The 57,671-nt window shown below is 36.7% G+C and carries 53 protein-coding genes (2 of these 53 running past the window's edge); 18 read left to right on the top strand and 35 right to left on the bottom strand.

All coding sequences use genetic code 11. The features are described from left to right. Both QGN23_RS14665 and QGN23_RS14660 read right to left on the bottom strand, forming a co-directional pair. A protein-coding gene (locus QGN23_RS14665; protein WP_282904982.1) for a T9SS type A sorting domain-containing protein crosses the window boundary here: on the bottom strand, window positions 1–357 show its 5' portion. It extends 501 nt beyond the left edge of the window; only the first 357 of its 858 coding nucleotides appear in the window; its start codon is at window positions 355–357; its stop codon lies beyond the left edge, outside the window. A gap of 261 nt (window positions 358–618) precedes the next feature. Beyond that, complete coding sequence (locus QGN23_RS14660) at window positions 619–1,392, bottom strand: T9SS type A sorting domain-containing protein (protein WP_282904981.1); 774 nt, start codon at window positions 1,390–1,392, stop codon at window positions 619–621. Between the two features lie 142 nt (window positions 1,393–1,534). Here QGN23_RS14660 and QGN23_RS14655 point away from each other — a divergent pair, with 142 nt between their 5' ends. Beyond that, window positions 1,535–4,768 carry a hypothetical protein gene (locus QGN23_RS14655; protein WP_396127332.1) on the top strand — a complete coding sequence of 1,078 codons (3,234 nt, stop codon included), beginning with the start codon at window positions 1,535–1,537 and terminating at the stop codon, window positions 4,766–4,768. Window positions 4,769–4,915: 147 nt separating this feature from the next. On the opposite strand, the gene tnpA is transcribed toward QGN23_RS14655, so the two are convergent. Further along, window positions 4,916–5,389, bottom strand: coding sequence for an IS200/IS605 family transposase (gene tnpA, locus QGN23_RS14650; protein ID WP_282904980.1), 474 nt, complete (start codon window positions 5,387–5,389; stop codon window positions 4,916–4,918). A 505-nt stretch (window positions 5,390–5,894) separates the two neighbouring features. Beyond that, the gene (locus QGN23_RS14645) at window positions 5,895–7,091 is read right to left on the bottom strand and encodes an exo-beta-N-acetylmuramidase NamZ family protein (protein ID WP_282904979.1); all 1,197 of its coding nucleotides are present in this window, start codon (window positions 7,089–7,091) and stop codon (window positions 5,895–5,897) included. Between the two features lie 4 nt (window positions 7,092–7,095). On the opposite strand from QGN23_RS14645, the gene QGN23_RS14640 reads away from it, so the two are divergent. Then, window positions 7,096–8,325: an ABC transporter permease gene (locus QGN23_RS14640; RefSeq protein WP_282904978.1), complete on the top strand. Its 1,230-nt coding sequence runs from the start codon at window positions 7,096–7,098 to the stop codon at window positions 8,323–8,325. Window positions 8,326–8,462: 137 nt separating this feature from the next. Next, the gene (locus QGN23_RS14635) at window positions 8,463–9,443 is read left to right on the top strand and encodes a PLP-dependent cysteine synthase family protein (RefSeq protein WP_282904977.1); all 981 of its coding nucleotides are present in this window, start codon (window positions 8,463–8,465) and stop codon (window positions 9,441–9,443) included. A 116-nt stretch (window positions 9,444–9,559) separates the two neighbouring features. Here QGN23_RS14635 and QGN23_RS14630 read toward each other — a convergent pair whose 3' ends face one another. From QGN23_RS14630 to QGN23_RS14605, 6 genes are all read right to left on the bottom strand, one after another. Further along, on the bottom strand, window positions 9,560–10,852 hold the full coding sequence (locus QGN23_RS14630; protein WP_282904976.1) for a glycosyltransferase family protein: 1,293 nt from the start codon (window positions 10,850–10,852) through the stop codon (window positions 9,560–9,562). 142 nt (window positions 10,853–10,994) lie between these two features. Beyond that, entirely contained in the window at window positions 10,995–11,402 is a 408-nt protein-coding gene (locus QGN23_RS14625; RefSeq protein WP_282904975.1) for a GxxExxY protein, read from the bottom strand. A gap of 9 nt (window positions 11,403–11,411) precedes the next feature. Then, window positions 11,412–13,988 (bottom strand): YfhO family protein, encoded by a 2,577-nt coding sequence (locus tag QGN23_RS14620; RefSeq protein WP_282904974.1) that lies wholly within the window; start codon window positions 13,986–13,988, stop codon window positions 11,412–11,414. Window positions 13,989–14,045: 57 nt separating this feature from the next. Then, on the bottom strand, window positions 14,046–14,195 hold the full coding sequence (locus QGN23_RS14615) for a hypothetical protein (protein WP_317622309.1): 150 nt from the start codon (window positions 14,193–14,195) through the stop codon (window positions 14,046–14,048). Between the two features lie 120 nt (window positions 14,196–14,315). Further along, the gene (locus QGN23_RS14610; protein WP_282904972.1) at window positions 14,316–15,380 is read right to left on the bottom strand and encodes a DUF6263 family protein; all 1,065 of its coding nucleotides are present in this window, start codon (window positions 15,378–15,380) and stop codon (window positions 14,316–14,318) included. A gap of 213 nt (window positions 15,381–15,593) precedes the next feature. After that, window positions 15,594–16,112: an SRPBCC family protein gene (locus QGN23_RS14605; RefSeq protein WP_282904971.1), complete on the bottom strand. Its 519-nt coding sequence runs from the start codon at window positions 16,110–16,112 to the stop codon at window positions 15,594–15,596. A 100-nt stretch (window positions 16,113–16,212) separates the two neighbouring features. Between QGN23_RS14605 and QGN23_RS14600 the strand changes: the two genes are divergently transcribed. After that, window positions 16,213–18,228, top strand: coding sequence for a M3 family metallopeptidase (locus QGN23_RS14600; RefSeq protein ID WP_282904970.1), 2,016 nt, complete (start codon window positions 16,213–16,215; stop codon window positions 18,226–18,228). 190 nt (window positions 18,229–18,418) lie between these two features. On the opposite strand, the gene QGN23_RS14595 is transcribed toward QGN23_RS14600, so the two are convergent. Both QGN23_RS14595 and panD read right to left on the bottom strand, forming a co-directional pair. Then, on the bottom strand, window positions 18,419–19,468 hold the full coding sequence (locus QGN23_RS14595; protein ID WP_282904969.1) for a lysylphosphatidylglycerol synthase transmembrane domain-containing protein: 1,050 nt from the start codon (window positions 19,466–19,468) through the stop codon (window positions 18,419–18,421). Between the two features lie 21 nt (window positions 19,469–19,489). Next, the gene (gene panD, locus QGN23_RS14590; protein WP_133440004.1) at window positions 19,490–19,840 is read right to left on the bottom strand and encodes an aspartate 1-decarboxylase; all 351 of its coding nucleotides are present in this window, start codon (window positions 19,838–19,840) and stop codon (window positions 19,490–19,492) included. A gap of 394 nt (window positions 19,841–20,234) precedes the next feature. Here panD and QGN23_RS14585 point away from each other — a divergent pair, with 394 nt between their 5' ends. Beyond that, complete coding sequence (locus QGN23_RS14585) at window positions 20,235–20,525, top strand: HU family DNA-binding protein (RefSeq protein WP_133440003.1); 291 nt, start codon at window positions 20,235–20,237, stop codon at window positions 20,523–20,525. Window positions 20,526–20,572: 47 nt separating this feature from the next. Here the strand turns inward: QGN23_RS14585 and pdxH are convergent, their stop codons facing one another. Then, the gene (gene pdxH, locus QGN23_RS14580; protein WP_282904968.1) at window positions 20,573–21,217 is read right to left on the bottom strand and encodes a pyridoxamine 5'-phosphate oxidase; all 645 of its coding nucleotides are present in this window, start codon (window positions 21,215–21,217) and stop codon (window positions 20,573–20,575) included. Between the two features lie 52 nt (window positions 21,218–21,269). On the opposite strand from pdxH, the gene QGN23_RS14575 reads away from it, so the two are divergent. Next, window positions 21,270–21,818, top strand: a complete 549-nt coding sequence (locus tag QGN23_RS14575) for a YqgE/AlgH family protein (RefSeq protein WP_282904967.1) — start codon at window positions 21,270–21,272, stop codon at window positions 21,816–21,818. Window positions 21,819–22,021: 203 nt separating this feature from the next. Here the strand turns inward: QGN23_RS14575 and QGN23_RS14570 are convergent, their stop codons facing one another. From QGN23_RS14570 to QGN23_RS14530, 9 genes are all read right to left on the bottom strand, one after another. Next, entirely contained in the window at window positions 22,022–22,825 is an 804-nt protein-coding gene (locus QGN23_RS14570) for an aminotransferase class IV (protein ID WP_282904966.1), read from the bottom strand. A 68-nt stretch (window positions 22,826–22,893) separates the two neighbouring features. Further along, window positions 22,894–23,280, bottom strand: coding sequence for an START-like domain-containing protein (locus QGN23_RS14565; protein ID WP_282904965.1), 387 nt, complete (start codon window positions 23,278–23,280; stop codon window positions 22,894–22,896). 258 nt (window positions 23,281–23,538) lie between these two features. After that, a complete protein-coding gene (locus QGN23_RS14560; protein ID WP_282904964.1) occupies window positions 23,539–24,717 on the bottom strand; it encodes an aspartate aminotransferase family protein in 1,179 nt (392 codons plus the stop codon). A gap of 123 nt (window positions 24,718–24,840) precedes the next feature. Continuing rightward, window positions 24,841–26,577 (bottom strand): OstA-like protein, encoded by a 1,737-nt coding sequence (locus tag QGN23_RS14555; protein WP_282904963.1) that lies wholly within the window; start codon window positions 26,575–26,577, stop codon window positions 24,841–24,843. Next, window positions 26,577–27,050 carry a Fur family transcriptional regulator gene (locus QGN23_RS14550; protein WP_282904962.1) on the bottom strand — a complete coding sequence of 158 codons (474 nt, stop codon included), beginning with the start codon at window positions 27,048–27,050 and terminating at the stop codon, window positions 26,577–26,579. The genes QGN23_RS14555 and QGN23_RS14550 overlap by 1 nt, the downstream gene beginning before the upstream one ends. A 76-nt stretch (window positions 27,051–27,126) precedes the next feature. After that, window positions 27,127–29,112, bottom strand: a complete 1,986-nt coding sequence (locus QGN23_RS14545; RefSeq protein WP_282904961.1) for a KUP/HAK/KT family potassium transporter — start codon at window positions 29,110–29,112, stop codon at window positions 27,127–27,129. A 95-nt stretch (window positions 29,113–29,207) separates the two neighbouring features. Then, window positions 29,208–30,191, bottom strand: coding sequence for a pyruvate dehydrogenase complex E1 component subunit beta (locus QGN23_RS14540; RefSeq protein WP_133439995.1), 984 nt, complete (start codon window positions 30,189–30,191; stop codon window positions 29,208–29,210). A gap of 116 nt (window positions 30,192–30,307) precedes the next feature. Next, window positions 30,308–30,727: a DUF2147 domain-containing protein gene (locus tag QGN23_RS14535; protein WP_282904960.1), complete on the bottom strand. Its 420-nt coding sequence runs from the start codon at window positions 30,725–30,727 to the stop codon at window positions 30,308–30,310. 141 nt (window positions 30,728–30,868) lie between these two features. Continuing rightward, window positions 30,869–32,794, bottom strand: a complete 1,926-nt coding sequence (locus QGN23_RS14530; RefSeq protein WP_282904959.1) for an LTA synthase family protein — start codon at window positions 32,792–32,794, stop codon at window positions 30,869–30,871. Between the two features lie 199 nt (window positions 32,795–32,993). On the opposite strand from QGN23_RS14530, the gene QGN23_RS14525 reads away from it, so the two are divergent. The 5 genes from QGN23_RS14525 (at window position 32,994) to QGN23_RS14505 (ending at window position 36,514) form a co-directional block, all read left to right on the top strand. After that, window positions 32,994–33,710 carry a CDP-alcohol phosphatidyltransferase family protein gene (locus tag QGN23_RS14525; RefSeq protein ID WP_282904958.1) on the top strand — a complete coding sequence of 239 codons (717 nt, stop codon included), beginning with the start codon at window positions 32,994–32,996 and terminating at the stop codon, window positions 33,708–33,710. A 79-nt stretch (window positions 33,711–33,789) separates the two neighbouring features. After that, window positions 33,790–34,554, top strand: a complete 765-nt coding sequence (locus QGN23_RS14520) for a 3'-5' exonuclease (protein WP_282904957.1) — start codon at window positions 33,790–33,792, stop codon at window positions 34,552–34,554. 1 nt (window position 34,555) lies between these two features. Then, window positions 34,556–35,410: a hypothetical protein gene (locus QGN23_RS14515; RefSeq protein ID WP_282904956.1), complete on the top strand. Its 855-nt coding sequence runs from the start codon at window positions 34,556–34,558 to the stop codon at window positions 35,408–35,410. A 2-nt stretch (window positions 35,411–35,412) separates the two neighbouring features. After that, complete coding sequence (locus QGN23_RS14510; protein ID WP_282904955.1) at window positions 35,413–36,021, top strand: fumarylacetoacetate hydrolase family protein; 609 nt, start codon at window positions 35,413–35,415, stop codon at window positions 36,019–36,021. A gap of 58 nt (window positions 36,022–36,079) precedes the next feature. Then, a complete protein-coding gene (locus QGN23_RS14505; RefSeq protein ID WP_282904954.1) occupies window positions 36,080–36,514 on the top strand; it encodes a universal stress protein in 435 nt (144 codons plus the stop codon). A gap of 61 nt (window positions 36,515–36,575) precedes the next feature. Here the strand turns inward: QGN23_RS14505 and QGN23_RS14500 are convergent, their stop codons facing one another. Next, window positions 36,576–36,812 (bottom strand): hypothetical protein, encoded by a 237-nt coding sequence (locus tag QGN23_RS14500; RefSeq protein WP_133439988.1) that lies wholly within the window; start codon window positions 36,810–36,812, stop codon window positions 36,576–36,578. Between the two features lie 42 nt (window positions 36,813–36,854). Here QGN23_RS14500 and QGN23_RS14495 point away from each other — a divergent pair, with 42 nt between their 5' ends. Genes QGN23_RS14495 through QGN23_RS14485 form a run of 3 tightly spaced genes read left to right on the top strand, consistent with a single transcriptional unit; the run spans window position 36,855 to window position 39,022 of the window. Further along, window positions 36,855–37,760 (top strand): DUF6427 family protein, encoded by a 906-nt coding sequence (locus QGN23_RS14495; RefSeq protein ID WP_282904953.1) that lies wholly within the window; start codon window positions 36,855–36,857, stop codon window positions 37,758–37,760. Between the two features lie 9 nt (window positions 37,761–37,769). Beyond that, window positions 37,770–38,354, top strand: coding sequence for a DUF3109 family protein (locus tag QGN23_RS14490; RefSeq protein ID WP_282904952.1), 585 nt, complete (start codon window positions 37,770–37,772; stop codon window positions 38,352–38,354). Window positions 38,355–38,377: 23 nt separating this feature from the next. Then, window positions 38,378–39,022 (top strand): MgtC/SapB family protein, encoded by a 645-nt coding sequence (locus QGN23_RS14485; protein WP_282904951.1) that lies wholly within the window; start codon window positions 38,378–38,380, stop codon window positions 39,020–39,022. A gap of 80 nt (window positions 39,023–39,102) precedes the next feature. On the opposite strand, the gene QGN23_RS14480 is transcribed toward QGN23_RS14485, so the two are convergent. The 4 genes from QGN23_RS14480 to QGN23_RS14465 form a co-directional block, all read right to left on the bottom strand. Beyond that, on the bottom strand, window positions 39,103–40,437 hold the full coding sequence (locus tag QGN23_RS14480; RefSeq protein WP_282904950.1) for a trigger factor: 1,335 nt from the start codon (window positions 40,435–40,437) through the stop codon (window positions 39,103–39,105). A gap of 128 nt (window positions 40,438–40,565) precedes the next feature. Continuing rightward, window positions 40,566–41,123, bottom strand: coding sequence for a hypothetical protein (locus QGN23_RS14475; protein WP_282904949.1), 558 nt, complete (start codon window positions 41,121–41,123; stop codon window positions 40,566–40,568). A 10-nt stretch (window positions 41,124–41,133) separates the two neighbouring features. Continuing rightward, window positions 41,134–43,518, bottom strand: coding sequence for a TonB-dependent receptor (locus tag QGN23_RS14470; RefSeq protein ID WP_282904948.1), 2,385 nt, complete (start codon window positions 43,516–43,518; stop codon window positions 41,134–41,136). 89 nt (window positions 43,519–43,607) lie between these two features. After that, a complete protein-coding gene (locus tag QGN23_RS14465) occupies window positions 43,608–43,961 on the bottom strand; it encodes a hypothetical protein (RefSeq protein WP_282904947.1) in 354 nt (117 codons plus the stop codon). Between the two features lie 167 nt (window positions 43,962–44,128). Here QGN23_RS14465 and pfkA point away from each other — a divergent pair, with 167 nt between their 5' ends. From pfkA to QGN23_RS14450, 3 genes are all read left to right on the top strand, one after another. Beyond that, window positions 44,129–45,115 carry a 6-phosphofructokinase gene (gene pfkA, locus QGN23_RS14460; protein WP_282904946.1) on the top strand — a complete coding sequence of 329 codons (987 nt, stop codon included), beginning with the start codon at window positions 44,129–44,131 and terminating at the stop codon, window positions 45,113–45,115. A 33-nt stretch (window positions 45,116–45,148) separates the two neighbouring features. Then, a complete protein-coding gene (gap, locus tag QGN23_RS14455) occupies window positions 45,149–46,153 on the top strand; it encodes a type I glyceraldehyde-3-phosphate dehydrogenase (RefSeq protein WP_282904945.1) in 1,005 nt (334 codons plus the stop codon). A gap of 784 nt (window positions 46,154–46,937) precedes the next feature. Continuing rightward, window positions 46,938–47,771 carry an oxygenase MpaB family protein gene (locus tag QGN23_RS14450; RefSeq protein WP_396127356.1) on the top strand — a complete coding sequence of 278 codons (834 nt, stop codon included), beginning with the start codon at window positions 46,938–46,940 and terminating at the stop codon, window positions 47,769–47,771. Between the two features lie 166 nt (window positions 47,772–47,937). Here the strand turns inward: QGN23_RS14450 and QGN23_RS14445 are convergent, their stop codons facing one another. Both QGN23_RS14445 and QGN23_RS14440 read right to left on the bottom strand, forming a co-directional pair. Continuing rightward, complete coding sequence (locus QGN23_RS14445; RefSeq protein ID WP_282904943.1) at window positions 47,938–50,808, bottom strand: alpha-amylase family glycosyl hydrolase; 2,871 nt, start codon at window positions 50,806–50,808, stop codon at window positions 47,938–47,940. A 110-nt stretch (window positions 50,809–50,918) separates the two neighbouring features. Next, window positions 50,919–51,659, bottom strand: a complete 741-nt coding sequence (locus QGN23_RS14440) for a DUF4230 domain-containing protein (protein ID WP_282904942.1) — start codon at window positions 51,657–51,659, stop codon at window positions 50,919–50,921. A 136-nt stretch (window positions 51,660–51,795) separates the two neighbouring features. On the opposite strand from QGN23_RS14440, the gene aqpZ reads away from it, so the two are divergent. Then, window positions 51,796–52,512 carry an aquaporin Z gene (gene aqpZ, locus QGN23_RS14435; RefSeq protein ID WP_282906413.1) on the top strand — a complete coding sequence of 239 codons (717 nt, stop codon included), beginning with the start codon at window positions 51,796–51,798 and terminating at the stop codon, window positions 52,510–52,512. Window positions 52,513–52,557: 45 nt separating this feature from the next. Here the strand turns inward: aqpZ and QGN23_RS14430 are convergent, their stop codons facing one another. The 6 genes from QGN23_RS14430 to aceB form a co-directional block, all read right to left on the bottom strand. Next, window positions 52,558–53,097 (bottom strand): hypothetical protein, encoded by a 540-nt coding sequence (locus QGN23_RS14430; protein ID WP_282904941.1) that lies wholly within the window; start codon window positions 53,095–53,097, stop codon window positions 52,558–52,560. 12 nt (window positions 53,098–53,109) lie between these two features. Continuing rightward, complete coding sequence (locus tag QGN23_RS14425; protein ID WP_282904940.1) at window positions 53,110–54,144, bottom strand: LuxE/PaaK family acyltransferase; 1,035 nt, start codon at window positions 54,142–54,144, stop codon at window positions 53,110–53,112. Window positions 54,145–54,213: 69 nt separating this feature from the next. Continuing rightward, window positions 54,214–55,014: a UDP-2,3-diacylglucosamine diphosphatase gene (locus tag QGN23_RS14420; protein ID WP_282904939.1), complete on the bottom strand. Its 801-nt coding sequence runs from the start codon at window positions 55,012–55,014 to the stop codon at window positions 54,214–54,216. Window positions 55,015–55,096: 82 nt separating this feature from the next. Beyond that, window positions 55,097–55,543: a 6-pyruvoyl trahydropterin synthase family protein gene (locus QGN23_RS14415; RefSeq protein WP_282904938.1), complete on the bottom strand. Its 447-nt coding sequence runs from the start codon at window positions 55,541–55,543 to the stop codon at window positions 55,097–55,099. 279 nt (window positions 55,544–55,822) lie between these two features. Next, the gene (gene aceA / locus QGN23_RS14410; RefSeq protein WP_282904937.1) at window positions 55,823–57,109 is read right to left on the bottom strand and encodes an isocitrate lyase; all 1,287 of its coding nucleotides are present in this window, start codon (window positions 57,107–57,109) and stop codon (window positions 55,823–55,825) included. Between the two features lie 188 nt (window positions 57,110–57,297). Beyond that, a protein-coding gene (gene aceB / locus QGN23_RS14405; protein WP_282904936.1) for a malate synthase A crosses the window boundary here: on the bottom strand, window positions 57,298–57,671 show its 3' portion. Its footprint extends 1,204 nt past the window's final position; only the last 374 of its 1,578 coding nucleotides appear in the window; the start codon falls outside the window, past its right edge; its stop codon occupies window positions 57,298–57,300.

Genomic DNA, 57,671 nt, shown 5'->3' with positions numbered 1-57,671 from the left:
AAATTTAGATGCAGTATTAGATCCGTAAATTTCGATTGACATTGCAACAGTTGATATGCCTACAGTATTTACCGAAAACTGAATCCCTGCTGTTCCGGATGCAGTAGATTGAGCAGGATAAGCTTTCGTTGTATAAGATTTTCCTGTACTTGGGTTCCCAGCGACGTATGAACAATTGCAGGAGGAGGTTCCTGTTTGAATATTCTCGACAACACCACCTATTAAGATAGCTGCTCCGATTCCTACACTTGTACTAACAGGACTGGGACTTGAGTCAAAATTCCATTGAGTTAGAACCGTTTGGGCCGTAATACTTGTAATTACTGCTACACCTAAAATAGTAAAGATTTTTTTCATGCATATAAATTTAAAATTAATATTATTCGAATAATCCAAATTATGTATTACTTTAATTAAAAAATTTTATGTAAAACCCCTTTAAGCACAATGCAATTTTTAACGCTAAGTTCGCAAAGCCATTACACTTAACGAATTTCGCAAGGACTTTAAAATTATTCCTAATTACGGATATATATATAAAAAAAATTAAATTAAAAATTGAAGCAACATAAAAAATTACCATTTGTGGTAAACTTCTATTTCTGAGTAATTCAGGAATTACTTTTTGATAATTTTCTGAGCAACAGCCTTTCCGTGTACGTTTGCAGTTACTATATAAATCCCTTTTGCTAATGCTGTAACATCCAAAGAAGTGCTTTCATTAACAGATGCGGTTTTCACAACCTGACCGGTCATGTTTAAGATTTGCACATTTGCTTTGGCGGTGAACATCACCGTTTCACCAACCACTGTATTTTTAACCAGATTTACTTTAGTTGTGTTAATGTCCCCAACAGCTAGTATCGGAGCAGCAGTCCATGAAACGTTATCAATAGTAACCTGTTTGTCACCAGCTGATGTACCTGCGGGAAAACTAATTTTCACTGTTACTGGACCTGATTTATTAACGATAGTACTCAATGTACCAAGGGTCGAATCTGCACCGGCAGGACCGAATGGCGCAACAGATGATTTTTGTACCCCATCTACAAATACTGCTACAACTCGATCGAATGCACCAGCTATAAATGCTTTTCTGTAATTAAAAGAAAAAAAACCTACTCCATTTGGAATAACGAATTCTACAGAACTTGGTTGATCAGCTCCTCTTAATATAATACCTTTTCCAGAAATTGAATAATCATCCGTTGTTCCCAAACCTTCATTTCTTGAATCAAAATAATTAACAGTTACGCCTGCGGTTTCTCCGGCAAAAGTTCCGTTTGAATATGTTGCCGTCAATACTTTTTGGGTTTCAAAAGTTTCTGCACCTTGTGCATTTATAGTAGCTGCAAATATTACAGCTGCAAAAAAAGAATAGAATTTTTTCATAGTAAAAAATTTAATTGTTAATTGGAGTAAATATAGTTTTTTTCTATTAATTCGCCAATCTTTTCATTAATTAAATGTTAAAAAAGCAACAACAATTTTAAATAGAGTTTTTCGTTACTTTTACACAAATGTTTCAGCAGTTTTGATTCAAAAGGTTTTACCATTTTTCATTTTTATTTCTGCATTAAATCTGTTTAATGCTCAGATTTTCACGTGGCAAAATCCCAATATTTCGAAAGATTCCCTGAAAAAGGATTCAGTACTTACTGCAAAAATCAATCGGGAGGTTTTTTCTAAAGATACATTAGATTTTATCAGAATCCCCGGCAAAACAATTATTGATGAAGGCGTTTTGGTTAAAAACACCCGCACACAAATTCTCGGCGATCTGAATTCCAAAGGTTCTATTATCCGTGGAATTACTTTCGGGAATAATCAGGGACAAAGCGTGCAGAGTTCCATGGATTTACAGATTACCGGAAAACTTTCAAATGATGTTTCCATTCTTGCGTCTATTTCTGATCATAATTTACCCATTCAAGCCGATGGATATACGCAGACACTGGAGGAATTCGACAAAATTTATCTACAACTCAACATTAAAGATCATTCTGTTCTGCGCGCCGGTCATTTGGATTTGATCGATGATAAAACCTATTTCGGCAGATACCAGCGGCGAAGTATGGGTCTGGAATATGAGACGCAGTTTAGAAAAGACAATAAAACCTTCGCCAATATTTCTGCCGGTGTCGCCAGAAGCGAGTTTTATCGCGTGCGTTTTCAAGGCGTAGAAGGAAACCAGGGTCCATACCGGTTAAACGGAAAAAATGGCGAACAGTTTATTACCATTATTTCCGGATCTGAACAGGTTTTTATCGATGGAATTTTAATGAAACGGGGTGAAAGTCAGGATTATGTCATTAATTATAATACCGGTGAAATTACGTTCACCAGTTTCCGACCGATTTTTAAACAGAATTTCATTACCATTTCCTATAATTATACCAATAGAAATTATACGCGATTTCTTGTTACGGGCGGAATTCAGCACGAAAGAGAAAAAGTAAAATTCGGCTTCAATTGGTTTTTAGAAAATGACAATAAAAATGCGCCGCTTTCTTTAAATTTATCTAAAGAAGATGAGCAGATTCTCGCCAACGCCGGTAATAACCAAGATTTAATGTACGCACCTTCCGGAACCGTTTCCGAATATGATGTGAACAAAATTCTGTATCAACTCGTTCAAAATCAAAATGGAAATTATTACAAATTCTCCAGTGATCAATCCCAAACATTGTATCAGGTTGCATTTACTTACTTTGGGGATAATTCAGGCGATTACCGCTTAAAGCAAACCACGAATAACGGAAGGGTTTTCGAATATGTCGGTCCAAATGCAGGTAATTATAAAGCAGTAAGAAAATTACCGTCTCCACAGAAAGCGCAGGTTTTCTCTACCAATGCCGAAGTTCTTTTAAATGAAGGAAAAATCGGAGCCGACTTTTCTTTGAGCAACTACGATATCAATCTTTTTTCCTCTAAAGATGCCCATCAAAACATCGGGTACGCCGGACGTGTTTTCGGAAACAAAACCTTTAGTAAAGACAACTGGAAAGGAACGCCAAGTTTCGAATTCCAACATATCAGTTCGCAATTTCATATTTTAGACCGGATTAATGATGTCGAGTTTTCACGTGATTTCAATTTGGCTCAGGAGTTTAATCAAATTACCCAAAACCGACTGATTTTCAGTTTTCTTAATCAATGGAAAAACACTTCTTTTTTAAATTATAAAATCAATTATCTGGATGAAAAAGATTCTTATCAAGGAATAAAAAACGACCTTGATTTTGGTTTTATAAAAGGGAAATTCAATACCAAAGGAAACTTTTCTTACCTCGACACGAAGGCAACTTTTCAGAATACGAACTTTGTAAGAAGCGGTGTTGCCACAGAATTTTCTGGTAAAAAAGGCAGTTGGGCAATCGGAGCCGGTCTGGAACAGAATTTAAAAAACTTTAATGAAACCAAAATACTCGATGTGACAAGTTATCGCTGGAAAGAAGTTTTTGCTCAGAAAAAAATCGGTGATTCGGCCAGAACAAAACTTTTGGCTAAAATGTATTTGCGGGACAACGATTCTGTAAGAAATAATGCATTGCAAAATAGAAATCAAATTTTGGGTTTCATGGCGGAAAGTCAAATTATTAAAACGGAGAAAACCACTTTGTCAGCTTTACTTCATTACCGGAAATTCTACGAGAAAACGGAGGATTTACAGTCTAAATACAATCAGGATTTCATTGTCGGAAATATGACTTATCAGCAACAGTTATTCAATAATGGTATGCGTTTGCAGGCATTTTATGAACTTGGAAACGGGCAGGAAGCGCAGCGCGAATTTCAATACATTAAAGTGACAGACGGACAGGGCGTTTATAAATGGACCGATTATAACGGTGACGGAATTCAACAACTCGATGAATTCGAAATTGCAGAATATGCAGATTTGGCGCAGTATATCAGGATTTACACCAACACCGTCAATTATATTCCGTCCAACAAAAACAAAATCCAGTTGGCTTTATTTGTAAATCCTTCGGTGGTTTTTAATTCTGAAAACCAATTTCTGAAACGCTGGAATTTTAACCTTTCCATCAATTCTCAAAATTCTTACTTTAAAAAAGAAAAGGTTTTTGTGCTGAATCCCTTTGAAAAAAATGAAGATCAGATTCTGAAAAATCAAAACATTCTGGCTTCGGCACAATTCAATCCTACCGATAAATCCGGCTGGAATGGGAATTACCGCTTTATCGCCAATAATAATTTAATCAATGCGAATTTCAGCAACGAAGAACGAACTCAGGTTTCACACTTCTTAAATATCGGCCATTGGTTTGGCAAAGATTTCAGAATTGACTGGGAAAATTCGGTTCATGCGATTGAAAATTCATCGCAACTTTTTGCGAGTAGAGATTATCAATTACAAAATTTGGAAACCAGACCAAAAGCTACGTATAAGTTTACAGAAGCCATACAGAGCGAATTATCCTCCGCTTTCCGTCAGAAAAAAAGAACAGATGGTGAAGAATTTTTAAAGACTTTTGACCTTACCGGAAGCCTCCAGTGGGACTGGAAAAAAACTTCGGTCCGCGGTAATTTTTCTTTTATTAATAATGATTTTACGGGAAATAACTTCTCGATTGTCGCCAATCAAATGCTTGATGGTTTGAAGGCAGGGAAAAATCAGGTTTGGTCTGTTTTTTTACAGCAAGCTCTGAATTCGTTTATTCAACTCAATATAAATTATGAAGGTAGAAATTCCGGTGAACGCACGATCCACATGGGATCGATGCAGGTGAAAGCGAGTTTTTAAATTATTCTTTTGTTTTATATTTTAAGCCGCAGAGCGGCGAAACATTCGTAGAATTACGATTTAAAACAGCATAGTAGGCCGCAGAGCGGCAAAACATTTGTAGAAAAAAGGACAATAAAAATGGCAGGCGCAGAACACCGGAACATACTACCCTTCAATATCATCAAAAAATTCGAAAATATATTCTTCTTTAAAATCTACTCCATTATTTTTTAAGATCTCAAGATATTCTTCCTTAAATGATTTCTTAGAATGATGATTTTTCTGATTCATTATGTATTTTACAACTGCGTCAACCTGTGATTTTGAATGACTAAACGCACCGTAACCTCTTTGCCAATCGAATTTAAACATCGATAATTTTTCTTTCTTTACCCAGGCATTAGAAGATGTTTTTATATTTTCTACCAAATCAGAAATTAAATCATTCACATTATAACCAATGAAAATATGAATATGATCTGGCATTGCGTAGATAGCTAATAATTTATGTTTTCTTGTTTGAACAATTCCTGTGATATATTTTTCTAAAAGATTTTTCCATTGTTCTTTTATTAATGCCTCCCGATGTTTAGGCGAAAAAACCAAATGAAGATAGCATTGTGTATAAGTATTTGCCATATATTCTCTTTTAAGTTTCGGTGCTACGCACCTTATTTTATGAAGATTTCGTTCTTGGCTACAAAGGTTTAGGTGCTACGCACCTTCCAAAACTCTCTATATTTATTCTATTTTACTACAAAGATTTCGGTGCTACGCACCTTATTTTATGAAGATTTCGTTCTTAACTACAAAGGTTTAGGTGCTACGCACCTTTATCAAACTTCTTTATACTTCCTACAAAGATTACACTACACACTTTCCAAAACTCTTTATGCACATTCTATTTTACGACAAAGATTCGGTGCGGTGTATCTTTTTTCAAAAATACAATTCTTTTACAAATATTAAATGGCTGCATCAATCAGAAGATTACACTCAACCGAGCCGCAGAGCGGCGAAACATTTGTAGATAAAAGGACAATGAAAATGGCAGGTGCGGAGCACCGAAACCCTGTCTTATTAACCATTTCCGTAAAATATTTAAAACTCAATCATTCTTCAATACTTCTCGTTTTCAAAAAATTTAATCCTCATACATCACATATTTCACTCTGATTTTCTGAAAACCTTCCAAATCATTTTTCCAGGAATTTTTAATTTCTTCTGCAGTTTTTCCGGCGATGATCTGTTTTCTCAATTCATCAGTTCCGGCTAATTTATCAAAGAACAAATTCTTCAGAAAGAAATCCTGTTGTGGATTTTTATAGTCTTTATAAGCTTTCAAAAGCCATTCTAAATTCAATGCCTGCAAATCTTGTGGATATTCTGACAGGTTTTCACCGTAACACAATTTCCCGTTCAGAAAAGGATCTTTTGCTCCGGCAGAAGGTTTTGGTGTAAACTGATACGGCAAATTTTTAGTCCAGGGAGATCCATAAATCTGGAAAGGCAAATTGGTGCCGCGACCAACGGAAACCTGCGTTCCTTCAAAGAAACACAAACTCGGATAAAGGTTAATGGATTTATCATTTGGCAAATTCGGTGAGGGTTGCGCTGAAATTTCGTAGCGTTGTTTTTTATGATAACCAAGCATCGGTATTAAAGTATATTTGGCCTGAATTCCTTTGTCGAGCCATTTTTCACCGTTGACCATTTTCCCGTATTCGCCGATTGTCAAACCGTACACCACTGGAACATTGTGCATTCCGACAAAACTTTTCCACTGATTTTTCAGAACCGGTCCGTCAATATATCCGTCGTGTGGATTCGGCCGGTCAAGAACAATCACTTCTACTCCATTTTCTGCCGCCGCTTCCATTACATAAGTCAAAGTAGAAATATAAGTATAAAACCGCACGCCAACATCCTGAATATCAAAAAGAATGATATCAATTCCTTTTAACTGTTCTGGTTTTGGCTTTTTATTCGACCCGTAAAGAGAAACAATCAGAATTCCTGTTTTGGTATCAATCCCGTTTTTCACGTGTTCACCAGCATCAGCATCACCACGGAAACCATGTTCAGGGGCGAAAATTGATTGTATGGAAATATTGTTTTTAACTAAAAAATCAACCAGAAAAGATTTATCTTTCAGCAACCCGGTTTGATTGGTAACGATCGCAATGGTCTTGTTTTTCAGTAAAGGGAGATACAGTTCCGGGCGGTCTGCTCCGGCTTTAAAACAATTTTTATCAAGGTTTTGGGCAAAACTCATTTGGCAAAAACCAAAATAAATTAGCACAATCAGAAGTAAATCTTTATTTTTGAGGCTTAAAATCATACGATTGAATTTTCCGTTATATTTTTCTAAAAAAATTGCTTTTTCCAAAGATAACAAAAATAATCTTTCACGGGTTATTGTCTTTATTGGTCGGCTTTCCGTCGCTCTTGGCGTTATTGTTTCGCTCATCACCATTTCGACCGGTGTAGGGTCCAAGAAAGCCATCAAAGAAAGAATGGCCGATTTCTCCGGGCATATTTCGGTAAAATCCAAGCAATCCAACAACTCGTACAATTCCTCCATTTTAAGTAATGACGGTCTTCAGCTCGATAAAATAAAAGCCCTTCCCGATGTCGCTTCTACCCAAAAATATGTTGCAGTAAGCGGGATTCTGCGGAATGAACATAATTTCGCCGGCATCATTTTTAAAGGAGTCGGCAAAGATTTTGACTCGGCACGATTCCGCAAATTTTTAGTGGCCGGACATGTGCCTGTAATTACAGAAAAAGCCTTTAACAATGGAATTTGCATTTCGCAAAAAATAGCAACCGATCTTCATTTAAAAATTAAAGACAGTATCGTCGCCATCTTTTCCAAAGAAAACCAAAGTCCTTTATACCGAAAATTTGAGGTGGTTGGGATTTATAAGACCGACATCAAGATGATTGATGACTTATTCGTCATTGGCGGAATAAATCATGCCCGGAAAATTCAGGGAATGAAAGATGCCGAGATCGGCGGAATCGATATTTTCCTGAAAAACATTAATAATATTGATGAAGACACCCCAAAAATCGACGAATTGGTCGGTTATAAAAACTATACGGTAAAAGCCACCGATGAATATCCTCAGATTATGGATTTCATTGCGATTTTCGACACCAATATTGCCCTTATTATTACCATTATGCTGGTGGTGGTGATCATTAACATCATCATGGTTTTATTGATTTTAATTATCGAAAGAACCAATTCCATCGGAATGCTGAAAACCTTGGGCGCAACCAACGGACAAATCCGAATGATATTCATTAATTATACTTTAATGATTATGATTCCCGGTTTGGTCTTCGGAAATTTAATTGGATTGGCATTTGTATTCATTCAAAAGTATTTTGGCATCATCACTTTAAATCCTGAAAACTACTATATAAGTGTTGTTCCTGTTGAAATCAATGTGATTCAGATTATATCAATATCTTTGGGAATCCTTATCATTTCTGGGATCTCATTAGTCCTGCCGAGTTATTTGATCAGTAAAATCTCTCCGGTGAAAGCCATTAAATACAATTAAATTTTAAAATTATATCTTTGCAGATTCGTAAATTTCTTATCGATTTTTACGAAATCATCAATAGTAAAACATCATTTAAATCTATTTAAAATCTTATTTTGAAATAGTAAAAGTGAGAAATCAAATATAAAAAAGTTATGAAATACGCACAAAATATTCTTGAAACCATCGGAAATACGCCGCTCGTGAAACTTAATAAAGTTTTGGGTGAAGATTTCCCGGCTTTGGTTTTAGCAAAAGTAGAAACCTTCAACCCAGGAAATTCTGTAAAAGACAGAATGGCTTTGAAAATGATTGAAGATGCCGAGAAAGACGGCAGATTAAAACCTGGAGGAACCATTATCGAAGGGACTTCTGGAAATACAGGAATGGGCTTGGCTTTGGCCGCAATTGTGAAAGGCTACAAATGTATTTTCGTGACCAATTCAAAACAGTCTAAAGAAAAAAACGATATTTTAAGAGCGGTCGGTGCTGAAGTAATTGTTTGTCCAACAGACGTGACGCCAGAAGATCCACGTTCCTATTACAGCGTTTCGAAGAGATTGGGAGAAGAAATCGAAAATGGCTGGTATGTGAATCAATACGATAATTTATCAAACCGATTGGCGCATTACGAATCTACGGCACCTGAAATCTGGGAGCAAACAGAAGGGAAATTAACGCATTTCGTTGCTGGCGCAGGAACGGGCGGAACCGTAACCGGTTGTGGAATATTCTTTAAAGAAAAAAATGCTGATATTAAAGTAATTGGAGTTGATACTTACGGCTCCATTTTAAAAGAATATTATGAAACGGGCGAATTTCATCCGGAACACGCTTATTCCTATATTACAGAGGGAATTGGCGAAGATATTATTCCTCAAAATTATGATATGTCGGTCATCGACCATTTCGAAAAAGTGACTGATAAAGACGGTGCAATTTACGCAAGAAAACTGGCAAAAGAAGAAGGTATTTTCTGCGGCTATTCTGCCGGAAGTGCGATTGCCGCTTTGATTCAGATGAAAGACAAATTCACCAAAGATGATGTTATTGTTGTTTTACTGCACGATCACGGTTCCCGATATGTAGGCAAAATCTATAATGATGAGTGGATGAAAGAAATGGGTTGGTTGTAAAAAACGTTGTAATTTCCCTTTAAAAATTTGGCCGGGAAAGTTTTAAATTAAATGATAAAGTCGGGCATTTGTCCGACTTTACTTTTACCAAATTTCATTGAACCTAATGGGAAAACTCACAAAAGTTCCGTCAGTTTTTGAGTCAAATTTTTTCGGGAGAATTGTTCGATATTGTACGTTTGCGAATCTGACTTTCCTGATTTCCAAGCTTCGAACTGTTGCAACAAAAACACTTTTAATGCTGATTCATCATTGTAAGAAAAATGTTTTCCAGCGTTGGTTTCACTTAAAATTTTCTTCACATCACTTTCTTTCGGACCGAATGAAAGAATCTGTTTTCCGGTCGCCAAATATTCGAAAATTTTTCCGGGAATAATTCCTTTCGAACTTTCATCCGGGAAATTGGTAATCAATAATAAATCCGACTCGTTCATTTCCGCATTTGCTTCTGAATGAGAAAGATAACCTAAATTATTTATTGAATCTTTCAGTTCCGACTGTTCGATTTCAGTTAAAATTTTATCATCAATTCTACCGACAAATTTTATCTGAAAATTATTTCTAAAATCTTGGTTTTCGGAAACCAATTCGTTTAAAACTTTCCATAAAACATTAGGATTCCGCAGCTGTTCCAGAACCCCGATATAACTTAGAGTGAATTTTTTTCTGTGGTCACTTCGGCTCCGCTCGGCGACCGAAACGTTCCGATCAAAACCATTGGTAATACAAAATGCGTTGGCTCCATTTTGCCTGAAATTTTCTGCATCGGAGAAACTCGTCGCTAAAGTAATATCCGCCTTTTCAAAAACCTGCTGTTCGAGGTTTCTATGTTTCTGATCGGCAGATTTCGTAAGTTTTAAATGCTTATAATAAGAAATTTCTGTCCACGGATCACGAAAATCTGCAATCCATTTTAATTGAGGAAATTCTTTCTTTAATTCTAAACCAATCAGATGCATAGAATGCGGCGGACCCGTTGTAACAAAGGCATCAAAGCGATTTTCCTTTAAATATTCTTTTAGAAATTTCACAGAAGGTTTCACCCAAAAAACGCGCGCATCTGGAATGAAAAAATTACCACGAACCCAAATTGAAAGTTTCGATTTCCAACTTTGATTTTCGCCGACATCAAATTGTCCAGCTTTGAATTTCTTATTGTCTTTCCCGAAAAATTCGGCGATCTGGTAAGGTTCCCAAATTTTGGTTTTAATGATTTCTAAATCTTCTGAAACTTCATTTTCCAAAGTTTCGTCAATAATCGGATAACTCGGATTTTGGGGAATAAAAACGGTGGGTTTCCAGCCGAATTCGGGTAGATATTTCACGAATTTCAACCACCGCTGAACACCCGGCCCACCGGCTGGCGGCCAATAATAGGTAATGATTAATATTTTCTTAGGAGATTTCATTGATTATTTGATCCATTTTTTTTACTTTAAAAGAGTTTTTAACCGCAAAAGAAACAAAAGATAATAGTTAATTTTCAGAAATTCAAAAGATTGCAAAAGCGGAGAAATCGAATTCATTCACGAAAATAATTTTGTTTAAATTTCAATCATATTGATCAAAATATTTATTGATAAAAGTCTCTTGACCAAAATGATACAAATTTTTAACATTAAAATTTACAAGAATACCTTTTGGAACTTTTAATAAATTCATGTAATTTAAAACCTGAGATTTATGAATATCTAAAATGGCCGCAACAGATTTAATTTCGAGAATGATCAAATTTTCAATCAAAAAATCACATTTAAAGTCGCAATCTAAATTTTCTCCTTTATAGACAACAGGAATTTTAAATTCAGACTGATAACTCATTTCTCTCAATTGAAATTCTTTTTCCAAAGCTTTATGATACACAATTTCAGACAGTCCAGAACCTAGGAGTTTATGAACTTCAATGCAAGCTCCATTAATCCTATAAGTTAGATCTGTTATGTATTTCTGAGTTATCATTGCCTTTTTCTATCTTTTGAACTCCTTCATATTTAAAAAATTTCTTTTGTCTCTTTTGCGGTAAATGAAATAAACTCCCAGGCCGCTCAACAATAAAAATAATCCAAACGCAATCATCGAAATGACTTTTCCTTTTGCGATTACTTCCGGTGCGAAAATCATTTTTATCGTATGTTTTCCGGCAGGAACATACACTGCTCTCAGCAAATAATCTGCTTTGATATAAGGAACTTCTTTTTCATCAACAAACATTTTCCAACCTTTCGGATAATAAATTTCCGAGAATATGGCTAATTGCGGCGTTTTTGATTGAGAAGTGAATTCGAGTTCGTTGGCTTCGTATTTTTTCAGATCTAAAAATGCGGTAGAATCCTGCTGCAGAGGTTTTCCGTCAAAATATTTTTGGTCTGCTTTCGCAATTACGGCCACTTTTTTATTATCAATTACTCCGATCTGATCCAATTCTTCATTTGGTGTACCGGCGAATTTTAATTCAGAAACAAACCATGCGTTGCCATTTGCATCAGCATTGGTTACGACTTTCGGCTGCTCCGGACTGCCAAAAATCATATACTTTGTATTCAGCATATTGAGGATTCGCGGAACTTTTACCGTATCCATTTTACCAAAATACTCATTGATCAAATCATCATACCTCCGTAATTTCACCGCGTGATAACCTCCAACAGACGATTTAAAATAAGAAGTATTGGTTTCATTAAACGGCCCTAAAATTTGATTATAAATCCGGTAATGTCCCTGGTCTTTTTCGGCAATCGTTTCCAAAGTCTTGTTCATATTGGCATTATCCAGCAATGATTTTAGATTGGCGTTATCGCGTACTTTCTGCATCAACAATTCTGAATTTTCGGTCTGGAAAGGATTTTCAGTAAAAGATTTATCAATGAAATTATCATTGTTCAAATACCTTTTATTCACACTCCACAAATCAAATAAACTCACCAAACCAATGATGACGATTGCTATATTCTGAGTGATTTTATTTTTTAAACTTAAAAATAAAACTCCCGCTGTAACCGCTACAAAAACTATCGCTTTTATCGCATCAACACTGAACATTTTAAACCGTTCATCCACTAAAAAATCCAATAAAAACGGCGGCAGATAAGTTTTTTCTGAAGGCGTATAAAATCCTAAAATTGATTTTCCGAAAAGGAGTAATATAAAGGTAATTCCTAAAATTGAAGAACTTACATAAATCAAAGTTTTCTTCTTGTAATCCTCTGTTAATATGTTATCAGAAGATGTTTCCGTTTTTTCATTAGAATTAAAGAAACGGTACAGTCCTACAATTGCAATCAATGGAAATAATAATTCGACAACGACCAAAATAGAACTCGGCGCTCTGAATTTATTATAGAAAGGAACGAAATCGATGAAGAAATCGGAAACGATCATAAAATTACTTCCCCACGCCAGCAGAATGGTTAAAACCGAAGCTCCTAAAATCCAGTACCTGTATTTCTTCCACGCGAAGAAAAATCCTAAAACAGCCAGAAAACAAACTACCGCTCCCTGATAAGCCGGTCCGGAAGTTCCCGGTTGTTCGCCCCAATAAGCCAGTGAGCTGAAACCTTTCGAAATCCGGTCCATTTCCTGTTGGGAAGTCACATTTTGCTGAACCAATTGCTGCAGTTTCGCCATCATTTGATCAGAACCTTCTTCATTGCTTGCACCGCCCATTAACCGTGGAATAAACAGATTCAAAGTTTCCAGTTTGCCATAGCTCCACATCAACATGCTTTCTTTGTCCATGCCCGATTTGTCGGCAGAATGCTTTTCATTATCTAAAATCTGCTTTCCGCGAACGGTTTCGGTGATGTATTCAGAATTTGCCATAATCCGCTGGGAATTCATTCCAATTCCCAGGACAAACGCCAATGCCAAAATCCCTGTTGAAATACCAAAATGTTTCCAGTCGGTTTTTCCCTGAAAAGCACGGATGAGTTCTGACAAGAATAAAAAAGCAAGCGCGATAAACAGATAATAGGTCATCTGCGGGTGATTGGCAGCGATTTGTAAGCCCATAAAAAGTGCCGTCACGATAAATCCGACCACATATTTTTTACGGATATAAACCAAAAGTATTCCGGCTAAAAGCGGTGCAAAATAAGCAACCGTATGTATTTTACCGTTATGGCCGGCCGCAAGAGCGATATAAAAATACGTTGAAAGTCCGAAAAAGCTAGCACCTAAAAGTGCGTATTTCCAATTTCTAACTGCAACTAAACCTAAAAGAAAAAATCCGGAAAAAAGTAGGAAAATATAGTTCGCTGGCTTCGGTAAAAAGTTCAGCAAATTATCAATGTTTTTAATAACATCACCCCGGAACTGCGCTCCCATCTGATAAGTCGGCATTCCGCCAAACATAGAATCGCTCCAATAAGTTTCTTTTCCATTTTCCGCACGATAATCCAGGAGTTCTTTTGCGCCGCCTTTGTACTGCACAATATCGTGCTGAAAAAGTTGCTTCCCGGTTAACACAGGATTGGCGTAAATAACAGCCAACAAAATGAAAACCACCAGGCTTCCGATAATGAAAATTAAGTTTCTATTTTTTAACATTCTTTAGGTTTATTATTGAGAAAAACCCTTCGACATGGTCAAAGGATTTTCAAATTTCTATTTTTCTTTAGGTTCTTTAACCTCTTCGTAATCTACGGTTTCTGCATCCCACTTGATCTTGGAATCCAACTTTTCTTTGGATTTCTGTTGGTTTACATTTTCATCATTTCTGGGCTGTGGAAATTTAAAAATTTTAGTAAAAAACATTCTTTTTAAAAAATTCCAAACAAAAAAAATGATTACTGTGGTTAGAATTAATTCTAATATATATTTCATTTCTTATTTTTAGTAATAGAGAAAGGTTTCTTTAACACAGTCCGTGCAATCCTATTTTGAAGGATTTACAATAACCGTTGAATTAGAAACAGATTTCATTGTTTGAGATTGTTTACCGTCTGAAAGTGTTTCGGTTTGCGCAGTTTTCACAGCAATATTTTGATTTTTCACCCAACCGGTTTTTTGATCCAAAGTGATTGTTCCGTTTTGTGACAACTCAGAACTCATTGATCTGGTGACCCCTTCCTGGGTTTGTTTATCCGATTTTTTAGGAATTCCGCCTACAACCGAAATTTGTGCAATTCCGTCGCCAACACTTTTCAGCGTGTATGTTGTAGTCAATTTTATTTTTCCGTCCGGCGTTGCGTTTTCGCTTTCAGACCATTTATCGCCGATCTTCACTCCTTTTGCCGGAATCAAAACCAGATTTTTTGTGAATTGGTCTTTCAGCATTTTTTCATTAAAGCTTTGTTTAAAACTGTTGATAAAACCGGCTTTGTCTTTGGCGTCTTTAATTGCTGATCCCACAGAACCACTAATTTTGTTATAAACCGCGTCAAAACCTGTGATCGAAATTACTTTTCCGGTTTCGGTCATTTTCAACTTTAATTTATTTCCGACCAAAGCTTTATTCACTTTCCACATCATTTTCAGCTGCTCATCTTTCGGTTCTGCCTGCTTCGTATCAACGGCTACCGTTTTACCATTCGCTGATTGAGAATTTCTTTTTCCGATTAAATTAATGGTGATATCATAAACCCCGTCTTTAAAATCATTTACGGCAAATGACATTTCGTCGGTCATTTCGCTGGTACCACTTTGCGATTTCCCATCAGGAGCAGTCATCGTCTGAACATCTTTTTGGTAGGTGACCAAAGGATAAGTTTGTCCTTTTTCTAATTTGAAAGTCTGCCGGTAAACTCCCAAAGAATCTTTAATCGCCAAAACCTGTTCTGGTGCTTTTTCGACTTTTAGTGAATCGGAAGTGTTTTCTACAGGAACTTCTACGGTAATTGTTTTCCCGGTTTGGGGATCAACTTTGGTAACGGTTTTGGTTTCTTTTTTACAGGCAACTAATGTTATAGAAAGAAGCGCAATGGCTGTGAATTTTTTCATTTACTGATTTTTCTCAATTTTATTTAAAGTCGTTTGTTAAAGATTTTGCTTTTTTACAAACGGAAGACAAATTTAAGGTAATTATTTCTGATGGTTTCAAACATTATCAATATTTTAACAGTCTTTTAATAATTTAAAAAAGGAATAAAACTGCTTTTATCCTATCACAAAAAAAGTCGGACTTCAACCCGACTTCATTTCCTGTTTCAAAATTTATTTTTCAGCGATTCTTTTTAAAGCCGACAATCCTTCTCCGTAAGATTTGTCCATTTGGCTGTCCATAAACAATTTCATCAAATTCATGGGATAATCCAGTTCGCAATCCATATCCCAGGTTACTTTGGTAGCGTTTCCTTCCGGCGTAAGGACAATGTTTGAAGTAGCATCGCTTTCAAAAGGTTTAAAGAAAACCATTTTGGTCGATTGTTTCTGATTGGGAACGAGCGCCGTAATTTCCTGGCATCCGCTTCCTGCTTCTTTATTGCCATCCCAACAATATTTATCGCCGATTTGTCCGGGATTTCCGGAATAAGTTACTTTCAAAGTTGGATCCAACTTAAACCAAGGATTCCATTCATTAAATGATTTTGTGGAATTGAGATGGGAATACACTTTTTCCGCGGGTGCATTGATTACAATCGATTTTTCAAAATGATACGCTTTTCCCATTACCAACATCGTAATAATCAGAACAGCAACGATTGCCAAAAGGATTTTCAATAGATTTTTCATAGTTTTTTAGAATTTTATGAATTCAAAGATAAAATATAATTTTCAGTAAATTTGCTGTTCAATCTTTTAAAGATAAAATTTAATTAAACTTAAATCACAAATGCAAAATCCATTATTACAAACATTTTCCACGAAATATCAATCCGCGCCGTTCAATGATATTAAAGAAGAGCATTTTCTTCCTGCATTTCAGGAACTTATTAAAGTTTCGGAGAAAGAAATTGATGGAATTGTAGAAAACGAAGAAGAACCCACTTTCGAAAACGTGATTGAAGCTCTGGCTTTTTCAGGTGAAAAATTAGAAGTGGTTTCCGGAATTTTCTTTAATTTGAATTCTGCCGAAACCAATGATGAAATCCAGAAAATCGCGCAGGAAGTTTCGCCGCTTTTAACAGAATTCTCGGCAAATATTTCTCAAAACAAAGCTCTTTTTGAAAAGATAAAAAAAGTCTATGACCAAAAAGAAAAATACAGTCTGAACGATGAGCAGCAAATGCTTTTAAATGAAACCTACAAAGGTTTTGTAAGAAGCGGTGCTTTGTTAAACGAGGCTGATAAAGAAAAGTTCAAAAATATCAGCATTGAATTATCTACGAAATCACTGCAGTTTGGGCAAAATGTTTTGGCAGAAACCAATAATTATTTCAAACATATTACCGACGAAAAAGAACTGGCAGGGATTCCGGAAGCGATTTTACAGCAATACCGCGACGAAGCCAAAGAGCGAAATCTCGACGGTTTTGTGGTGACTTTGCAATATCCGAGTTTTCTTCCATTAATGACTTACGCTGAAAACAGGGAATTAAGAAAAGAACTGGCTTTAGCAAACGGGAAAAAATCTTTCCAAAATAATGAATTCGACAATCAGAATTTAATTAAAGAAATTATTTCTTTAAAACAGAAAAAAGCCAAGCTTTTAGGTTATGAAAATTACGCTGATTATGTTCTGGAAGAAAGAATGGCCAAATCTCCGGCAAAAGTAAAATCATTTTTAAATGAACTTTTAGAGAAAGCAAAACCTTTTGCAGAAAAAGAAATCGACGAATTAAAAACCTTAGCCAAAGCTGATGGAATCTCAGAAATGGAAAGTTACGATCACACGTTCTACGCTGAAAAACTGCGCAAACAAAAATTCGATATCGATGATGAAGAGCTGAAACCTTATTTCCAGTTAGAGAAAGTTCAGGACGCTGTTTTCGGTTTAGCCAAAACGCTTTTTGGTTTAGAATTTAAAGAAACTACGGAAATTCAGAAATACCACGAAGAAGTAAAAACATACGAAATCTTCGAAGACGGAACCTTCAAAGCCCTGCTTTACGCTGATTATTTCCCGCGAAAAGGAAAAAGAGCCGGAGCGTGGATGACGAGTTTTAAAAGTCAATCCATTAAAAATGGTAAAAATAACCGTCCGCATATTTCTGTTGTTTGTAATTTTTCAAAACCGACTTCCGACACGCCGAGTTTATTGACTTTCCAGGAAGTAACAACGCTTTTCCATGAATTCGGACATGCTTTGCACGGTATTCTGGCAAATACGACTTATCCGAATCTGTCAGGAACTTCTGTGAAATGGGACTTTGTGGAGCTTCCGTCGCAGTTTTTAGAAAATTATTGCTATGAGCCTGAATTCCTGAAAACCTTTGCAAAACATTATCAAACCGGCGAAGTTTTACCAAACGAGAAAATTCAGAAAATCTCAGATTCCAAGAACTTTATGGAAGGTTATCAAACTTTAAGACAGATCGGATTTGGAATTCTGGATATGGGCTATCATACGATTCCCGAAAAAGTGGCCGATATCAAAACCTTTGAAGTGGAGGAAACCAAAGCGACCAACCTTTACCCTAGCAATCCGGAAACAGTGATGAGCACAAGCTTTTCCCATATTTTTCAGGGAGGATATTCCGCGGGATATTATTCTTATAAATGGGCGGAAGTTTTAGATGCCGATGCTTTTCAGTATTTTAAAGAAAATGGGATTTTCAACCCGGAAATCGCAGCGAAATATAAAGTTCTGCTTTCGTCCGGCGGAACAAAAGATCCGATGGAACTGTATAAAAATTTCAGAGGAAGCGAACCGAAAGTGGAGAGTTTGCTGAAGAGAGCATTTGGATAAAATACTGACTAATAAGTTTTTAGTAATAAAAAAAAATAACTTAGACATTCGTATTTTCAACATTAAGGAATTAAGAATATTAATAATTTATTCTGTAATTAAACTGCAGAAAAATTTTAAGATTTAAGATTCATTAATTAAAATAAAAAAGAGTTTACTGTAATGGTAAACTCTTTTTTTATGAAAAATTTTAAATTAAATTCCGATTTTGCACCGCTTTACTTGTCGCTTTTGCCAACATAGGAATTGAAATTAAACCCATAACAATCATAATCACCAATTGCATCGTGTGCGAAATAAAAGCATAGGAAAGACCGACCTCACCGCCTTCTTCCGGGTTTTTACCCATCGAAAGAAACAGCGCCATAATTCCGAATTTCAACGCCAGATGAAAAGCACCGATTCCCCCGGAAGCCGGAACCATCATTCCTAAAGTTCCAACTACAATGATAAAGAAGCCATCAGCAAATGTAAACTGAGAAGTTTCAGGTAAAGCAAAACAAACTAGGTAGGCGGCCAGATAATAGGAAATCCAAATTCCTAAAGTGTAGGCCAGGAATTTTCCTTTCTGTTTCATTTTGAAAATGGAAGTCAGCCCGTCAAAAATTCCTTTTGCGAAATGTATAATTTTTAGATAAATGGGAAATTGCTCTAATTTTTTTCTGAACACCAAAAACAAAACAGCTGTTGCACCAAGTATTAAAAGAAACAGATAAATTTTCGAGTTAGAAGAATTTGTTTCTGTCTTTCCTTTTTCTTCGGTGATATAATTATAAAAAGCGATAAAGGCTTTGTACTTAAAAATCAATGTCAGGCCCAAAAAACCGGCCATACAGATTAAATCGACCACGCGCTCCAGGATAATGGTTCCGAAAGATTTTTCGACCGGAACATTTTCCACTCCAAATAACGCCGTTGATCGCGCCAATTCCCCACTTCTGGGAATGGTGAGATTCATTAAATATCCAAAGGAAATCGTCCAGAATGAATTGGAGTTTGAAATAGTATAACCCATCGGTTCCAACAAAAGATTCCAGCGGACCGCCCGAAACCAATACGCAAGAATTCCGAATAACGCTGCGCTGAAAACCCAGAGATAATTGGCTTTTCCAAAATAGCCCATTATTTTTTTAAACTCCATTCCTTTCAGGGCAAACCACATAAAAAGCGTCGCAATGCCGAGGGAAACAGCAATGGTTAAAAAGGATTTAAAAGGATTTGGTTTTTTGTCCTGTTTCAAAGTAGGGGAAATTTTCAGAAATTAAGTAAGAAGATTGGTGTGCTCATCTGGAAAAATAATTTTCGGCTGAAAGGTTTTTGCTTCTTCCGGCGTCATTTGAGCGTAAGACATAATAATGATAATGTCGTTTTTCTGCACCCGTCTTGCTGCAGGTCCGTTTAAACAGATTTCACCTGATTTTCTTTTCCCTTTGATCGCATAAGTATCGAACCGCTCGCCGTTATTGACGTTGACGATATAAACTCTTTCTCCTACGATAATTCCGGAAGCTTCCAGCAATTCTTCATCAATAGTGATGCTCCCAATATAATTAAGGTCGGATTCGGTGACGCGTACGCGGTGTATCTTTGATTTAAAAACTTCAATTAGCATGGCGCAAATTTAATTATTTTAATTAAAGGAATAAAATAAATTTTCATATTGAAATTTCACCCCATTTCTCATTAACAATTAAACAATAAAAAGAAACTAAGAAGCCATTTATTTTAACAATAATGAAATACCGATTTGGATTTAGTACAGAATTCCATAATTCGTAATTACAATTAACAATAATTATTTTTCATCTAATAGCGATAAATATTGAGTTTGGCACGAAATTAAAACGTGCAAACATCGATTAAACGCAAAGTTATGGATTGTCTATTTTGTCCAGTATTCAAGAATTTTATTGAATATTGATTAAATTTTCGCAAATAATTTGCACAATATGAAAATTGTTTTATATTTGCTTTAACAATGGAACTAACCTTAACTAATTAATATTATGAACAAGTCTGAATTAATCGACGCTATCGCAAAAGATGCGAACATTACAAAAGTTGCAGCAAAAGCTGCTCTTGAATCTTTTATCTCTAACGTTACTGATACTTTGAAAAAGAAAGATGGTAAAGTTTCTTTAGTAGGATTCGGAACTTTCTCTGTAGCAGAAAGAGCTGCAAGACAGGGAATCAACCCAGCTACTAAAAAGCCAATCAAAATTGAGGCAAAAACAGTTGCAAAATTCAAAGCAGGTTCTGATTTAGCAGACGCTGTAATGGGTGGTAAGAAAAAATAATCGATCGATTATATTAAAAAGCAAGTCCCGAATATTCGGGACCTTTTTTATGGGGCTAACCGTGAAATCTTCCAATTGAAATCTTCCTGTAATTCATAGATAATTCTGTCGTGCAAACGGTTTGGGCGGCCTTGCCAAAATTCTATCTCATAAGGCTTTGCCAGATAACCGCCCCAATTTTTTGGTCGTGGAATTTCGATATTTTCAAATTCTTTTTCAAGATTTTTCAACTTTTCTTCTAAATATTCCCGATCCGGAATTACCTGACTTTGCGGCGAAACTACCGCTCCCAACTGACTCCCTTTGGGACGGGAATGAAAATAACCATCACTTAAATTTTCAGCCAATTTTTCTAAATCTGCTTTAATGATGATCTGGCGTTCTAAACTTGGCCAGAAAAAATGCAAACACGCTTTGTGATTGCTTTCAATCGCTTTTCCTTTCCTGCTGTCGTAATTGGTGTAAAAAATAAAACCTTCCCAAGTGTACGATTTCAACAAAACCATTCTGGTCCGCGGACAGCCGTCATTTTCAAGGGTAGAAACACCCATGGCGTTGGCTTCAGAAATATGCGCATTTTGCTCAGCATCCAGGAACCAATCACGAAACTGCTCCATTGGATTTTCTTTAATCTGATTTTCCAAAAGTTCGGCGCGGTTGTAGATTTTTCTTTTGTCGTGCAAGTTTTCCATTAAATTTTTATTACATTTGGTTAAAGGTTTTTTATTTAACCTGATTTATCAGATGAATTATTCTTACAAAGGTAAAATTTTAATTTCCACTCCCGATATTTCGGGAGACATATTCTCACGTTCTGTCGTTTTGATCGTTGATCATAATGAAAACGGCGCTTTTGGACTGATACTGAATAAAAAAAATAAAAATATGAGCTCAAGACTGCTCGAAATCTTCGAATTCCAGGTTGCAGTTTATGATGGCGGTCCGGTAGAAAACGACAAGATTTTTTTTATCTGCAAAGGCAAGAAAATCACAGAAGAGTATTTGGCAATAGACCAGGAATATTATCTTACGGAAGATATTGAAAAAGTGATTTCTTCCATTTTAGAGCAAGAGATTTCAATCAACGATGTGAAAGTGTTTTCTGGATATTCCGGTTGGTCCAGTCAACAGTTAGAGACTGAAATCCTTAGAAAAATATGGACTCCGGTAGATGTTTATAATCTGGATTACACGTCTCCAAATGATCAAAGTCTTTGGAAAAATATCATGCAGAATTTAGGTGGAGATTATCTTTTGTGGGCAAATGCACCGGAAGATGTATCGATGAATTGATCAGCTGGTGGAAAACGGCAATAAATTATTTTATATCATCCTCATGAGACAAGAATTACTCGTTTCGGTGTTGTAAAATTTTAACAAAACTTTAATAGGCAGGCTTATAATTTAAAGATTGCAACTCCGTTATTATTATAATTAAAATCTAAAAAACCCGGTTAATGACTTTCTTTAAAGGTTGTTAACTGGGTTTGTCAATTTTAGCTGAAACTGTTTTTCCATTTTACCACCATCTCCGAAAACCTTTCTTTTCCAAATGTTTTATTTCGGATTTTGGTGACGGAGAAAATTCCTTTTAAATCCGAAATCATCAAAATTTCTTCTGCTTTTTGAGATTCAAACGCAATCATTTCGGACTCCTGAATTTGAGCCAGATTATTTTTATGAATAAAGGTAACGAAGTTTTCCATCAGTGGTGAAATATAGGCTCCTTCTGTGGTTTTAGGAATCTTAATGGTTTTGTCTTCCAGAAATAATAAGTTTCCGTAGATACTTCTGGCGATTCTCTTATTTGGGTTCAGGAAAATAATATCATCCAAATCATTTTCCTGCGCATAAATTGCTGCATAGATATTTTCCGGGCAATGAAGATGAATACTGCTTAGAACATTGGCATTCACATTGATCTCCTTAATCAAATCAAGTTCATAGTCTCTTTGAATTGCTAAAAGATCGTCAATTTCATCAACTTCGAAATAGTAAGAAATCCCACTTTTTGACAGTTCTTTCTCATCGGTATTTCGATAGACAAAGAATTGAATAATTCCATTTTTCAGTTCCCGCTGCAGGACTTTTTCCTCAAATAAATTCTGGAAAAATTCTAAGGTGTAAGACAACGGAATCGCCATTCTCATCTTACGCATTGAAGCCATTAAATAAAAATAACATTCTTCCGCTATAATCAATTCAGCGTTGCGGATAAAAAAAGAAACCTGTACCGCATCACCATATAAAAAGGCGCGGTTGTGGGTTTGAAAATTCTCAGAAGCAAAAGATAATTTCACAATAGTCAATATTTTAGCAACAAAAAATGAACGATAAATCGTTCATCTTAATATTTAGATTAAAAAAATTAGGATGCTCCTAATTTTAATTTTAAATTTTCGATTAAGTTTTCCCAATACAGGCGATTTTCATCTTCGTCTCCAGCATCACAGAAATCAGTAATATTCAGCGCCAAATCATCTGTAATATCATCAATAACGATGGTCATTTCAAAATAATTTTTCGTTCCTTCATCCTCTTCCCATCGAAAACGCACAAAACTTTCGGGTTTGTAACGAATAAGCGTCGCTTTTTCCTCGGGGCCATTGCTCCAACTAAAATAAAAGTCATCTCCTTTTTCCACCACGTCATCCGCAAACCACTCAGAAAGTCCCTCTGCGCTCGCCATATATTCATACAATATCTCTGACTGACAGTGCATTGGAAACTCGTATTGCACTTTCGTTTTCGCCATATTATTACCTTTTTTTAATGTTTCGCAATATATAAATTAATTTCTAATATACGCAATATATTTATTGAAATACTTTATGATATCAGGAGCCAGAAAATGGTATTTTCTTACAAACCCATCCTGCTGTACGGTGTATCCTCGATTATTAAAAACAGGTTTTAAAACCATGACATATATCACCGCAGGATGTCGTTCCCATCGGCGCTAAGAAAAAGTTCCCTTTCTAATTAAACTATTTTCCTGTTTATACAAAAATTATTATTCCATTTCATTTAAAACCTCCAAAATAACCTCACAACCCTCTTTAATTTCAGCTAAAGAAATCGTAAGCGGTGGTGAAATACGCAAATATTCATTTCGGTACAGTTGCCAAAAAACGATGAGTCCTTTTTCCATGCATCTTTTTGCAACTTCTAAAGTATATTCGGGAGAACCGAGATTCACGGCCAACATCAAACCTTTTCCGTTGACGTTTTTTATTTTAGGATGAACCAGTAATTCCCGGAATACATCTTCTTTCTCCTGAATTTCGTTCATCAAACCACTTTCAATAACTTCATGCAAAGTCGCATAACTTGCTGCGGCAATAAGCGGGTTCCCGCCAAAAGTCGTAATATGGCCTAATTTGGGTGAATGCGAAAGACTGTGCATGATCGTTTTCGAACTCATAAAAGCACCGACGGGAACGCCGCCGCCCATTCCTTTCCCCATTACCAAAATATCCGGAACCATGCCCAGATGTTCGAAGGCAAAGAGTTTTCCTGTTCTGCCAAAACCAGGCTGAATCTCATCGAGGATTAATAAAGCACCAACTTCTTCACACCGCTTTTTAAGATTTATGAAATAATCAGCATCCGGAACTAAAAATCCCGCAGCGCCCTGGATGGTTTCGGCTAAAACACAAGCTGTTTTTTCGGTAATCTTGCTAAAATCTTCCTGATTATTAAACTCAATAAAACTGACCATAGGCAAGAGCGGACGAAATTCACGCTTGTGATATTCGTTTCCTGAAACCGATAAAGCACCGTGTGTATTTCCATGGTAAGAATTGGTCATCGAAATTATTTCTTCTCTGCCGGTAAAACGTTTGGCCAATTTCAAAGCACCGTCGATTGCTTCTGCGCCGCTATTTACAAGATAAGTAACTTCTAAAGGTTCCGGGGTAGCATCGGCTAAAAGCCTGCATAATTTCACCGGCATTTCCTGAGCGTATTCGCCATAAACCATGACGTGCAGATATTTCTCTGCCTGTGTTTTGATTGCTTCTACAATTTTGGGATGTGAATGGCCTAAAGTATTGGCAGAAACTCCGGCTACGAAATCCAGATATTTTCGTCCGTCTTTTCCGTAGATATAGGAACCGGAAGCTTTTTCAACTTCAAATCCTGCTGCAAATTGCGTGGTTTGTGCTTGGTATTTAAAAAAATCTGTTCGCATTTAATGAAAAAATTTTATTACAATCTCGTGTTGCGCCCCGACTTGAACGGAGCTCTTTTTGTGGAACGAAGTGGAACAAAAAAGCGGGAGTGGAAGGCGGATTAAGGCGCCCAAATAAAAAAATTACTTCCGAACCCGCTTTGGTTTCTTGGCTTCTTCTTTGGCTTTCTCATCATCTATGGCTTTTTGAGCAGCGTTAAAAAGAGCGTCGTCGGCTTCGTATTTTATTTCGGGATAATTCGGTGTTTCTACGAAAATGTCCTTCCATGTATGAAGACGATCTTTGGTATTCCAGTTGAAATCGGGAAAAAACCTTTGTTCATGCGAGATTAAACTCATCGGATAAATGTCAGTATTGGCTCCGATATTACAGGAAATAATCTGAACTTTCCGGTCTTCGAATTCGGCTTCAATCGTGCCACAGGTAGAAAGCGCCACTCCGATTCGTTCTACTTCTTTGGTTTTTTCGTTTTGGTCATCGGCATAGGTAATTGATTGTGCGTTACCAATCACTTTTGCCAGTGTGATTTCGTTTTCTTTATAATAAACCGTCATCAGTTTTCCTTTGACCTGGTGGAATTCGTCTTTCAGATTCAGAGAGTCCACTTTGCTGATGGCAAATGCATTTCCTATGACGCGCAAGGAATCTATAAACTCCTTTTCGGTATCGAAATACGCTTCTATTTTATCGCCGGTTACCTGTTTCTCGCCGCTCCAGGCGATGGGTTTTCCGTCCAGATGCATGATTCCGTCGGTTTCATTAAAACTTAACAAATCGGCTCTGACCTGAATATTAGACTTGAACATTCTGGCTTTTTTATAAGCCCGTAAAAAACTCTTTTTCTTGAGGGGATTTTGTTTATCTATTTTCTGATACGCCAAAATACGGTCAGCAGAAAAGTACATAGAATCTTTCTCCAGTATTTTCACAGCATACGGTTTATCGGTCATCATCGCGGAATCTTTTTTCTCGTAGATTTCGCCGTAACCGCCTTTAATATAGCGTTTTTCTAAAGGATCTCGCAGGGTTACATTTCCTTTTCCGGTTCCGAAACCAGTGATTTGATTGAAGTACAAATCATCACCAGTCAGTATTTTTCCGTTGTAATGAATACGGGAATTTTTCTTTAAATAAACTTCCTTAGAATTCATATTATAGGTTCCCTTCTCTGTATAAATTAGATTGGCTGGATTCTTTTTATTGGTAATGGTTGTAGCACCATTGAATGTTGCGGTATTGGTGTTTTGGTTCTGAATAATATTTACTCCTTCTACCGTATAGTCGGGATTATCGATTTTCACATTGCCGGAAAAATCAATTAATCTGCTGTTCAAATCGTAGGTGGCAGATTTGGTGTACATCACGTTGCCGTCTTTCGTAATCGTACCGCCCATATTGAAATAAGCTTTGTTGGAAAGGCGGTCGTAATAAAGGGTTTCAGTTTTGATGGTTTGCCCGGGATCGGTCAATAGTACATTTTTTCGGGCGATTCCTTTTTGGGTATTTCCGTCGTATTCCATTTCACCGGAAGTAATTACGGAACCGTCTGCATTCTGAAGTTTTACATTCCCAATGGCTTTCACAAAATTCTGTTCCTGATAAAAAATAACCTCATCGGCAGTTAACACAGATCCCTGGTGGACGAACTGCACATTTCCGGAAAAATAGGGATTTCCCTGGTATTTATCTAAAGCCTTTTGAAAAAAGTCGGAATGGATTAATTTAACCTTCTCAGTGGAAACACCTTTTTTTGGATTATTAAAAAAAGGATCTTTGACCAAATCCTGATTGGGCTGGGTATTGATCTGCGCAAAAACATGGGCACTGATAAAGAGAAAAAAAACGAAATAATTTTTCATTAATCCTTTTTGGTTCCGTAAAAATAAAGTGAATGTGAATCAATATTTACACCAAATGCTGCTTCAATAGCATCTTTGATTCCCTGGATTCTCGGATCGCAAAACTCGATGATTTCCTGAATTTCTTTGTCTGAGTCTTTTTTGTAAATAACCAAATGATCGTGTTGCTTATCGAAATACGATTTTTCGTAGGAAGAAGAAGTCATGGTTTTTTCGCCAAACTGATGTTTTCTGATTAAGCCGGCATCCAAAAATATTTCGATGGTATTGTAAATGGTCGCTTTGGATACATGGTATTTTTTCTGCATCATCAAAAGGTATAAATCATCGACATTGAAGTGATGCTCCATGTTGTAGATTTCTTCTAAAATCGTGTAGCGTTCCGGTGTATTTCTAAAACCTTTGCGCTGAAGATATTGTCTTAAAACCTCCTTGATTGTTGAAAAATTGAGTTCTTTTTGTTTAGCATCCATTAAAAATAATTATATGCAAATTTACCGAATTTTTTATTAACCCCGGTTCACCTTTATTTCTTCCCTGAATGTAATCTTAGGAATCGTATCTATGGAAATTTACCTGCTTAATTTTATTGGCGATAATTTTTTGATCCAGTAAAGGCGCTGACTCTACTACTACATTATGGGCAGAAACTCCCCAAGCTTTAAAGTCATCACTCCCGATATATTTCACAAAATTGTAAATATTGAGTGTAATTTTTTCCTTGACAGTCAACAAAGCATCATTGATGTAAGTGTTATCAATAATCACATATTTCAGATCTGGTGGAATATTATAGTGGCGAAGTGAAGGATGGCTGCTTCGCGCAGGAATACTTCCCTCTTCCATCATGTCTTCTAAGACCTGATCGAAATAATCATTGATTCGGCGGTCAATTTTGAAACCGAGCATGAAATTGATCCGGAAAATGGTACCGGGCATAATTTCATCAATGGTATAATTAAAAGTATATGGGTCTTCCTGATTCGCAATATTGAGGATGAAATAATGGTCTGCTCTTTTAGGTTGCTTGCGCAAAATAGAATAAATAATCTTGGCTTCTACTTCATCCTGTCTTTTTGCACGACTCAGGAAAGCGAGGTTGGTCGCGTATTTCGGGATTGATTCATCAAGTTTCATTTCTTTTATTACCGGTACATATTTATCCAGTTTTACAAATTTGATAAACTTTGCTTTGATGAGTCTTCCGTTATACCAGGCGTACATACAAACGGCGATAAATCCACCTAAAACCACTGTCAGCCAGCCACCATCGAAAAACTTGATAACATTGGCATAAAAGAAACCCAGTTCTATGCAAAGATAAACGACTAAAAAACCAATTGCGAATACCTTAGTAACTCTGGATCTGCTGAGCCAAAAGAACAGTAAGGTAGTGGTCATCAGCATCGTAATCGTAATGGTTAAACCATAAGCGGCTTCCATCGCTTCTGATTTTTGGAAATAAATAACCACGATGAAACAAAGGAACATCAACCCCCAATTGATTTTGGGAATATACATTTGCCCTTTAATACCGGAAGGATAATCGATTTGCTGATTCGGCCAAAACATCACCGACATCGCTTCTGAAAACATGGTAAAAGACCCCGTAATCACAGATTGACTTGCGATAATTGCAGCAGCTGTTGCTAAAAGTACCCCTGGCAAGATCGCCCATTCGGGCATAATTCCAAAAATCGGATTGATTCCCTGCGAAACAGATTCCGGATTATCTAATAACCAGGCACCTTGACCCAAATAATTTAAAACCAACATGGTCTTTACAAAAATCCAACTCACCCGGATATTTTGTTTGCCGCAGTGCCCTAAATCAGAATACAAAGCTTCCGCTCCTGTCGTACAAAGAAAGACTGCTCCCATAATCACAATCGCACTGGGTGAATGCTTTATTAAATTATAAGCGTAATAAGGATTAAATGCTTTCAAAATTTCGAGATGATCAAATACATGAGCTGAACCAAATATCCCTAAAACCAAGAACCAAACAACCATCACCGGACCAAAAAACTTACCGATGGAAGCCGTACCAAATTGTTGCACAATAAAGACAAAGGCCAGAATAACCAGCGTAATCGCAACAACAGGAGTGTGAGGCGAAAATATCTTCAACCCTTCCACAGCCGACATTACCGTTAACGACGGCGTAATTATACTATCTGCCACCAAAGTCGATGCACCAATAATAGCAATGACATACAGCCATTTTTTCTTAAGCTTCTTGACCAGTGAGTAAAGAGATAAAATTCCACCTTCTCCTTTATTATCAGCACGCAACGCAATAATTACATACTTAAACGTGGTTTGCATCGTCAAAGTCCAGATGATGCAGGAAAGTGCTCCCTCGATATATTCATCAAACGGCAAATTCCCGGTACCATGTCGGGCATTTACGATCGCCTTCATAACGTACAGCGGTGAAGTTCCGATATCTCCGAAAACTATTCCGAGGGAAACCAAAACCCCCACTGCGGTAAGTTTCTTTGTATCAAAATGAGATAAAGTATCTTGTGACATAGATGGGAGAAAATTTCGTCAAAGGTAAATGAATAAAAGTGGTTTTATATAACTTTTTATAAATGAAAAAACTCTCTTTCGAGAGTTTTTATCTATTACGCCTTAATATATAAAGCGTTTTTAATTTCTTCTTTTACTTTTTCCAATTTCGGGAACCATTCAGCGAAAAGTGGTGCTGAGTACGGTGCAGGTGCATCCGGTGTTGTAATTCTCTTAATCGGCGCATCTAAATAATCAAATGCTTTTTGTTGAACCATATAAGTAATCTCCGTTGCAATGGAACCTAGAGGCCAAGCTTCTTCTAAAATAACCAATCTGTTGGTTTTCTTTACCGACTCTAAAATAGTATCATAATCTAAAGGACGAACTGTTCTTAAATCAATTACTTCTACAGAAATTCCTTCTTTTTCTAAATCTTCAGCGGCCTGAATCGCCATTTTCATAATTTTACCGAAAGAAACCAAAGTTACATCTTTACCTTCTTTTTTGATATCTGCTTTTCCGATTGGGATGTAATATTCTTCTTCTGGGATTTCCATTTTGTCGCCATACATCTGTTCAGACTCCATGAAAATTACCGGATCATTATCCTGAATTGCAGTTTTCAATAAACCTTTTGCATCGTAAGGATTGGAAGGTACAACTACTTTTAAACCTGGAGTATTTGCAAACCAAGATTCCAAAGCCTGAGAATGTGTCGCTCCCAATTGACCTGCAGAACCAGTTGGTCCACGGAAAACGATTGGGCAATTCCACTGTCCTCCACTCATCTGACGGATTTTCGCCGCATTATTTATAATCTGATCAATTCCTACTAATGAGAAGTTGAAAGTCATATATTCCACAATGGGTCTGTTTCCGTTCATGGCTGCTCCGATGGCAATCCCGGTAAATCCGAGTTCTGCAATTGGAGTATCAATTACTCTTTTCGCGCCGAATTCATCGAGCATTCCTTTAGAAGCTTTGTAAGCACCGTTGTATTCTGCGACTTCTTCACCCATCAGGAAAATGGATTCATCTTTTCGCATCTCTTCACTCATTGCCTGTGCAATCACTTCTCTAAAAGTATATTCCTTCATGATTTATTAAAAAATTAAAGTACAAAAGTAAAGATTTTTTCGCGAATTACCGTACATGCTGCCATTAAAAAAGCATCTCCGAAAAGATGCTTTTTATCAAGTTTATTTTTAGAAAACTATTTTACTGCATGCCAGGTTTGCGTTCTTCCGATTAATGAGAATCCTACATAACCTCTTACATTCAGTTTTTCACCATCACGGGTGATGTTACATTTGTAGGTTTTTCCTGTTTTAGGATCTGTAATTGTTCCTCCGGTGAATTCATTGCCTTCCTTTTTCATGCCTCTAATCACTTCCATTCCCAGGATGGGTTGGTTTTTTCTGTCATCTTTACAGTTGATACAGTTTGTATGTTCCGGTTTGATGAGCAGTTGCGTCACTTTCCCGTAATATTTACCATCTGATTTTTTGAAAATCTCTACGATGGATTTCGCCTGTCCCGTTTCATCGTCGATGGTCTTCCATTTTCCTTCGATTTGGGCGTAAGATAGTGTTGCGAATAATAAAGCAACAAAACTGAAAAGTATTTTTTTCATTTTAAAATTATTTTAATTTTTAGTTGGATAAAAGTAATTAAAAATAGTGAAACCACAAATTTTTAACTATTTATATCATAGTAGTCAAAAGTACTGCCAAAATACTAATAATTACACAATGGTTTATTAAAAGTTTTGTAATTAATTCAATTTCCTGGTGATTACCCGATTCATATAATCCTGATACCAAGCTTTACTCAAAAGAATGCCTTTTTCCATTTCCGGGTTTTTCACTTTGTTAATAAGGTTTTGCTCCAAACCTTTATCGGAGATATTGTAAATCCCGGTCACTTCTTTCCCGTTAAATAAATAAATATAATTCCCAATCATGAACTGCTCATTAATAGAATCCGAATTGACCACAATGTAATCTTCGCTTTTATTTGACACCAAACTTCTTCCCCAACTTCTTATTTTTTTGTTGTAACCCATTAAATCAGCTAAAGTTGGATAAATATCAATTTGCTGAGCAGGTTCTGTAATTTCTCCTTTCAAGTGATATTTTGGATTAGGAGAATAAAACAGAATGGGAATTGAAAACCGGTTCATTGATTTTTCATATTCCGGATAGGCAACCTGATTGGTGTGATCGGCTACAAAAACAAATATCGTATTGTTGAACCAAGGCATTTTCTCTGCGGTTTTGAAGAACTGCTTTAACGCAAAATCAGTGTAGCCAATCGGTTCATGAATTTCCAGCGGACCTTTTTTAAATTTACCCTGATACTTTTCCGGAACCTTAAAAGGATGATGCGATGAAACCGAAAACAAAGTTGCCATAAAAGGACTTTTCTTCTTATCTAAAGTTTTCGCGAAATACTGAAAAAACGGCTCGTCCCAAATCCCCCACATTCCGTCGAAATCTGCATCATTATTATACTCTGTTTTTCCGTAATAATGTTTGAAACCCAAAATATTGCCGAAACCCAGAAAGCCCATCGACCCGTTTGGCGCGCCATGAAAGAACGAAGTATCATAGCCCATATCATTTGAAACCGAAACAATCGACTGAATTTTCTGATTTGAATAAGGTGAACTGGTAAACGCATCTTTCAAACTCGGGATTCCTGCCAGCACAGAACTCATTCCATGGATGGACTGTCTCCCATTGGCAAAAGCGTTGGTCGCAATTAAACTTTGGGTAGCTAAACTATCGAAAAACGGAGTATAGGAAACAAAATCCTTGATTTTTGTATTTTTATTAAAAGCCCCGGAATATTCTTTTCCAAAACTTTCGAGGATGAAAATAACCACGTTGGGTTTTGGGTCAACTCCTTCCCGCGGGTATAACTTATCAGCAGCTATATTTTCATCAATAAACTTTTCAGTAACAAAATGAACTTCCTGAAAATTGTTGGTATTCATCGTTCTGAAAAAGGAAAAAACACTGTTCAGAACGATATTTGCCTGAACCGGTTTGGTAACGTGCCGGTTGGCATCCACCAAATTAATCGGGCGTGTTGAATGCTTGAAATCGCCTCGAATCCCACCTACAACAAGCAGAACAGTTAAACATAGCGTGAGTACAGAAAAAATAAAATAAGGAACTAATTTTAATGGTTTTCTAGGCGAAACTTTCACCTTTTTATAAAGGAAAATCCAGAGAGCCATTAAAATCACAAACCACACAATCACGAATGGATGTTCCGCAACCGACAATAAAAAAACTTTACCAATATTGCTTTCATGCTGCGCAACATTCATGGCGGCGGTTGTCAACCGTGCCTGAGAAAATTTAAAATAGACGAAATCACCGAAATTCATGCCGTAGGAAATCCCATTGGTAATGAAATAAAGATAAAACAAAAATTTGTGATACGCTTTTTGGGTATTGATGATAACGGGAATAAGACTCAAAAGAATGAACAGCGAATTCACATACAGAATCGCCGTTGTATCAAAGGCAATTCCGTGATAAGCCAAATTCAGATATTCTGAAATACTGTCAACGGGAATCAAATTTTTATTAAAAAACCAAAAGAGCAGCCGTGCAATCTGATAGAAAAAAAAGGCGAGCACGATTCGGTAGAGTAAGGCGAAAATTTCTTGAAATCTAATTTCTTTCATTAAAACTTGTTCAAATTAATGGTGCAAATTTACAATATTTAGAATTTTAAATCATTTAAAATTCAATTCTAAAAAGCTGAAAATTAATTTTAATAAAAACCTTACTTTTGTGCTTCTGAAACATACGGGTAAAAGTAGCTCCAGCGGACTTCATCGTCTAAAGATGTTTCATCGGACCTTAAAAAAACTGAACTTAAAAATGAATTTTATCAAGAACAATCTGGCGAATGCTGTTACGCTCGCTAATTTATTTTCCGGCAGTGTTGGTGTAATCCACTTAATTAATGGTGATTATCAAACCACTGCGATCTGCATTATCCTTTCCTTAATATTAGATTTCTTCGACGGATTTATCGCCAGAGCGATGAAATCGAATTCTGAACTTGGCCTTCAGTTAGATTCACTGGCCGACATGGTGAGTTTCGGATTATTGCCGGGAATCGTAATATTTAAAGCCCTTGAACCGTTTGGCAACCTACTATTCGGAATGGAACTTCCGTTTGAAATTAAATACATCGGCCTTTTTGTAACTTTATTTTCCTGTTTAAGACTGGCGATTTTCAATCTGGATGATGAGCAAACTTATTATTTCAAAGGTTTGAATACGCCATCGAACACCATTTTAATTTTCGGTTTGTACTACGCTTATTTAGAAAATGAAAGTTTTAAAGCGATTTTTGAAAATCCTGCGTATTTAATTGTAATCACCATTATTCTGTCCTGGCTTTTGGTCAGCCCGATAAAAATGATCTCGCTGAAATTCAAATCAATGAAGCTGGAAGACAATTATCCGAAGGTTGCGCTGTTAATTGGTGTAATCTTACTATTAATCCTCTTTAAAACGGTCGGAATCCCATTGGCAATGCTGTATTATATATTAATATCGGTAATTTTTCAAAAACAGTTGAAAGGATAAAAGATACTTTCAATAATTTAATTCACAAAATTTAATTCAATCGGAAAAGTCACGATTGATCCTTATTAAAAATAAAAAAATGAATTTAAAACTCCATAAACCGCTTTGTGTATTTGATTTAGAAACTACGGGAACTCAGGTTGCAAAAGACAGGATTGTAGAAATCTGTATTTTAAAAGTCAATCCTGATGCTTCCAGAGAAAGCAAAACCTGGTTGGTAAATCCAGAAATGGCGATTCCGGCAGAATCTTCTGCAATCCACGGAATTACAGATGAAAGAGTGCAAGATGCTCCAACCTTCAAAGAAATTGCCTCCAAAATAATGGAGATGATTGCGGGCTCAGATTTGGGCGGATTTAATTCTAACCGATTTGATGTTCCGCTTCTTGCTGAAGAATTACTGCGTGCCGGTTTAGATTTCGATTTGAGTAAATTCAAGCTGATCGACGCACAAACTATTTTTCATAAAATGGAACCGAGAAACCTGACGGCTGCTTATCAGTTTTACTGCAAAAAAGAACTGATCAACGCGCATTCCGCGGAAGCAGATGTTTTGGCAACTTTCGAAGTGATAGACGCGCAGGTCGGCCATTACGACGATTTACCAAATGATATTGCTGGATTAAGTGAGATTTCTTCTCATCATAAATTTGCTGATTTGGCAGGTTTTATCGCTTTTGACAAAGAGGAAAAAGAAGTTTTCACTTTCGGAAAATACAAAGGCCAAAGAGTGAAAGAAGTTTTTCAGAAAGATCTGGGCTATTACGGCTGGATTCAAAATGCTGATTTCCCTTTATATACCAAGAAAGTTCTGACGGGTATTCAGTTGAGATCAAAATTTTGACATGAAAGTTTTTATTCTTTTACTTACGTTTATATCGACAATTTTCTCCGCACAAATAAGAGAAAAACTTAATTCGAATGATTTATTAATCAACAATTTAAAAGGAAATGTCAGGGAAATTAAAGAAAGAAAATACGAGGTAAATATTAGAAATAACAAAATTACTTTTAATACTGGCGTTCTAATACCAGAAAGTTTCAATTATGAATTGAATCGGGACGGCTTCATCATTTACAAAGAAGGAATTAAGAATTTTGACGGAAAAGATAAAATTTCAAGTAAACAATATTTTGAATATAAAGACAGGAAACTAAATAGAGAAATTTACCTATTAACTGAATTTAAAGATATTGATACGTTACAATGGGTTTACAAATATCCAAATGACACGGTTACATTAAAGATTAATATAAAAGGTGATTTTAAAGGATTAACAGAAAAATTTATTCAGAATCAAAATATTGAAATATCAAAAACTTTTCATTCTGAAAATGAAATTATTTACAAAAAAATATTTGTTTATAATAATAAGAACAGAATAATTCAATTTGAGGAATTTGATATAGACGGAAAGCCCACTGAAAAATTCACAAGAATCGTAAACCAAAATTGTAGAGATTTTGACTCTGAAGATCGCATTATTTATTCTTACCAAACTTCTACAAGCGAATTTCGAATTTTTGATAACAAATGTAATATCATAGAAAAAAAGTGGAAAAACAATTCTGGAATTACAACTTTAACGCTTACATTTAAATATTTGTTTGACGGAGAAGGAAATTGGATTGAAAGAAAATCATATAATAATCAGAATAAATTATTTTCCATCACAACAAGAGAAATTTTATATTATTAATTATGAAAATCATTTGCATCGGCAGAAATTACGCAGACCACGCCAAGGAACTCGGAAATGAAATACCGGAAAGTCCTGTTATCTTTATGAAACCCGATACGGCGGTTTTAAAAAAAGGCAGCGACTTTTATATTCCTGAATTCTCGAATGACATTCATTACGAACTGGAAGTCGTACTGAAAATATCAAAAGGCGGAAAATACGTTCAGGAAGAAAATGCCGGTAAACATTACGATGAAATCGCTTTGGGAATCGATTTTACGGCGAGAGATTTACAAAGTCAGCTCAAAGCAAAAGGACTTCCGTGGGAACTGGCAAAAGGTTTCGATGGAAGTGCTGTTCTTTCTGACTTTTATAAAAAAGAAGATTTTGACCTCAATAACTTAAACTTTTCTTTAAATAAAAATAAAGAAAAAGTTCAGGACGGAAATACTTCGATGATGATCTTCTCACCGGAAAAAATAATCGCATTTGTTTCCCAGTACTTTACGTTAAGAGTCGGCGATTTAATTTTCACGGGAACGCCAAAAGGAGTGGGCAAAGTTTCGGAAAACGATATACTGGAAGCGTTTCTGGAAGACCGGAAAGTTTTTGATTTGCGAATCCAGTAACTTAGTTTTTGACAGTGTCAGTAAATATCTGTAACTTTAATGAACAAAATTTAAGATCATGATAAACATTATTCTACCAGTCGATTTTTCAGAAGCGACCGATAAATTAGTCGAAGGAGCTGTGAAATTCGCAAAAGAAACCAGCGGGAAAATATACCTTATTCACGTGGCACCGTCGGATATCGGTTTTGCGATTGGTGATATGGGATTTCAATATTTCCCCGAAGTGGAGCAAAATGAAATTAAGCAGGAACTGCTCCAGCTAAATACCATTGAACAACGCATCATCGCACAGGGTATTGATTGTGAGCACTTGCTAAAACAAGGTGTTGCAGGCGATATTATTCTGGAATACGCAAAAGATAAAACGGCAGGATATATCGTAATGGGTTCCCACGGAAGAAGCAATATGTACGACGTTTTTGTAGGCAGTTTAACCAAAGAATTAACCAGACGTTCACCGATTCCGGTACTGGTGATTCCGATTCACTAATAGAAAACAGAAAATCCCGAAACTAAAAATTTCGGGATTTTTATTGTAAATAGGATATCAATTATTTACTTTCTTTTTTATAAATTTTCGGGTCGTAGTAAGGATGATTTCCTTCTGTTGGTGAGAAATACTCTTTATCCTTGTCGCCACCCAATTTTGCAACCAAAACATAGCACCAATAAGTAAATATTGCAGATGCGACCAAGAATAAAATCCAGTTTATTACATTTCCTGCGAAATCAAAAAAACCGAAAGACCATTTGAACACACTGCTTAAGAATAAGAAGAAAGACGTCATTATTTTCCTTTTTTAAATTAACTTTGCACAAATTTATAAAAAATGTTTCGATTACTTTCAAAAGAAAGCAATATTTTTTCAGTCCCCGTTTATATTGGGATTCTTCTTTTAATAGTAATTAGCTTCAATATATTGGACTTCAATACTTTAGAAATTATTTCAGCAGTAATAACTTTTGGAGGAGTTGCTTTAGGATATTTTTGTTTTAATGCGGTTGCGCTGAATTATCAAACCCATCTGCCCCTTTTTTTATATACCGTCTTTATTTTTGCCTTATATCCGGGTGATTTAGATATCGGAATTGCTGTTTCGCTGTTCACCAATTCGATTATTCTTTTGCTGTTAACGAATGATAATATTTCTATCCGTAATTTCTCTTACATTTTGGTGGGATCGATTCTGGCGCTCAATTTTATCTTTCTTCCTACCACTTGGCCAATGTCGATTTTCGTGATCTTTCACATCATTGCCACTTCCGACCGCATTGGACTGCACATTTTCCGTTTGTTTTTTGGGATGTTGCTGGTGGCACTTTCTTATTTTGGGATTGCCTATTTTCTGGGCATGAATTCCTGGAATCAGGTATACTTCCCATTTACCGGATTTAAAATACAACCCCATTTTGATCATCTTTTGTGGTTAAGTCCGGTGGCCATTTTACTGATTCACGCGGTAATGGATCATTTCAGGAACTTCAATAAAAAAAGTCCGAACAGCAGATTCAAATATACTTTTTTACTGGTATTTTCTTTAGCCCAACTGATTACCCTTTTCCTTTATATGGGAAAAACATTTGAATATTTACTTTTACTGGCTTTGCCGTCTTCCATTATTTTAAGCAGGATGCTTCGTTTTACTAAAAAATACTGGATTCAGGAAGTCAGTTTATGGGTTATTATCATTTCACTGCTTATTTTTAAACTCTCTACTTATTTTAATTTCTTTTAATACAACATCATGATTCAAATTGACGATAAATTAATTTCCGAAGATATCTTTTCTGAAGAATTTGTATGCAACCTCAGCAAATGCAAAGGCGCCTGTTGCGTAGAAGGCGACGTAGGAGCTCCTTTGGATAAAAGCGAGACCTTGATACTCGAAAGGATTTTCGATCAGGTAAAACCCTATCTCAGACCGGAAGGTGTAGAAGCCATCGAAAGGCAGGGAACCTGGGTTCTCGACCCGAGCGATAATGATTATGTAACGCCGATGGTTGAAGGAAAAGAATGTGCTTACGTGATTTTTGACGATAAAGGAATCACGAAATGTGGGATTGAAAAAGCCTATGAAGACGGCGCTGTCGACTGGCAAAAACCGATTTCCTGTCACCTATATCCTATTCGTGTGGATGAATACAGAACTTTCACAGCACTGAATTACCACAAATGGGAAATCTGCAGCGATGCCTGCGCCTTAGGAAAAGAATTAAAAGTTCCCATTTATAAATTTGTAAAAACGCCGCTCATCAGAAAATATGGTGAAGAATTTTATAAAACCTTATGCGACGCTGCGGATGAATGGAAAATTGAATATGGTTCGTAGAAAATTAATACCTTTAAATAAAAATGTCAGAACATTTTGAACTTTTAGATATTTACAAGGCGGTCATTTCATTAGTTGCCGGATTAATCCTGGGGTTAGAACGCGAAATGAAAGACAAATCTGCAGGCTTAAAAACGATTACCATCATTTGTCTGGGTTCAACACTCTTCTCTATTCTTTCTTATAAAATAGCAGGAAGCGGCGACCCGACAAGGATTGCCAGCTATATTGTGAGCGGGATTGGCTTTCTTGGAGCGGGAGTTATTTTTAAAGAAGGATTTAGTGTGTATGGTTTAACGACTGCAGGAATTATTTGGATTGCAGCGGCCATCGGAATGTCGATAGGTTTTGGTGAAATATTCATAGCCTTCACTTTTCTGATAACTGCCTTAATCGTGATCTATGTTGCAAAAATCTTCACCAGAAGTTTTGTTTCTTACCATCACAATAAGATTTTGAAATTTAAAATTCCGGTGCAGTCCATCAGTCAGAAAAAACCGATCATCCTGGAAATCAAAAAATTATCAAAAGTCGCTTACGAAATTGCTTTGGAAAAACATGGCGATTCTCTTTTCATTACCATGGATCTTCATATCAACAACCAACAAATTGAAGAACTGGAAACTTACCTTATCAGCAACAAGAATGTAGAATCATTCAGTTATTAAATTCTATCCGTTTACATTTAAACATAAAAAAAATCCGCCCCGAATTAACCGGGACGGATTTTATATTTATAAAGAAAAAATTACTTTTTCAATTCTTCCAAAAACTCATCATGAGAAATTTTGGTTTCTTTTTTAGTCGCTTTTTCTAAGATTACGTCTTTCAGTTTCGCCATTCCAACTTCAGAAGAAATCTGACGGACCTGCTCTTGATCTTTCAACATATCAGCAGCATATTTCTGTACTTCTTCATCCGGTAAATTGTGAATTCCGTACATCGCTAACTGATTACGAACCAATTGCTCCGCTTGTCCTAAAATATCTGCGTAATCCAAAGTAATCTCGTTGTCAGTCATCAATTTCCCTTCCAGGATCTGATATTTCAACTGATTTTTTTCTGCTTCTAAGATTTCTTTCGCCTGGTCTTCAGAAGTTATTTGCGCATTGCTGAACATTAACCATTTAACCAAGAAAGTTTCCGGAAGTTTTACTTCTTCTTTTTCGTTGATTTGAGCTAAAATTTTATTTACGAAATGAACATCTGCGTTTTGTTGGAAATATTCATCCAATTCAGCTTTTACTTTGTCTTTCAATTCTTCTTCAGACTTGATTGTATCTTCGCCGTAAACTTTGTCGAATAAATCCTGATTTAATTCCGCTAAGTTCAATCCGAAGAAATCTTTCACCTTAACCTCGATTTGATCGTGGTGTAAATGCTCAACTTCTTCTTTGCCGAAGCTTAGTTCTTTCGCTAATTCTTCGTTTTTCTCTAAATCTGCTTTAGAAACTTTTACTGATTCATCTTTTTTCAAAGCTTTTACCAATTCAAAAGCTGCTTTTTTCGTAGCATCAATGGTGATGTTTTTTGGTGCATGGTGGTGTTCACCTTCTGCACCTTCTTCAATCACCTGGCTGATTTCCAAAGCAACGGTAGAATCGTCAGCGATTTCCTCCTGAGGAACTTGCTCAGCGAAACGTTTCTGCATGTTTTCGATGCTCTGACCGATTTCTTTCTCAGAAGCTTCTACTTTAAAATGAGGAGCTTCGTATTTTGCCAAATCAATAGTGAAATCTGGTTCGTAACCCACTTCAAAACCAACTGAAAGCTGCTCTGCATTGTGATTTAATTCCTCAACTGGCTGAGGAACCGGCTGACCAACTAATTTCAATTTGTTATCAGAAATGTAATTGTTCAAAGCGTCTGAAACCTGTTTGTTGATTTCTTCAAAAGCAATTCCTGCCTCATATTGTTTTCTCACCATGCTCAATGGCACTTTCCCTTTTCTAAATCCAGGAACTTGTGCGTTTTTGGCGTAGTTGATCAATTGTTTTTCAACTTTATCTTTATAATCTGACTTATCTAATGTAACTGTAAGTAACGCACTTACTTCATCGTGGTTGGTCGCTGTAACGTTCATTTTAATGTATTGAAAATTTAGGTTGCAAAAATAGGAATTTTTTTTTGATTATTTTTAAAGGATAAATTTTCTTTCACTCATTCCTGAAGAATCGAAAATTTCGTCCATTTATATTGATTGAAAGTCTTTTAGTTTGAAATTGAATAAGTCGCCATCGCATCAGTTTCACCGCCGGTTACGGATCCAAATGTACTGCCGTTCCGAGACTCACTAACCGAGACTGCATCATGAATCAAGGCTAAAACCAATTGAGGATTTGTGCCGTTTCTGGCTTTAATAACCGTCCATTTTGTAATTAACCCGACTTTGTTACCATCACTTCTGACAGAAGATTCACCATCGATTCTTTCTAAATTAATATTTGAATTTTGAAAATCGAACAACAGGAAATGTTCATCTTTTGCTTCGATAATGCTTTTTGTTTCATCTTCATTCCCATTAAGAAACACTGTATTTACGGTATAAGTTTTTCCGTCTGTTAGCTTAATATCCGGATTCGTTGTAGAATTTACCGTATAATTATATGTATTTGTAATTCCGGTTGCGTCATCTTTTACATTTAGAATAATATTTGAAATATCTTCCTGAGAAAGAACGTCCTCATCTTCATCAGTGCGGCTGCAGCTTACCACAAAAACGGTTATTAAAAATAGGACGATATATTTAAGTTTAATTAATGATTTCATTTTTAATGATTTAGAAGTTGTATTTAACATTGAAAATAATATTTCTGCCCATTTCGTAAGAGAAATAACGCATTCTGTTTAGGTAATCTTTGTAATTGGTGTCGAAAAGATTGGTCACATTTAAACCGGCTGAAAAATGTTTGTTAAAATCGAAACCGGTTTGCACGCTCCACAAAGTATAAGTTGGTGGCGGCGTAGAAAGATCCAAAGTTTTTTCAACCTCAATTCCGTTTTCGAAAATATTGATGGTTGGATTCAATATTGGAAATCTTTTTTGTTGTAAGAATGTTTGTTGCTGAACTTTGAAATAGAAATTTTTCCATTTCTCATTTTTGAATTCTAAACTGTTCGCAAAATTTGTTGGAACCATCATTATTAATGGCTGGCCGTTCGTCTGATCTTCACCATTGATGTAAGAGAAATTTCCTTGATATTCAAAATGATCATTCAATTTCAACTGCGCATCGACATCCAAACCATACATTCTCGCATCGATCTGCTGGTAAGACCACACTGGAAAAACGCCGCGGATTGTATTCTGAATACCTGTTGGAATTTCAGTAATAAAGTTTTTAGTGATAAATAAATACGGATTTACAGTAATTCTTGCACCATCCAAAATATTCAGTTTTCCATCGATATTTAAATTGAATTGGTTTCCCTCTTCATTTTTCATCCCCATATTTCCTACCTCGATAATCGCAGCGGAATGATGCAATCCATCAGCAAAAAGTTCTGCAATATTGGGAGTTCGTCCTACTTTCGCATAATTCAGTTTCACATCAAAATTCTTCGAAGGTTGATAATCTAAACCTGCATTAAATGATAAATTCTTGTAGGTTAAGTTCGGTTTGGTAAAAACACGGTTTCCATCGGTCTTCACATAAAACTGAGGAAAAGTATCTGCGTACAGGTTTTCCCAATCGCTGAGATCATACCATTTTTTGACTTCATATTTTGTCACGTCATATCGCAAACCGGCTTCTGTACTTAGTTTCGGCGTCAACTTATATTTAAAAACAGAATAAACGCCGCCTGCATACTGATAATAATTAGGAACGAGTCTTCTTGCCTGCGTTTCCGGCGTGGAATAATTGAACTGGTATTTCAAATCGATCCCGGTTTCTAAATTCCAATACTGTCGCTCGATAAAATCATTGATATTGATCTGATTCGTGAACAGTTCCAAATCCAAAGACGGAATTTCAGCGAGTTCACCTCTTCGAACATCATATTCTTTTCGATGATTATATTGAAAGTTGTAATCAACGGAAACTTTTCCCAATTTTTCAAATCTTTTAAAGGCAGAAATCTTTGCGATATGGTGCTGAACATCCTGTTTCGGATTGTCGATCGCGTAAGAAAAATCTCTTTTATAAATAGGAATATCAGTTGTAAGTGCTTTATAAAAATCTTCTAAATTCCCCAAATCGGATCCACGGTAAATCCCAATTTCCTGATTGGTAATACTGTAATCAAAAGAAATTCCCTGTAAAAAAGAGTTCTTTTGCACCGTAAGACTGAATGAATTATTCTGAAGTCCGGTATTCATTAAATAATAATCGGGAGTTTTCAAGTCACCCAATTTCTTAAATCCGCCGGTAGACTTTATCGCCCAACCATTTTCCCAGGTTTTCAATAAATTAACTGCAAGACCGATTCCCCGCCCGTTAGAAATTCCCGAAAGACTTGCACTTCCCTGGATTGTATCTTTCTTTTTGTAAACGGCAGGTTCCAGCACAACCACCCCACCGATGGCATCGCTTCCGTATTTTAAAGCTGAAGCACCTTTGATAACATCGACATGATCAAATTGGTTAACGTCGATATTCGGTGCATGTTCTACGCCCCATTCCTGTTCCGCCATTTTCACGCCGTTGTTGATGATGGCAACTCGGCTTCCGTAAAGCCCATGAATAATTGGTTTCGCGATATTATTCCCTGTTTTTAAAGCGCCAACCCCCGAAATGCCGGACAGGATATTTCCCAAATTCTCGGTTGAGTTCCGGTCGATTTCGGTTCTGTCTAAAGTTTTCACGATTAAGGAATTCGCATTTTTGTGTGTTGCGTGAAGGGTAATGGTTTCGATATCGGCAATATGGTGTTCGAGCTGAATCGTCAACTCCATATCTTTATTCACCGTAAGTTCTTCAGTAAAAGGGTTACAGTCAGGATGATTTGCAATCAATGTGTATTTTCCTTTTTGTAAAGCTTTAAAAGTGAAATTTCCATTGTCGTCTGAAACCTGCGATAATTTCCCGATGGTGATTGCAGCGTTTTTCAAAGGTACTTTATCGTGATAATCAATCACTTTTCCTTTAACTGTAAAATTAGTCTGTGCGTTTGTAAATAACAATCCAAAAAAGATTGCGATGATATTTAAAGTAAATTTCATTTAAATTGAGTTTAAGAATAAAAACACATGAACAATTAAAAAATCTGAAAATCAATTTCTTACTGTTCATTTCGAAAAAAAAGCTGTTTTTAAATGAAAGATGGCGGACCGCGCAACCGGAAATTAAAGAGTGCAAGCGGACTGAAAGTTTGTTCTTCGGTGAAGATTTCTAAGCGAGAATCCTCAATTGAAATTGCTGAAAAGAAAAAGTTTTGCGGTGTGAGATATTTTCCCTCATGCAAAATATGACAGGACAAACAATCAGAATATTGTACGGCAGCAGAAGATTTTGTAAAAGTCTTCTCAATTTTAGTAAAATGAAAATCCTTGAATACTTCACCGCTTCCATGGTTATGAAAACTTTGAGAAAACAAAGCGACGAAAAGATAGACCGCAGTAAAAAGCGATGCTAAAATTTTCTGATTTTTTCTATTTCTCAACATTTTGCAAATTTAGGATTTTTATAACGAAAGAAAAAAATGAAATCCCGGCCCTGTTAATTTAATAAAAAAATGAAATTAATCATCACTTAGAAAACAGTTAAATCTCATTCCCTAAAGCCTTACATAATTGATAGAGATTTCGTAAATTTGTGCTGAAATTTTTAACTATGAAAGAAAGTGCGGTGAAAAAGATTGTGGTTCTCACATCAGGCGGAGACGCTCCGGGAATGAATGCAGCATTAAGAGCGGTCGTAAGAACCGCAAGTCACTACAAAATAGAATGTTATGGAGTAAGAGAGGGTTTCAATGGTTTAATCAACGATGATTTCACGAAAATGGGACCACGTTCCGTTAAAAATATCATCACCGAAGGCGGTACGATTTTAAAATCAGCAAGATCCTTAGAATTTAAAACACCGGAAGGCAGAAAAAAAGCTTACGAAAACTGTGTAAAACACGGTATCGACGGGATGGTCTGTATCGGTGGAGATGGTACTTTCAAAGGAGCGCAAATTTTCTGCGAAGAATTCGGAATCCATGTAATTGGAGTTCCTGGAACCATAGACAACGATATTTTCGGAACCGATAATACGATTGGTTATGATACCGCTTTGAATACCGCAATGGAAGCCATCGATAAAATCAGAGACACTGCCACTTCTCATAACAGAATATTTTTTGTTGAAGTGATGGGACGTGACGCTGGATTTATCGCTTTAAACAGCGGTTTGGCTACTGGAGCAATTGGCATTTTAATTCCAGAAAAAAAAGACAGTATCGATGAACTTTTCTCCACTTTCAAACGAGCAGAGAAAGCTGGAAAAGCTTCCAGTATCGTGGTGGTTGCCGAAGGTGAAAAATTAGGAAGTATTTACGATATTGCAAAAGCAACAAAAGCTGGTTTCCCTGATTATGATATCCGCGTCGCCGTATTAGGTCACATTCAGAGAGGTGGATCACCGAGTTGTGCAGACCGCGTCTTAGCCAGCAGATTGGGCTACGGTGCTGTAATTGGTTTAATGGACGGCAAAACCAATATGATGGTAGGAATGCAGTCCAACAAAATGACTTACACGGAAATCGAAGAAGCCGTAAAAAAACACAATGAAATTGATCAGGATTTACTGAAAATTTCAGAAATTCTGTCTATTTAATTTAACAATAAATTTAATTTTAAAATAAAAATTATGTCAACAATCAAAGTAGGAATCAACGGATTCGGTAGAATTGGTCGTCTTGTTTTCAGAGCAATGGCCGAAAGAGAAAACATCGAAGTTGTAGGAATCAACGACCTTATCAATGCCGAATACATGGCTTATATGCTAAAGTATGATTCTGTACATGGGGAATTCAAAGGTGAGGTTTCTGTAGAAGGAAATGACCTTATCGTGAATGGAAAAAGAATCAGAGTAACTGCCGAAAGAGATCCTAACAACTTGAAATGGAATGAAGTTGGCGCAGAATATATCGTAGAATCTACAGGATTATTCCTTTCCAAAGAAGCTGCACAAGCGCACATCAACGCCGGTGCGAAAAAAGTAATCCTTTCTGCTCCTTCGAAAGATGATACTCCTATGTTTGTAATGGGAGTGAATCACAAAGAATTGACAGACGATATCAAAATTTTCTCAAACGCTTCCTGTACCACCAACTGTTTGGCACCGATTGCGAAAGTAATGCACGACAACTTCGGAATTGTAGAAGGTTTAATGACTACGGTTCACGCAACTACAGCAACTCAAAAAACGGTTGACGGACCTTCAGTAAAAGACTGGAGAGGTGGCCGTTCTGCTTTGAACAACATCATCCCTTCTTCTACAGGAGCTGCAAAAGCAGTAGGAAAAGTAATTCCTGCACTAAACGGAAAATTAACCGGAATGTCTTTCAGAGTACCAACAGCAGACGTTTCTGTAGTTGACTTAACCGTGAGATTAGAAAAACCTACTTCTTACGAAGAAATCTGCCAGGCAATGAAAAAAGCTTCAGAAGGTGAATTAAAAGGAATTTTAGGTTACACTGAAGATGCAGTAGTTTCTCAGGATTTCGTAGGTGAAAAAAGAACTTCAGTATTTGATAAAGACGCTGGAATCATGTTATCTCCACAATTCGTGAAAATCGTTTCCTGGTACGATAACGAAATGGGATATTCTAATAAATTAGCTGATTTATTGGTACATTCTGCTTCTTTATAGTCAGAATTTCATTAATGAAAATAGCAAAACCTCTCGATTTCGGGAGGTTTTTTTTATATGGAGAATTTGGGCAATCCCCTCGCCAAGCAAAACCAGCCGCTCGGGTCGGGCTATCCGTTGCAATTCCTCGGGTCAGCACTCGCTTCTCTCATGCTTCCCCTGCGGGATTTCCACTGCTATCCCTATTGCGGGGCAGTTATAAAAAAACAATCGGCTTAAAAATTGCAGAAAGAAATCCGTAAATTAACGTGCAGGAAATTCCACGCTATTTTAGAATCAAATGAATTTCCTTTTGCTATGTAAAATCTAAGATTCGAAGGCGCCAAGAGACTTTGCCTTTAAATAAAAATTATTTAGAATAAAAACTTTGCGTCCAGTGCGTTAAAAACAATTCCACATTGTACGAGATTAATAAACTATGACACCAAAATTTCAAAACGCTACTCATTTCAAGAACTTCTGGGAAAAAGGAAACGGAAAAGAATTGCTCGATTGGGCAGCAATACAACCGGACATTCAAACTTTTTATAAATATCTCCCACTTTATCATCAGGCAGATGAACTGGGCGATGAAGTTGTGAAAGAAACCTATCTGAAACTTCATTACAGAGATGCAGGTTCTTTAATACAAAAATATTCGGAACAACCAATTTCCGAAACTGATGACACGCCAGAAAAGGTAAAAAAACTATTTCTCCAACTGCAGGAAATTCCCGATTGGTTCGACGAAAATTCAGCCAACGTCGGTGCGAGATTCTGCATGAGAACCGGGGCAAATGGTTTAATGATTTTGCGGGATTTCACTTTGATGGGCGGTTACGATTTCGCCTATATCAGCAAGCCTCTAATCTTTACCGAAGCTTTAAAAAAAGGAGCAGTAAAACGATTGAAAGACACCCTGGAATTCTGGGTAAATGTCACCAGAGAAAATGCTTTGAAACCCAATTCAGAAGCTTATCAGTTGATTGTAAGAACGCGGCTAATGCATTCTTATGCCCGTTTAAAAATCAAAGAAAAGACGGAAAATTGGGATGACGAAAATTGGGGCGAACCGATCAATCATTGGGATATGATCGCCACTTATACCGGTTTTTCTTTAGTTTTCATGCAGGGTTTAAAAAAATTGGGAATTCTGATTTCGGAGGAAGAAGAAAAAGGTGTTTTTCATCTTTGGAAATACATCGGTTATTTGCTGGGAATTCCTGTGGCGTTTTTGCCGGATAACCGCCAGCAGGCAGTAGAACAGTTTTATTGGTGGACGACCCTGCAGGATAAAGGCGACGATGATTCGGTTCAATTGGCAAAAGCTTTGTTGAATGAAAATCTAGAGAACACGATTTACAAACATTCTTTTCAACGGAAAATATTGAAAAATTTACATCAAAGCATGAACTGGTTTTTATTGGACGAGAAAATTAATGAAAGACTTCAAATTCCAAAACCAGCAAAAGCATTTTTTGTTTTCCCGAAAATCGTTTTGAAAGGAAATCAAATTTCTCAGAAAATCTATTTACGCAATTCCACCAAATACCAAAAACTGGTAGAAATGGGAGATGAACAGCAGCGGAAAGTTTTGGTAGATTATATTAAACATACTCCGAAAGATTTTCATTATTAATAAAAACAATAATTAATCTTACAGGTTTTGGCTGATTTTATCATTCTGTAAACGGGCTAAAACCCGTTCCTATTGATGCCTGAATCTCGTTCAAAATCAAACTGGATTATCAAAAAAAACGGTTCGCATATCCCGCGAACCGTCATTAATTATATTTGAAAAAAAATTATTTCACCATCATTTTGGTAACCGCAACTCCTTTGTCAGCCTTCAACTGAATTAAATAAATCCCGGCTTTTAACCCGTTGATAGAGATCGTGTCATCACCATTATCTTTAGAAGCTTTTACTGTTTTAACCAAAACTCCTGCAAGATCATAAATCGCAATGGTTCCGTTTTTCGCATTCGTATAACGAACAGTTGCATTTCCATTGGTAACCGGATTTTGAGTCAATTTCAGAGAGACTGAACTTTTATTCCCAATCACTTCATCAGTTCCTAAAGCCGCAGCATTTCCGAAAATCCTGAAACCTCCGGGTTCAATCGTAACCGGCGTTGCGGTGTTTGTTACAGAAAGCGAACTGTTATCCATTAAATTTACCCAGTTTCCGGTGTAAGGGAAATCAGGAACAATATTTTGAGAAGTCAGTGTAAAGTTGGCTAGAACAACCACATTTTTCAATGCACTTGCAGTCGAGGTATTATTGATAAAAATTCTTGGCATTAAGTTTCCTGACTCAACGGTGAAAGTTGTCGTATTGAAAACATCATTCGATAATCTCAAGGCAAGAATCTTCGCCCAAGTATCATAAACTGATTTTCTGGCTGCATCCTGATCATAGGCCAAACCAAACGCTGATGGTTTTGGATCTAATTTACAGTCTCCCGGAGTCGAATCAGTTTCTGTATTTACAGTACCGTTTTCGCAGGTGTAAATGCTTTTGTCGAATCCTAATTCCGCAAACTGCCAAATCATCTTTGGTCCCGGAACCGTTAAGAAAACAGCACCGTACGCTTTTTGTCTTTGAAGGGAAGTTGCTAAATCTCTAACGTTATAAGTTCCTGCAGATCCACCAAAAGTGATATTCTTATACATCAGTCTCTCTTCATCATGACTTTCACCATAACTAACAGCTCGCCTTTGCTGAAAACCGTGCGCTTTAAAATTAACCCTATTAAAATTACTGTTTGGCGCAAAGCCCATCGTATTTTCATTGTAAGGAGTGGTTTCTTTATCCCACATCATGACTCCTTTTCCTTCCGTCACTTTATGATTAGCCCATTGTGCTTCTTCGGAATCGGTTCCTAAATGTTCGAAAATAATATACGACGTAGGATCATAACTCCACTGGTTATCTGCATACGCTTTCAGAATATTTACCCGATCCTGCTGATAAGTGTTGGTACAGGTATCATTTCCTGCAGTACAGTTCTGCGTAAATCCTTTCGTTAAATCCCAACGGAAACCATCTACTTTATATTCTTTAATCCATTGTTCAAGAACACGATTCACATAATATTTAGTGGCAGAACTTGAATGGTTAAAGTCATTAAACACACTGTAAGAATGTTTTGCAACCTGATTGAAATAAGGATTATTGGCCGCAGGATCACCATAACCATCTCCATCGGGATCGATCATCCACATTCTGGTCAAAGGACTTCTTCCGGTGGCATGATTTAAGGCAATATCAAGAATTACGGCAATTCCATTTTGGTGACACAAATCGATAAACTCTTTGAATTTTTCCGGCGTTCCGTATGCTTTATCTAAAGCGTAATGAAATCCTGTATTATATCCCCATGAATTATTTCCATCAAATTCCATCACCGGCATTAATTCTACCGCATTGATATTTAATGATTTTAAATAAGATATTTTATCGATCAGCGACTGCCAGGTTTTTTCGGCGGTAAAGTCTCGCACCAGTAATTCGTAAACGATTAAGTTTTCTTTTGCCGGTTTATTAAAATTGGTCATCGTCCAGTTATAAGCCGGTTTCGCTGTTTGGATCACAGATACATCAAAACTTTGTCCTGCAGGATATGCCGGAAGATTAGGGTAAACATTGGCATACTGGTTAATCCAGGGATCATCATCCGGTGATAACACTAAAGGCGAAAAAGGATCCGCGACTTTAATTCCGTCCGCCGTTCTGTACTGGAAAGTATAGACCTGCTGAGGAGTAAGTCCTGTAACTTCCAACCAATAAAGGTCAGGATTTACCGTATCCTTTTTCATTAAATAATTAGCGCTTACCGCCCAGTTATTAAAACTTCCGATCACATGAACATACGCTTTTAAAGGAGCATAAATTGCCAAACCTACTTTGGTCGGATCTGCCGGATCATAAGAAATCCCCTGTCTCATGTACGAAGGAATCGCCGCAGTTTGTACCGGAATTGAAAGCGCTACTGTAAACGTTTTACTCACCACAGTTGTTCCGGTTGCTGCATCGGTGGCAATAACTTCCATCGCAGCATCTTGATTCACTGTGTATGGAAAATTCAAAGTTGTAGAAGCAGCGGAACTCGTGTACACCTGATTTCCATTGGCTTTAATTACAAAATTCGAAGATACAGTTGATGTTCCTGTAATATTAATCACGGTTCCTGAAGTGACAACATTAGTACTTCCCTGGACAGGATTGGTTAAATTAAACTGAAATTTACCCACATTCATCAAAATATCCTTTGACTGAACTGATCCATTTACCGTTTTAACCAGAAATCCAATTTTAGAAAGAGGATTTGCACGGTTTCCATAAAAGGATTTTACCGTATTCATGGTAAATGTATACGTTCCGGTATTACCCGAACTTGATACGTAGGTTAATTTATTGGCAGCATTCGAAGCTAGCCATGTTCCGTTCGTCAGACAATCTGCCTGCGTAGTGTTCGAGTCAAAAGACCAAGCCCAAAGATAGAGCGCATGTGAGGATGCGACTCCAAATGCTGCTTCATTTACAGTAAAAGTCACCGTAATTGCTTCCGTTTCATTAAATGTCGTTGGGTTTACCACATACGGAACATCTTGCTGAGCTGCTGCAAAAAATGGAAGCAAAAAGGCCAGAAAGAGGGTGTAAAAATATTTCATGTTTAATTAATTTAAGAATGTAAAAATAGCAAAGTAAAAGATGTAAAAGTGCGTATATTATTTTTAATTAATGATAAGAATTTAAACCAGAATTCTTTCAAAAAATGATATCATTCTTTTGAAAAATCATTTATTGAAGGCGATCGATATTCAATTCGATTTTTGCTTTCAGAAATAACATTGGCATTTTCCAGGAAAAAATTTTTCCCGGCTAAAAGCTCTGTAAGTAAAGTCCGCATTTGTTCTGCCGCCACTTCCGGAAGATGGGATTTTTTCGCCGCTTCGATGACTTGCTGTTTTCCGTTTTGCTGAATCTTGGCCAAATCATCTTTGCTGAAGAGGTTGAAAAACTGTTCCTCGATATTATAGTATTTATAATCGGTTTCTGTCGAAAGAATTTCCGGTGCGGGAAAATTCAGCAATTTTACTTTTCTGTTCTGTTCATCGATTTCCCATTTAAATTTTTCAAAGTCATAACCCACCAAAACTTTTGCCTGAACAATGACCAAAGCTTTCTTTTTTGATGGAATAAAATTAAAGATTTTGGTCGTTTCTTCGTAATTATAGATTTCGTTAAAATGTCCTTCTGCAGAAACCACTTTGAAAACTTTGCGCATACTTTCAGCAATGGTGTGCGAACTTTCAGTAATAACAGCTGGTTCCGCTGTCAATTTTTTGGACGCTAAAAAAGCAATAATTCCACCGAGAACCAATCCTAACAATAACATTAGAACCGTCATCATGGAATTTACTGAATTACTTTGCGTCATTTGATAAAGGAAGAATCCTAGGAAAACAACCATTAAAATCCCCAAAGACCAAAGTACTATTTTGAATTTACCAGAGTTCATCTGCTTATATTTCCTGTAAAGATAATAATTTTGAAAATGGATTACTACATCCTAAAAATAGAACCCTATTTTTTCACGAATCAGAAAATGGCGTTGAAAAAATTGATAACTTTGAGTAACATAAAAACACAAAATGATGAAAAGAAAATTAGCCGCCGAATTTTTCGGCACGTTTTGGTTGGTATTCGGTGGCTGCGGGGCCGCAGTATTCTCTGCCGGAGTTCCCAACCTCGGAATCGGATTACTGGGAGTCGCACTGGCTTTCGGCCTATCTGTTTTAACCATGGTCTATGCCGTAGGACACATTTCCGGTGGCCATTTTAATCCGGCTGTTTCCTGTGGACTTGTTGCAGGAGGCAGATTTCCCGCAAAAGATTTGTTGCCTTATATCATTGCTCAATGCCTCGGCGCATTGGCTGCAGCAGGCTGTCTCTATTTGATTCTCAATGGTGCAGGTGCCTTTTCCCGAGAGGGAGCCGGAGCATTTGCTTCAAATTTTTACGGTGAAGCCGTTTATAATGGACGAGCTTTTAGTTTGGGAGCCGCATTTTTAGCCGAGTTTTTATTGACCGCGTTTTTCATATTTGTCATTATGGGCGCAACGGATAAATACGCCAACGGAAAATTCGCAGGAATCGCAATTGGTTTAACGTTGACTTTAATTCACTTGATTTGTATTCCGATTACAAATACTTCGGTAAATCCTGCCAGAGCAACTTCACAGGCGATTTTTGTGGGCGGACTTGCCCTTCATCAACTCTGGTTATTTTGGGTGGCTCCAATTTTAGGAGGTGTAACCGGCGGTTTAATTTATAACTATTTATTTCAAGAAAATGAAGTAGAAGTTGCATAAAAGCAAATTCAATAAAAAAAATAATCCGCTCATCACTGGGCGGTTTTATTTTTTCTGTAAAAATTTCGGTGGCAGAATTAATTCTTCGAACTTCCCTTTCACTTCCAATTTTTTAAAGTAAAGATTTCTCGCCGTTATTTTCAGCATTAAATCTTTGTCAAAGAATTTCCAGAATTTTTCTTCATGAACGTTTTCTGGTTTTCTGATTTCTTCAAAAGTGGTTTTCCAGGAATCAGGATTATGATAAAACTCTATGATTCCGCAATGCTCAGGAATATCCGCAATTTCAATCAACCCTTGTGGCAACAGAAAACTGAACCTGTTGCACGGATAATCGCCACACGAAATTTTATCGTGTTTTAGGAATTTCTCCTTGGTTTTCTGGTTTTGATATTGTTTTTTGAAATCGTTTTTAAAATCAGCTTTTGAAAATTTGATTTCGATTTCATGACTGAATCCTTCCTCATTAATAATTAAAATATCAGCTTCCCAATCGGAATGAAAGTGATTCGTCAACACCAGATCCTTCTCGAAATCGCAAAATTGTGAGATATAATTATAGGTAAGTTCTTCAACTTTTAGCATGAAAATTTAATTTTAAGACACCAGCAAACTGCAACCACGGATATCGGAATGGTCGATCCGGCCCAAAACCTGAAACCGGTTGGAAATAATGGCATCGTCATTCTGGACGAAATTAAGTTCGGAATTTATCTCAATTCTACCCAAATCCTGCGTCGCAATAAAACTGCAGGAATGCCGGTTGGCCAAATCGATGATATTGATCGCACCGTTTCTTCCCTCTTCAACATACGAAAAAGGATCTTCGGTGTTTCTGATGAGAACGCGCATCCAGTTGGGACTTTCATAGATATTCTGGCCTAAGGAATACGCTTGCGAAAGCAATTCGGTCATTGAATATTCCGAATAAATTTTGTCGGTTCCGAAACCTTTATGAAAGATATTCAAAAGTTCATCTTTGGTCATTTCCTCTTTTCGCCCTTTCATTCCGCCGGTTTCGATGATGGTGAGTTGATGTGCTGATGGGATGATGTGCTGATGTGTTTCTACAAAATCTAAAAAATCCAGCAGCGCAAAAGAAACGCCGAATAAAATTACTTTTTTATTTTCTTTGGAGAGTTGATTTAATAATTCAAATAAATCCTCATGATTATAAAGAAAATATCCGTTCTCTGGTTTTCCTGATTTTTTCATCAGAAAATCAACCATATAAATTAAGGAAGAATTTTGCTTTTCCAGATAACTCGGCAACAATCCGAGAAAAATATAATCTTCCGGTTTTCCGATAAACTGTCCGAAACTTTTTTCAATGCTTTCCTGGTAAAGGTTTTCGTCAGCAATCCAGTGTTTTGAAAGATTCATCTGCGTGGTTCCTGAACTTTGGAAAAACAGATCGGTGTTTTTATTTCGATCTAAAATCGTGTGATTTTTAAACATTTCAATCGGCAGAAAAGGAATTTTTTCTACTTCCTGAATATCATCCGGTTTGATATTTAAATAATCGACAAACTTTCTATAAACCTCGATATTTTGATATTGATAGCGGAAAGTTTCCAGACATTTTTGTTGGAAATCGGTTGCTGTCTTAATGTTGAAAATATTTTTAACCACGGAGATTCTTAATATTTAGGATGATAGTAAATTTTAACTGTTAAAAGTTATTTTTTCTTGAATTTTATCTTACGAAGTGGTATCGTCGCTGAAAATTTCTGTGACTCCAGTTTTGTAAGACTTTAATTTAAAGTGAGTTTGAAATTCCCCAAACGTAAAATAAGAAATCCAGTCACCGAGGTTGATATATTGGGCGCTGCCGTTTTCTAAGTCCAGAATCATCGGTAAATGCCGGTGACCGTAAACGAAATAATCGATTTCTTCTGTTTTGAGTTTTTCTTTGGAATAAATAATCAGAAATTCCTTGTCTTCACCAAGAAACTCTTTGTCCTCTTCCCCGGAAATCATCTTGTTTTTTGTTGAAAAATAAATGGCTATTTTCATCGCAATATCCGGATGCAACCATTTGAAAGCCCATTGTGCCAAAGGATTGGTGAACAGTTTTTTCATTCTTTTATAGCCTTTATCGCCGGGACCTAAACCGTCTCCGTGTGCGAGAAGAAAATTCTTTCCGTTGATTTCGAAATACTGTTTATCAAAATAAACTTTACATCCTATTTCTTCTTCAAAATAATTTTTCATCCACAAATCGTGATTGCCAACGAACATGAACAGTTCAATTCCAGAATCTTTTAATTCGGCCAATTTCCCTAAAACGCGGACATATCCTTTCGGAATAACGTGATTCCATTCGTGCCAGAAATCAAACAAATCTCCCATGAGAAATAAAACCTGGGCATCCACTTTAATTTCGTCGAGCCAGCGGATAAATTTCTCCTCGCGAACCTTGCTTTCTTTTGGAGTTGGTGCACCAAAATGCTGATCAGAAGCGAAATAGACTTTTTTATTTTGTTCTAAATTGATTTTCATAATATTTTTCGAATTACCCGAATGTTTCGAATGATCCGAATTTTGCAAATTTAGCACATTTTCAAAATATTGCATTTTCAGATTAAACTTGATCTTCCGCAAACCATTCTCCATAAGAGTTTTCGGTTTCATGAAGTTTAAGATAAGCCAGGGATACGGTTTCGGGAAGTTGCTTTTTTATTTTCGAAGCGATGTCGTAAAGCATATTTTCGCAGGTCGGCTGGTAACCGCAATAAATCACTTTATGTCCTTTTTCCTCCAGGTCTTCCCCCAATTGTTTGTGCGGCGAAATACCATTGAGCATCACCGCGTGATCCCAACGATCGATAATCTGTGATTTTACGATTTTTTTAATGTCTCCAAAATCTACGACCATTCCGTTTTTTGGATGGTCTAAATCATTGATCGGATTTCCTTTTACCGTAACAAAAAGTTTGTAGGAATGTCCGTGCATATTTTTGCATTTGCCGTCGTAATTGTAGAGAACGTGGGCGGTTTCGAACGTGAAAATTTTGGTGATGCGTATCATGGCGCAAAGATAATGAAAGTTTAAGCTTTTTTGAAATAATAAAAAAGAGTGCTGAATAATGTTTTTAATGCAAAGGCGCAAAAAAATTAAATCCATTGCGATTTCGATTTTTGGCAATCGACAAAGGATTTAGGAAGACAAATCACAAAATCCTCCCCAAAAAAGGAGAGGACTTTCTTAAAATAAACTAGAATCGAGATTCTTAGAAGTGAGACATGAGACGATTTTTGACGTAGCAAGTCTCACATCTGAAGTCTAAAAATCCAGTGTCTTTATCAATCAATGAAACTGTTCCCTTTCAGTTGATCCAGCCAAAGCCGCTGTAGATGAATTTCCATCGGTAACTACGGTTTGCACTTCGTCAAAATAAGAAGTTCCGACGAAATTCTGATGTTTTACGGCGCGGAAACCTTTCGATTGAAGTGCAAATTCTCTTTCCTGTAATTCGCTGTAACCTGCCATTCCTCTTTCTTTGTAAGCCAAAGCCAACTCGAACATTGACGTATTTAAAGCGTGGAAACCGGCCAAAGTAATGAACTGGAATTTGTAACCCATCGCGGCTAATTCTTCGCGGAATGTTTCCATTTCGGGAACTGATAATTTTGCAGCCCAGTTGAAAGAAGGGGAACAGTTGTAAGCGAGCATTTTTCCCGGGAATTTTGCGTGGATTCCTTCAGCGAATTTTCTGGCGTACGCTAAATCAGGGTTTGAAGTTTCCATCCAGATCAAATCAGCGTAAGGCGCATAAGCCAGACCTCTGTCGATTCCCTGCTCTACTCCGTTTTTCACTTCATAGAAGCCTTCAGTTGTTCTTTTCCCTGTCACGAATTTACGGTCTCGTTCGTCGATATCCGAGGTTAACAAATCCGCCGCATCAGCATCAGTTCTCGCCACCAAAAGCGTTGGAACTCCACAAACATCGGCTGCCAAACGCGCTGCAATCAGTTTATTGATCGCTTCCTGAGTTGGCACCAGAACTTTCCCACCTAAATGTCCGCATTTTTTTGCCGAAGACAATTGGTCTTCGAAATGAACTCCGGCTGCACCGGCTTCGATCATTTGTTTCATTAATTCAAAAGCATTCAAATTACCACCAAAACCAGCTTCTGCATCAGCAACGATCGGAACCAGATATTCTTTGCAATTCTCTTTATCCACTTCATTTACAGACTGAATTTGATCTGCACGCAATAAAGCATTATTGATTCTTTTCACCACAGACGGAACGGAATTCGCAGGATATAAGCTTTGATCCGGGTACATTTCACCACTCAAATTCGCATCGGCAGCTACTTGCCAGCCGGAAAGATAAATCGCTTCCAAACCGGCGTCAACTTCCTGTACCGCTTGATTTCCTGTTAAAGCGCCTAATCCTGCCACAAAATCCTGATTATTCAGTTTTTCCCATAATTTCTCTGACATTAATTTGGCGATGGTGTAATCGAGTTGATAAGAACCTCGAAGTTTCAATACTTTTTCTGCGGAATACGGTCTTTTGATACCTTTCCATCTTGGGCTTTCCAACCATTCTTTTTCCAGTTGCTGGATCTGTTCTTGCTTTTTCATATCGATTTGTTTTGGTGATTTTATATCTTTGATGGACTGCTTTTTTTAACGCAAAGACGCAAAGATTTTTGAATAATACGCTTCTGAAATTACGAACGCAAAGGCGATTGACTTCGTTGAATTTTCGATTTTGAGAACCGGATTAAAAAATTCACCATTCACCATTATTGCCGCTTTTCTTCTGCTTCTTAAATAAACTGATACGCTTTCAAAGTCAGAAATTCTTCGAAATTGTCGTTGAGAATAAGGTCATCAAAAAGTTCGGTAGCGAGATCAAATTTTCCGTTTCTGAACCGTTCTTCACCGACATAATTTTTGATTTTATCCAATTCCTCTTCCTGCCAATGCAAAACCATTTCTGGCATTAAAGTTCGTCCGTCTTCTAATTTTGCTTCATTTTTCAGCCATTGCCAAATCTGGGTTCGGGATATTTCTGCAGTTGCCGCGTCTTCCATTAAATTATACAAAGCAGCAGCACCCACGCCCATTAACCAAGATTCGATGTAGAGAATTCCGACATTAATATTTTTTCGAACGCCATTTTCAGTGATGGTTCCCTTTG

It is taken from the genome of Chryseobacterium gotjawalense, assembly GCF_030012525.1.
GTDB classification, from domain to species: domain Bacteria; phylum Bacteroidota; class Bacteroidia; order Flavobacteriales; family Weeksellaceae; genus Kaistella; species Kaistella gotjawalense.
Note: the sequence above shows the minus strand (reverse complement) of the source record. Positions and strands in the feature narration are given on the sequence as shown.

Excerpts from the sequence above, each read along its gene's own strand:
- QGN23_RS14420 (WP_282904939.1), bottom strand. The coding sequence starts at position 55,014 with ATGAAAATCAATTTAGAACAAAATAAAAAAGTCTATTTCGCTTCTGAT.
- pfkA (WP_282904946.1), top strand. The coding sequence starts at position 44,129 with ATGAAAGAAAGTGCGGTGAAAAAGATTGTGGTTCTCACATCAGGCGGA.
- QGN23_RS14615 (WP_317622309.1), bottom strand. The coding sequence starts at position 14,195 with ATGTTTTTTACTAAAATTTTTAAATTTCCACAGCCCAGAAATGATGAA.
- QGN23_RS14625 (WP_282904975.1), bottom strand. The coding sequence starts at position 11,402 with ATGATAACTCAGAAATACATAACAGATCTAACTTATAGGATTAATGGA.
- QGN23_RS14555 (WP_282904963.1), bottom strand. The coding sequence starts at position 26,577 with ATGAAAAATTATTTCGTTTTTTTTCTCTTTATCAGTGCCCATGTTTTT.
- QGN23_RS14660 (WP_282904981.1), bottom strand. The coding sequence starts at position 1,392 with ATGAAAAAATTCTATTCTTTTTTTGCAGCTGTAATATTTGCAGCTACT.
- QGN23_RS14520 (WP_282904957.1), top strand. The coding sequence starts at position 33,790 with ATGAATTTAAAACTCCATAAACCGCTTTGTGTATTTGATTTAGAAACT.
- panD (WP_133440004.1), bottom strand. The coding sequence starts at position 19,840 with ATGCTAATTGAAGTTTTTAAATCAAAGATACACCGCGTACGCGTCACC.
- QGN23_RS14565 (WP_282904965.1), bottom strand. The coding sequence starts at position 23,280 with ATGGCGAAAACGAAAGTGCAATACGAGTTTCCAATGCACTGTCAGTCA.
- aceA (WP_282904937.1), bottom strand. The coding sequence starts at position 57,109 with ATGAAAAAGCAAGAACAGATCCAGCAACTGGAAAAAGAATGGTTGGAA.
- QGN23_RS14530 (WP_282904959.1), bottom strand. The coding sequence starts at position 32,794 with ATGAAAGAAATTAGATTTCAAGAAATTTTCGCCTTACTCTACCGAATC.
- QGN23_RS14510 (WP_282904955.1), top strand. The coding sequence starts at position 35,413 with ATGAAAATCATTTGCATCGGCAGAAATTACGCAGACCACGCCAAGGAA.
- QGN23_RS14485 (WP_282904951.1), top strand. The coding sequence starts at position 38,378 with ATGTCAGAACATTTTGAACTTTTAGATATTTACAAGGCGGTCATTTCA.
- QGN23_RS14535 (WP_282904960.1), bottom strand. The coding sequence starts at position 30,727 with ATGAAAAAAATACTTTTCAGTTTTGTTGCTTTATTATTCGCAACACTA.
- QGN23_RS14495 (WP_282904953.1), top strand. The coding sequence starts at position 36,855 with ATGTTTCGATTACTTTCAAAAGAAAGCAATATTTTTTCAGTCCCCGTT.
- QGN23_RS14605 (WP_282904971.1), bottom strand. The coding sequence starts at position 16,112 with ATGAAAAATCTATTGAAAATCCTTTTGGCAATCGTTGCTGTTCTGATT.
- pdxH (WP_282904968.1), bottom strand. The coding sequence starts at position 21,217 with ATGGAAAACTTGCACGACAAAAGAAAAATCTACAACCGCGCCGAACTT.
- QGN23_RS14635 (WP_282904977.1), top strand. The coding sequence starts at position 8,463 with ATGAAATACGCACAAAATATTCTTGAAACCATCGGAAATACGCCGCTC.
- QGN23_RS14430 (WP_282904941.1), bottom strand. The coding sequence starts at position 53,097 with ATGCTAAAAGTTGAAGAACTTACCTATAATTATATCTCACAATTTTGC.
- QGN23_RS14560 (WP_282904964.1), bottom strand. The coding sequence starts at position 24,717 with ATGCGAACAGATTTTTTTAAATACCAAGCACAAACCACGCAATTTGCA.
- QGN23_RS14490 (WP_282904952.1), top strand. The coding sequence starts at position 37,770 with ATGATTCAAATTGACGATAAATTAATTTCCGAAGATATCTTTTCTGAA.
- QGN23_RS14525 (WP_282904958.1), top strand. The coding sequence starts at position 32,994 with ATGAATTTTATCAAGAACAATCTGGCGAATGCTGTTACGCTCGCTAAT.
- QGN23_RS14585 (WP_133440003.1), top strand. The coding sequence starts at position 20,235 with ATGAACAAGTCTGAATTAATCGACGCTATCGCAAAAGATGCGAACATT.
- gap (WP_282904945.1), top strand. The coding sequence starts at position 45,149 with ATGTCAACAATCAAAGTAGGAATCAACGGATTCGGTAGAATTGGTCGT.
- QGN23_RS14600 (WP_282904970.1), top strand. The coding sequence starts at position 16,213 with ATGCAAAATCCATTATTACAAACATTTTCCACGAAATATCAATCCGCG.
- aqpZ (WP_282906413.1), top strand. The coding sequence starts at position 51,796 with ATGAAAAGAAAATTAGCCGCCGAATTTTTCGGCACGTTTTGGTTGGTA.
- QGN23_RS14475 (WP_282904949.1), bottom strand. The coding sequence starts at position 41,123 with ATGAAATCATTAATTAAACTTAAATATATCGTCCTATTTTTAATAACC.
- QGN23_RS14575 (WP_282904967.1), top strand. The coding sequence starts at position 21,270 with ATGAATTATTCTTACAAAGGTAAAATTTTAATTTCCACTCCCGATATT.
- QGN23_RS14500 (WP_133439988.1), bottom strand. The coding sequence starts at position 36,812 with ATGACGTCTTTCTTCTTATTCTTAAGCAGTGTGTTCAAATGGTCTTTC.
- QGN23_RS14415 (WP_282904938.1), bottom strand. The coding sequence starts at position 55,543 with ATGATACGCATCACCAAAATTTTCACGTTCGAAACCGCCCACGTTCTC.
- QGN23_RS14505 (WP_282904954.1), top strand. The coding sequence starts at position 36,080 with ATGATAAACATTATTCTACCAGTCGATTTTTCAGAAGCGACCGATAAA.
- QGN23_RS14440 (WP_282904942.1), bottom strand. The coding sequence starts at position 51,659 with ATGAACTCTGGTAAATTCAAAATAGTACTTTGGTCTTTGGGGATTTTA.
- QGN23_RS14515 (WP_282904956.1), top strand. The coding sequence starts at position 34,556 with ATGAAAGTTTTTATTCTTTTACTTACGTTTATATCGACAATTTTCTCC.
- QGN23_RS14630 (WP_282904976.1), bottom strand. The coding sequence starts at position 10,852 with ATGAAATCTCCTAAGAAAATATTAATCATTACCTATTATTGGCCGCCA.
- QGN23_RS14645 (WP_282904979.1), bottom strand. The coding sequence starts at position 7,091 with ATGATTTTAAGCCTCAAAAATAAAGATTTACTTCTGATTGTGCTAATT.
- QGN23_RS14470 (WP_282904948.1), bottom strand. The coding sequence starts at position 43,518 with ATGAAATTTACTTTAAATATCATCGCAATCTTTTTTGGATTGTTATTT.
- QGN23_RS14465 (WP_282904947.1), bottom strand. The coding sequence starts at position 43,961 with ATGTTGAGAAATAGAAAAAATCAGAAAATTTTAGCATCGCTTTTTACT.
- QGN23_RS14480 (WP_282904950.1), bottom strand. The coding sequence starts at position 40,437 with ATGAACGTTACAGCGACCAACCACGATGAAGTAAGTGCGTTACTTACA.
- QGN23_RS14610 (WP_282904972.1), bottom strand. The coding sequence starts at position 15,380 with ATGAAAAAATTCACAGCCATTGCGCTTCTTTCTATAACATTAGTTGCC.
- QGN23_RS14450 (WP_396127356.1), top strand. The coding sequence starts at position 46,938 with ATGATTTTGCGGGATTTCACTTTGATGGGCGGTTACGATTTCGCCTAT.
- QGN23_RS14620 (WP_282904974.1), bottom strand. The coding sequence starts at position 13,988 with ATGTTAAAAAATAGAAACTTAATTTTCATTATCGGAAGCCTGGTGGTT.
- tnpA (WP_282904980.1), bottom strand. The coding sequence starts at position 5,389 with ATGGCAAATACTTATACACAATGCTATCTTCATTTGGTTTTTTCGCCT.
- QGN23_RS14445 (WP_282904943.1), bottom strand. The coding sequence starts at position 50,808 with ATGAAATATTTTTACACCCTCTTTCTGGCCTTTTTGCTTCCATTTTTT.
- QGN23_RS14545 (WP_282904961.1), bottom strand. The coding sequence starts at position 29,112 with ATGTCACAAGATACTTTATCTCATTTTGATACAAAGAAACTTACCGCA.
- QGN23_RS14550 (WP_282904962.1), bottom strand. The coding sequence starts at position 27,050 with ATGGATGCTAAACAAAAAGAACTCAATTTTTCAACAATCAAGGAGGTT.
- QGN23_RS14540 (WP_133439995.1), bottom strand. The coding sequence starts at position 30,191 with ATGAAGGAATATACTTTTAGAGAAGTGATTGCACAGGCAATGAGTGAA.